Source organism: Algibacter aquimarinus (assembly GCF_039543265.1).
Classification (GTDB): Bacteria; Bacteroidota; Bacteroidia; order Flavobacteriales; family Flavobacteriaceae; genus Algibacter_B; species Algibacter_B aquimarinus.
The window spans coordinates 57,672-115,342 of the sequence record NZ_BAABJK010000003.1; the positions used below are offsets into that span (position 1 = coordinate 57,672).

Below are 57,671 nucleotides of genomic sequence, written 5' to 3' on the forward strand. Positions count from 1 at the left end.
TTTTTAATATCAGCTTTTAATGCGCTAATCTCTTCTGGAGAGCCATCATCATCTATTTTTTCCTCTTCAGATGTAATACCACGATAATATATTATAGGATTTCCAAATGCATCTTTTCTAGATCTAATAAAACCATTTTTATCAATTAGCGCAAAATTTCCAGAGTGTTCGAAGCCTCCTGCAACTCCTTCTTCTTGTGCTGTATAAAGGTTGAAGCCCTCGTTTGATAATTTATATATTACATCTTTCTCTCCTGTCATTAAATGCCAATTTGGATTTGTTACACCATATTGTTCAGCATATTCTTTTAAAACTTCTGGAGTATCGTAACTTGGGTTTATTGTAAATGATGCAACACCAAAATCTTCAAAATCTTTAAATGTATTTTGTATTTGTATCAAGTTTTTATTCATTCTTGGGCAAATGGTAGGGCATGTGGTAAAGAAGAATTCTATAACATAAACTTTGCCTTCATAATCTTTATTAGTTATTGTTTTTCCATCTTGATTGGTAAATGAAAATTCAGGAACTTTTTTAGGGACATCATTAATTTTAATAAAGGCTAAGTCTGAAGTTTTAGATTTATCATCATCAGCAAAGTCTGTTCTACTTTCTTTTCTTATGATGTCTTCATTAGAAATTCTGTCTATTATTTTAGGTATAAAAATAATACCAAAAACAAGAATAATAAAGGAAATGCCTATGTACGAATAGTTAGTTTTTTTACTCATCGTTTTCTGATTTTAAGTCGCTTGCTCTTCTGGTATCTGAGTTAAATTCCCCTTTTCGTTTTTGTCTATATTCTGTAAATAGAATACGCAAATCATCACTCATTTTATTTTTTATTTCAGCTACTTCAATACAGTCATAACTATGCAAGCCATAAATTGGTTTCTTTTTTTCTAATTCTTTATCTGTTCTATCATCTAGACGCCCTCTTTGGTTTAAATCCTTGTCAATAATAAATACATTATTAGATGATAAATCGTTATTCAATTCGGTTTTAGTTTTTAAGCTAAAAAATACTTTTTTTATATCTTGTGGTTCGCCAAAAATAAAGTGCCAAAACCTTAAATCCTCGTAAGAACTTATTTCGTTCTTTAACGCTTTGGCTTGCTCTTCGCTTCCTTTTGGCATTAAAATAACAACTTGAAATTTTTTAAAACCTTTGAATTTATCGTAAACTAATTCTTTTAAATTTAAAGCTACAGTGTTATTTTTTATAGAATCGTTTCCAAAAAAACCAACAACTGTAATGTGGTCTTCTAAAATAATTTTCTCTTCAGAATTAGAATTAAATGCATTTAAATCTAAAACGGATTCATTAACAACATCAAGTGGGTCATAATTATGTGTTGCAGGATATAAAAATAATAAAAACGTTACTGGAAGAAAGAACAAAATTCCTAAAACTACATATCTACTTACTTTCTTATAATCCATTAAATAACAGTGTTTTTATTATTTGCAAAAATAAAAAAAGGCGGTTTAAAAACCGCCTTAATATCTTAAATTAACTATATTTTATAAGTTAAAAATCTCTTTTAATATAACCGTCATCATATACATCAAAAACATAACCACCTTCTTGCAATAAAATAAATATTAAATACAGTATTAGGAAGATAGCAGTCCATACAACCATACGTCTCAATGCTTTTGTTTCATCACGCATGTGCATAAAATCCCAAGTAATGTAATAGGCTTTTACAATGGTTAGTATGATAAATATCCAGTTTAAGGCTTTCATGCCAAGAAAAGAAGCCATTAAAGCTTCAGGTTTTATAATACCTAAAACAACTTCAATAACAGTTACAATAGTTAAAAAGATTAAAACACCCCAAATTTTTTGAGTATTCGATTTAAACTTAACTAAGCCTCTAAATATTTCTAATTTATGTTCGTGTGCCATTTTTAATGCTATTTTAAATTTCCTTAACTAAGGAAATGACAATAATTTTATTTATTAAACTAGGTAGAAGAATGTAAATACAAATACCCAAACTAAATCTACAAAGTGCCAATATAATCCCACTTTTTCAACCATTTCATAATTCTTACGTCTTTCATAAGTTCCTAAAACCACATTAAAGAAAATAATGATGTTTATTATAACTCCAGAAAATACGTGAAAACCGTGAAAACCAGTTATGAAGAAAAAGAAATCAGCAAATAAAGGCGAGCCATATTCATTAACACGAAGATTTGCACCTTCAACAACAAGCTTACCATTTTCTTTTATTTGCCTTAAGGATTCAGCTCTTGATAAAACTGTTTTTTCACCTTCTTCATTTATAATTTGCGTTCTTACTAAAACGTTGCTATGAGCTTCTAGACCATTTACAACTTCATTTACCGTGTAATTTGGTAAAGTGCCTTCATCAACAAACCATAATCCGTTTTTACGTTTGTGGTCTGTTCTTTCTTTGTGCGTATCAATAGCGGCAAAATCTCTTACAGCTACACGTTTAAAAACTTGTTCTCCTTCTACATCAACATATTCACCAAACTGTAAAATGTTTCCGCCTTTGGTTTGAACTGCACCATAATCTCCTTTAATAAAGGTGTTCCATTCCCAAGCTTGAGATCCTACGAAAATAAGACCGCCAATAATGGTTAAAAACATATAAAGTGTTACTTTGGCTTTGTTTAAATGATGACCTGCATCTACGGCTAATACCATAGTTACAGACGACATGATAAGTACAAAAGTCATAAAAGCCACATAATACATTGGTGCGTCTACACCGTGTAAGAATGGAAAGTGAGTAAACACTTCATCGGCAATTGGCCATGCATCAATAAATTTGAATCTTGAAAATCCGTAGGCTGCTAAAAACCCCGAGAATGTTAAAGCATCTGAAACGATGAAAAACCACATCATCATTTTACCGTAACTTGCTTTTAACGGCTGGTTACCGCCTCCCCAAGTTTTGCCTTCTGCTACTGCTGTACTCATATATAAAGGTTGTTATTTATAAAAGTTGGACAAAAATAATCATTTTATTCATCTAATAAAATATCCCGCTTTAAAAATTATGAACCTAAAATTAATCTGGGTAAAAAATAGTTTTACAGTGAGGTTTTAAAGTTGACAAAAATAGTTGGTAATAGTTTCGATAGGACTTTTAGTAGTTACTTTTTTATGTATTGGTTATCCTTTGTAGAATTTCAATTAAAAACATACTTATTTGTTAAAGCCTTTAAATACAGATAGCTAAAGGTTTTTTTAAGTTTGTTACCTCACAAAATATAAAAACAAAAAAAGGTAAACCCAAAGAATGTCAATAAAATGCCAAAACGTTGCAGCTAGTTCAAAACCTAACATATTTGTTGGTGTATACTTTTGTTTAAAATGATTATAAATTACAACCAATAAACAAATCAGTCCAACAACTACGTGTAAAATATGCACTATGGCTATGAGATAGATGTAAGACATGGTTACATTACTTGTTGGTCCAGTAAAGTTATATCCTAAATCTATAATTTGTTGAAAACCAGAAAACTGATTATATATAAAAACAATACCTAAAATTAAGGTTGCAAATAGCCAAAGCATTGTTGCTTTGTTGTTTTTACTATTTAGAGCACGTTTAGCTAAAATAAAAGTTAAACTACTTATAATAATTACGACCGTACTAATTATAAAAGCATTTGGTAATACAAAATCTTTTAACCAGTCAGGTCTAGAGCTACTTACTACAAAAGCACTGGTCCATCCTGCAAATGACATGATTAAGGAAATAATTCCAAACCAGAGCATCATTTTTTTTGCTCTATTATTTTTTTCTTCTTGAGTACCTTGAGTTAAATCCATGGTTATCTAATAAATTTATCTATAACGTAAACTATTTGCACAAGTGATATGTACGATACACTAACTAACATAAGTTGTTTTGCAGCTTTTTCAGTCATTATTTTAAAAAGACGGATAGCATAATATAGCATCCATAAACCCAATAAAAAAACCAGAACTGCAGAGACAATTGATAGCTCTAACTTACCAGTAAAGCCAAAAACAGGGATTATAGAAACAATTACTGTCCAGATAGTATACATAATGGTTTGCACTGCGGTACCTCTGTCTTGTTTTCCAGTAGGTAACATAAAAAAACCACCTTTTTTGTAATCTTCAAATAAAAACCAGCCAATTGCCCAAAAATGAGGAAACTGCCAAAAGAATTGCAATGCAAATAAGGTTCCTGGTTCTATGCCAAAATCATCAGTAGCGGCAACCCAACCTAACATAAAAGGAATAGCTCCTGGTATAGCTCCAACAAAAACTGCTAAAGGGGTTTTTGTTTTTAAAGGTGTATAAACGCAGGTGTATAAAAAGATAGAAATAGCACCAAACATAGCGGTTTGCTTGTTGATGGTGTATAAAATAATGATACCTGCTAAAGTAAAAACAGAAGCAATAATAAAAGCGGTATTAACAGACATGCGTCCTGAAGGAATTGGTCTGTTTTTTGTGCGATCCATTAAGGCATCCAAATCTTTTTCAATAATTTGGTTAAAAGCATTTGAAGCTCCAACCATAAAATAGCCCCCCAAAGCAAGTAAAATCAACGTTTTAAAATCAACCGATTCAACACCTAATAAATATCCCGCAACAGATGAGAATACCACACTTAATGCCAATCGCATTTTAGTAATTTCTTTAAAATCGTGAATTAAAGAAGGATTTTCTATGGCTGTTTTCGATTTACCCAAAATAGTATTTAATATCGCATGTTTTATTGCGAGTGCAAAGATACGCCTTAAAAGCAATTTGAGCAATGCTAATACAATTTTTAATATATTTATACAAATTCAACATATCACAAATTCTATTCAATGAAAATAGTTCGCTTACTCATCATTTTAGTCTTCTTTTTTTCAATTCAATCAATTCAATCTCAAGGTAATTTTGATAAGGTTACAATAGAAACCATTAAACTTACAGACAATACATATATGCTTGTCGGTAGAGGAGGTAATATTGGTGTTTCTGTTGGCGATGATGGTGTTTTTGTAATAGATAGTCAATTCGCTCCGCTAACGCCTAAAATTTTAAAAGCAATAAAAGGCATTAGTGATAAAGAGATTAAATTTTTAGCAAACACACATCATCATGGAGATCATAGCGGAGGAAATGAAAATATATCTAAGTTAGGCACCCATATAATTGCACACGATAATGTTTATGCAAGAATAAAAGCAAATAGCAGGCAAACGGATGATGCATTGCCAATAATTACTTTTAATGATAAGTTAAGTATTTATATAAATGGCGAACAGGTTTTGATTTTTCATGTAGACGATGCGCATACCGATGGTGATGCCATGTTGTATTTTACAGAGAGTAACGTTTTGCATACTGGAGACACTTATTTTAATGGACGTTACCCTTACATCGATTTAAACTCTGGTGGAAGCGCTAGTGGTTATATTGATGCTGTAAAAGCAGGTATGATGGTTATTGATGAGGACACAAAAATAATTCCAGGACATGGTAAATTATCAAACAAAACCGAATATGAAACTTTTTTAAAGATGTTAGAATCCATTAAAATAAATGTTCTGGCAGAAATAGAAAAAGGTAAAACAGAAGAAGAAGTAGCTTCGAATACAGATGTTACAAAAGTTTACGACGCCTTAAATTATGGTACTGGTTATATAAATAGCGAAAAAGTAAGACGAACTTTTTACAAGAGTTTAAAGAAATAGTACTTACCACCAAACCAAAAACAGCTTCTTTAATTCGCCATTTTTAAATTTTACCCAACATAGCAATGAAAACTTTTCTAGAAAATAACCTTCAGATTTATTTTTAAAATCTTCAAAATTTAACCAGTTTATATTTGTGTGAGGTTCTACTAACCAATCTTTCTTTTCAGGAATATAAAACTTACAATCAGTAAACTGATGTAATTGGTTTTTATTTATGTAAAACCCAACAATACAGTCTTGGTTTATATGTTTAAGTTGAATGTCTTGTTTTGAATACGGAATGAATAATTGCGCTTTAAAGTATACTTGTTGTGTAATATTTTTTGAATTAAGATGAAGTGATTTCAAATAGCTTTCACAATGTTTAGAGTAAAGCAGCGGTAACTGTTTTTCTTTTAATTTTTCGAGCTTTTCTTTTAAAGAATCTTTTCTATTTGGACCAATAAAATGGTCTATTTCATTGTTGCCAACTGATGCATCATACAAATAGAATTTATAAATAATTTCTAAATGGATGGGTTTATAGTGTTTAAGAAGTAAGCAATCTAATTCGCCAAGGGTAATTTTATTATTTTGTATTTGGATGTTTTCTGCTAAAACAGAAATATGTTTTTGTTCTTGTAATTGAAAAGAAACTAAACGCTCAACGTATTTACCTAAACGCAAGTTTTCATTAATATCTAAATATATTTTACTGAATTTATTTTCAATTTCAAATTGGTTTAAACCAAAAACAGCATCGTTTTTCCATAAAAAGGGTGTTTCTAAAAAACCTTGGTAGTGTTTTTGTAGCGTCGAATTCAAAATTATTATAATGCTTTATTCAGTTTTGTAATCAGCTAATTTTACTGGACCTTCAAGTAAAACCCTAACAATTTGCAATGTGCCATTATCTTTAGTAGCTATTTGCCATTTAATTAAAGAAATAGCGCCATTTTCAATTTCAATACCTGTAATACTTCTGGGGTGTACACAGCTTCCATCATTAAAAAAAGCAATATCTCCGGGCTCAGGGAAACGTGGCCTGTGTGTATGCCCAACAATAGTAAGTAAATTGTTGTTTTCTGTAATCCATTTTTTGGTTCTACGTTCTACTTTAATAAGTTCTTTGTAGTTTTTAGCGGGACTTGTTGGGTCTGCAATTCCCATAACGTTTAAAGGTTTCCAGAGTAAACGAACCATAAATCGACTCCATTTCCAGAATAAATAGTTCCACCAATCAGCTTGATGTCCGTGGGTTAAAAATAATTCTTGACCAGTTAAACTGTGTTTTAAAATGATAGCTTCATGATATTTAATATCACTAAAAAGTTCAACATCTTCGCCTGTTTTTGGATCAAAATAAGTTGATAAATGTTTCTTAACATATTCTGGATTTCTGTAAACCATATCGTGGTTTCCCCAAATCATATGTAGTTTTTTAGCTTTATGAAATGATTTCATAAGCATAAAAACATTTTTATGAGCATTTAAAATTGAATTGAACGATAAGTTTTCCCAAAGTTCATCACCATCACCTAATTCACAATATTCGAAACCTTCAGCATAGTAGTGTTTTAATGCGTGAAAATAGATGTTTCTGTTATTTGCAAAATCATCGGCAAAACTATTGTCGCCTCTGTGGCAATCGCTAAATAAAATAAACTTACTGCTGTTGTTAAACTCAACAACTTTAGCATTTGTGTAAGCATTATCTAATCTTTTTTTGGAGGAAAGCATGGAGTAAATTTATCTTTTTAAAACTAAATAGTATAAAGAAATAGTAAATATTAACATCTTAATAGTAATTAACTAACCTTTAGGTAAAACAAAGAAATTACTTTTATTGCAGGAAACGTTAGTGTACAGTTTTTTTGAGTTAGTTAGTTTTTAAAAAGCTTTAATTGGTCTATTTCAATTAAGGCTTTTTTTTGTTTAGAACGCGATTCATAAAATTGTTTAAATCCTGCATTTCCTTTTTACTTGAAGATTTCCCAATACGGCCACCGAAGTATAAGCCAATCCAAATAATAACCATAAGCAGCATTAAGGTTATTTGTATGCCGAAGTTTTTTTCTAATGTCCAATTCGTGTATGCCCAAATGCTAAAGGCTATAAATACTCCAGCCACCATAAAATGAAGAAACATAAAAAGCGTCCAAACGGTTGGGTTTGGTCCGAATAAGCCATGGAGCAAACTAGATTTGTTATCAATCTCATTAATTTCCAAATGTAATTGTGGCGACCAAAAGTGCTGTTTATGTTTCGGGAATTTAATAAAAACGTGGTCGTCTATTCTATTAACTATAAAATCTGACTGGAGTTTTTTTTCTAATTCAAAAGCCTCTAAAACAGATTCGTTATCTTCTTTAAGTTCTATTTTAAACCGTGGTCGTAAAACAATATCATTCGAGAGTTCCATTTAGTTTAGTTTTGGTGCTATTAAATTAGCGCTTTTTCTTTAAAGATTTAATAGTTTCAATCTTTATTAAAAAATGGTTGCGCGTTGTTTATATTTTCTATTTTTGCAAAATATTTCAATAGAAGTATAAATAAATCAGTTTTAAGCTGTTACACAATTAAAGTTATGAGTAATATAGTTGCCATAGTAGGAAGGCCAAATGTAGGGAAGTCAACGTTTTTCAATCGTTTAATACAACGACGCGAAGCTATTGTTGATGCTGTAAGTGGTGTAACTAGAGACCGCCATTATGGCAAAAGTGATTGGAACGGAAGAGAGTTTTCTTTAATAGATACTGGTGGATATGTAAAAGGAAGCGATGATGTTTTTGAAGCTGAAATTGATAAGCAAGTTGAATTGGCTATCGATGAAGCAGATGCTATTATTTTTATGGTAGATGTAGAGTCTGGTGTAACTGGAATGGATGAAGATGTTGCTAGGTTATTACGTAAAGTTACAAAACCAGTATTTTTAGTGGTTAACAAAGTAGATAACGGAAAACGTGCTGAAGACGCGGTTGAGTTTTATGCATTAGGCTTAGGAGAATATTATACCGTTGCAAGTATTAACGGAAGTGGAACAGGTGAATTATTAGATGCTCTGGTTGAAACACTACCTGAAAAGGAGGAAGTTATTGAAGAAGACTTACCTAGATTTGCCGTAGTTGGTAGACCAAATGCTGGAAAATCATCATTTATAAATGCTTTAATTGGAGAAGATAGATACATCGTTACCGATATAGCTGGAACAACCAGAGACTCAATCGATACAAAGTATAACCGTTTTGGTTTTGAGTTTAATTTGGTTGATACTGCAGGAATAAGAAGAAAGTCTAAAGTAAAAGAAGATTTAGAATTTTATTCAGTTATGAGAAGTGTTCGTGCCATAGAGCATGCCGATGTATGTTTATTGGTTTTAGATGCCAATAGAGGGTTTGACGGGCAAGTACAAAATATATTCTGGTTAGCAGAGCGAAACCGAAAAGGGATTGTAGTTTTAGTTAATAAATGGGATTTGGTAGAAAAAGACCATAAATCTGTAAAGGAATACGAAAGAGCTATAAAAAAACAAATGGAACCTTTTACGGATGTTCCAGTAATATTTATTTCTGCGTTAACAAAGCAACGCATTTTTAAAGCTATAGAAACAGCTGTTGAAGTTTATAAAAATAGATCTAAAAAAATTAAAACAAGTCAGCTTAATGATGTCATGTTGCCAATTATAGAGCATTATCCGCCACCAGCAATTAAAGGTAAATTTGTAAAAATTAAATACGTAATGCAATTACCTACTCCGCAACCTCAATTTGCTTTTTTCTGTAATTTGCCGCAATATGTAAAGGAACCCTATAAACGCTATTTAGAAAATAAATTGCGAGAGAACTTTGGTTTTAATGGAGTGCCAATTAGTGTTTACATGCGGAAGAAATAAGAGATTTTTTTAAATTAGGCTTTTTTTAAGAATAATCATACGATATATGCTTTATATTCGTTAGTAGTTTAGCTATTAATTATACATATGAAGATTATTACGAGCCTTATTATATTCTTTTCAATCTTTTCTTTTTCCCAAATTATTACGCCAGTTAAATGGGACACTTCAATAGAAAAAAAATCAAAAAACGAATACGATATTGTGTTTACTGCAGAAGTAGATGATGGTTGGCATTTGTATTCTCAACATCTTTCTGAGGGAGGCCCACTACCCACAGTATTTAAATTCATACCCAGTACTAATTATAAATGTGAAGGAAAACCATCGGAAGAAAAGGGTAAGGAAGTGTATGAAGAGGTTTTTGAAATGAATGTAAAATATTTTGAAAACAAAGCAGTTTTTAAACAGCGCATCAAAACTAATACTAATAAGCCTTTAAAAATTGAAGGTGAAATAAGCTACATGTCCTGTAACACTGAAAAATGTATACCTGGATACACAAATTTCGAAATATCAACAAAATAAACTATAAATCATGAACAAATTCCTTTTTATCCTTTTTATTGGGGTGGTGTCATCACATCTTTATGCACAAAAAAGTATTGAAAATCCAGAGTACGGGTTCGCCACATATCCAGGAGAAATTGTAAAAATTGAAATGCTAGATACCGCAACCGTTTTGTATTTCAAATTAAAAAAGTTGCCATGGGGTTATTTTCATTTACACGAAGAGTCTTATATCCAGGATTTAAGCGGGGATGAAAAACTATTTGTTACTAAACTAACAGGAGCAAAATTTAAAAGAAATGATTTTCCACCGTCAGGAGAAGTTATGTATCAGTTATATTTTCCACCTTTAAGCAAAACTGTTAAAACTATTGATTTTGGTGTAGAAAAAGAACGTGGCGGTGGTATTTTTGATATTGTTATACAAGAAGATGAAAATAGCTTATTATTACCAAAAGAACTTCGTGGTAACTGGCTTTTAACAGACGGCAGTAACCGATGGGATTATGGCTTTAACTCTAAAAATGCTATTGTAAATGGTGCTGTTTGGAACTACAAATCCATTGATGGAAAAGGTAAAAAATATACTATTATACTTGAAAATGGAGATCGTTTAAAAACAATTTACGCAAAATTGGGTAAGGACGGAATGGTTTATTTTGGTAACATACCTAAATCTCTTAAAAGTTACAGCTTAACTAAAGTAGATAATCCAAATTTAAGATTATCGGAAGATACTAAATTTGAAAATATCACTTTTGGTTTAGACTCAACAACTTATTCAGGAATGATAAAAGGGTTTTCAAGTAAGATGAAGCAAAAAACCTTTATGATACATATAAATAATACATTTAAAGGCAATCAAGAAACACATTTAGTAAAAATTAATGATGATGGTACTTTTAAATCAAAATTCCCATTAACTCATCCACAAACAGTATTTATAAGAATGGGGCCTAAAGCTTTCACAATTTTTTTAGAACCAAATAAGGAAACATTTCATTACGTTGCTGGAAAGGAATCACTTTTTATGAGAGATAATGCTCAAGTAAATTCAGACTTACAATCTATGGACTTTATAAGGTTTTTTAATCATCAAAAAATAAGAGCAAAAATAGGAATAACTTCACCAGAAGATTACAAAAAAATATGTTTAGATGTAAGAGATAAAGAGTTAAAAACGCTTGAAGATTTCAAAATAAAACATTTTGTAAGTGCTAAAGCACTTCAAATAAAAAAAATACAAATAGAACTCTCGACTTACCAAAATGCTTTAGGTTATGGTATGTATAGAAACGGTATAAAACGTCAAAATGAAAAAGCTAAAACAGATAGTAATAAAATCCCTTTTGAGGATTTTGATGTAAACGAAGCGTATTATGATTTTATTCCAAAAGATATTATAGACAATAAGCTAGTATTACTTTCGGGTGATTATTATTTTTTTGTAAACAGGTTGATTTATGCTGATATTTTTGAAGCAAATCAATCTTCAGGTTCTAGAACTACTTTAGTAGAATTTGCAAATTGGCTCCAAAAAAACAAAAAAGTACTTACCATTGAAGAGTTGGAAATGGTTGAAATGAGTAAGCAAATAGAAACACCTGAAATAATGCTCAAAGAAGCGAATTTTAGAAAAGCTCATGGTGACGTTGAACAGGCTTTTCTTAAAAAGCATAGAGACGATTTAAAGAATTTTAATGTATACATGAAAACAAATAAAATAAAGTCTAAATACAATAGTTTTATTTTGGACATGGCCGAATACTTAAAAGAAAACGGAGGCACATTCTCAGATGAAGAGATAAAGATGATGGAAGCTCTAAAGACTTTGAAAACGAGTGAAGAAATTAAGGCAGAACGTCATTTTAACAAAACCTATGGTATGGTAAGAGGTCTATTTTATAGGAAATATGGATCTAGCAGTTCTGAAATGAGCAGGACTAAATATTATTCAAATAGAGATAAAAGAATAAAAGACTATTTCGGTAAATCAGATGCTTTTTTATACGATGTAGTAAGGTTTCAAACCGCAAGTATGAAACTTAAAGATTATGAAGTTTATAGCGACGAAGAATTAAAGCTAATACAGAATGAACTTGAGAATCCATTCTTAGTGAATTATCTAGCGGTAGAAAACGAGCGCACAAAGGAAACGATTGAGGCAAATAAAACTAAAGGGGGTTATACAGTAAATACCATTGAGAATACGGAAGGCGATGAATTATTTGATGCCATGCTTAAAAAATTTAAAGGTAAAGTGGTTTATGTCGATTTTTGGGCTACTTGGTGTGGGCCTTGTATGTCGGGTATAAAAAGGATAGCTCCACTTAAAGAAGAAATGAAAAATGAAGATGTGGTGTTTTTGTATGTAACTAACCAAACTTCCCCAACAGTTACCTGGGAGAATGCTATTACAAATATTAAAGGCGAGCATTATAGAGTTTCAGCCGATGAGTGGAATTACTTATCTCAAAAGTTTAAAATCTCAGGAATTCCACATTACACATTAGTAGATAGAAATGGTAAAGTTGTAAAGCCTAAGCTAAGACCTAATTCAAACAATAAGCTAAAAGGGATTTTAAAGGCTGAATTGGAAAGAAAACTTTAGAAATTTAATATTGTAAAAATTATTTTAGTGAACTAAAATTTTCAGACTACAAGATATTGGTTATTTTTATCTCTCTAAAACAACCAATCAATGAATCAGATTATCACATTTGGAGAAGTCATGATGCGACTTTCGCCTTCAGGAAACAGAAAGTTTATTCAGGCTAGCCATTTAGAGTTTTATTTTGGAGGAACTGAACTTAATGTTGGTTTATCAATAGCTCATTTTGGTGGTAATGTAAAACATATAACATGTCTGTCTGATGATTTTATAGGAGATACCGCATTGTCTTATTTAAATAAATTTGATTTAGATACAACAGCTGTTATACGATCTAAAAGGCCTTTAGGTGTCTATTTTCTGGAAGTTGGTGCTGTTATGCGACCAAGTTCAATTTCATACAATAGGTCTCATTCTGCTTTTTCTGAAATAGAACCTAGTATGGTTAATTGGGATGCAGCTCTAGAAAATGGCAGCTGGTTTCATTGGACAGGAATTACACCAGCCTTAACTAAAGGAAGTTTCGAGACTTTAAAAGAAGGATTAAAATTAGCACGAGAAAAAGGGATGCAAGTTTCAGCAGACCCAACATACAGAAGCGGTTTATGGAATTATGGAGTAGACCCAAAAGATGCTTTAACAGAATTGCTTCATTGCTCTACTGTATTTATTGGCGGTATTAATGAGATGAATGAAGTTTTAGGAACTAATTTTGGTTACAGTAATGATGAATTTATTGAAGCTAGTAAGCTTATTATTGAGAAATTCCCGTCTATAGTTAAGGTGTTTGATAAAATAAGAACTTCAATAAACTCATCATGGCATAAAATTCGTGCAAGAATGTGGAATGGTAAAAAGTTTTATGAAACTCAAGATTTTGATATTACACATATAGTAGACCGAATAGGAACTGGTGACGCTTTTGCAGCAGGTTTAATATATGGGTTACAACATTTTAAAGACACAAAGTCTATGGAATTTGCTAGTGCTGCATGTGCCTTAAAACACACCTATGTTGGAGATGTTAACTATGCAACTATTGATGAGGTTATGCGAATTGTTGAAGGAAATTTAACTGGAAGATTTAATAGATAATAAACGAACTTTAAAACGAGAATATTTAGTATAAACTACCAGCCTCCAGAAGCGCCGCCACCTCCAAAGCTACCACCGCCAAAACCGCCTCCAAAGCCACCGCCAAAACTACCGCCACCTCCAGAGCTTCCGCCCCAACCGCTGGAAGAACCACGACGGTAACTGCCTCTTCCCATATTGCTTAGAATGATTGCTTCAAGTAAATCTCTACCACCAGATCTATTTCCTCGGTTTCCTCCTTTGCCACCACCACGTTTATTTTTTGATATTGAGATGAGAATAATTATAAAAATAAAAAAGAGAATAAAAATTAAACCAATAGGGAAATCGTTATTTTTTGATGACTTTCGCGAGCCTTTATACTCGCCGGTCATCACTTCAAAAATAGCATCTGCACCTCTGTTTAGTCCGCCATAATAATCATTTTGTTTAAAATAAGGAATAATGTCTCTTTCAATAATACGTTTAGACATGGCGTCGGTAAGTAAATGCTCAACACCTTTACCAGTGTTTATGGCAATTCTTCTGTCGTCACGAGCTAATAAAATTAATATACCGTTATCTTCTTTAGCTTGACCAATTCCCCATTCTTCTCCCCAATTAGCACCTAAATAATTGATGTTCTCACCTTTTGTGGAAGCTATAATGGCTATAACTATTTGTGTTGAAGTGGTATCTGAATATTTAACTAATTTTTGTTCTAAGTTGTTTTTTTGAGATGAATTTAAAAGCTTGTAATAGTCATAAACACTGGTTTGAAAATCTGGTTTTTCAGGAATTTCAAATTGAGCAAAAGAAAGACCAAATGAAAAAAAAGCAATAGCAAAAAGGCTGAAAACTTTACTTTCATTAAGTAATTTATAAATATTTAAAAGCTTTATTACCATAGTTATCCTTTAGAAATCTCGTTAGATAATTCGTTACTATCGCCATGTTCCCAAGGAAAGTATTTTGCTAATTGTTCACCAGATTTTAGAATACCTTCTATTAAACCTTGTTTGAAATTTCCAGATTTAAAATGTAATTGCATGACATCTTTAGTACAATCCCAGAAATCACTGGTAACAACATCATTAATGCCTTTATCTCCATAAATAACAAAGTTTCTGTCATTTACAGCTACATATATTAATACACCGTTTTGTAACTTAGTGTTATCTATTTTTAAAAAATGAAAAACTTCTAACGCACGATTAGTAGCATCACCTTCGGCTGTTTTTTCAATATGAACTCGAATTTCTCCTGAAGTTTTTAATTCTGCAACCCGAATGGCTTCAATAATATCTTGTTCTTCTTCAGCAGTTAAAAAATCTTCAACTTTATTGGACATCGTTCTAATTAAAGTTATATTCTTCATCTGGGACTTTTTCCGAACCAGGATCAGACTTGAAACGATCCATTTCTTTAAAACCGAACATTCCTGTTAAAATTTTATTTGGAAATTTAGTAGTATGAATGTCGTATTTGTTTACCGCTTCATTAAAACGGTCTCTTGCAACATTAATCCTATTCTCTGTTCCTTCTTTTTGAGCAATAAATTCCCTAAATTGTATAGTGGTATTTAATTCTGGATATCTTTCGAAATTTGCTATTAATCTACTAAAAGAACCGCTCAAATTAGCTTGTGCTTTTTGAAATACTTCTAGGTTTTCAGCTGTTAGATTATTAGTATCAAAATTTATTGAAGTAGCTTTAGATCTCGCTTCTATAACTTCATTCAATGTTTTCCTTTCAAAGTCTGCAGAACCTTGAATGGTTTTAATAACACTTGAATAAAGATCATTACGTCTTTGGTATGCACTTTCAACATTAGACCAGGCAGTTTTGGCATCAGCTTCTAATTCTACTGCTGTATTATTTATTGCTTTTCCCCAAGAGTATAAGCCTAAAACTAATATTCCTAAGACAATCCATGGTAAAAATTTCTTCATAATAAAATGATTTAAAGATGTTTTTAATCGTTATTTAATTAGACACATTATTTTAACAAATGTTACTTGTTTTCTGATTTTTTTAGATAAGTGTTGTAATAAAACTTAAGAAATAAGCATGAAACATCACCTAAAGATGTTGCTTAATTTTGATTAGTTGATTTTTGATATCCTCTAGTTTACTTACAATTTCAAAGTTGCTGAGCGCTTCTTTTTTCTCTTCTTTTAAATGTGTTTTTGCTCCTTCAAGTGTAAAACCACGCTCCTTAACTAGATGGTATATAAATTTAAGATTTTTTATATCTTCAGGTGTAAACTTGCGGTTGCCTTTTGCATTTTTTTTAGGCTTAAGTACATCAAACTCTTTTTCCCAAAAACGTATTAAAGATGTATTTACACCAAAAGCTTTGGCTACTTCGCCAATACCGTAATATCGTTTTTCTGGTAAATCTATTTGCATTAATCTAGAGATTGATTTTCTAAAGAGGCACTTTCTAATAATTTGCTAAATTCTTCAGCAGTTAAACTACCGTAATAGAAATTAATTGGGTTAATTCTATTACCGTCTTTAAAAATTTCATAATGTAAATGTGGTGCTTCAGAACGCCCCGTGCTTCCCACGAAACCTATTAAATCACCTCTTTTAACTTTTTGGTTTTTTCTAACGTTGTATTTATATAAATGAGCATATAAACTGGTGTATCCAAAACCATGATTAATTCTAATATGTTTTCCATAACCACTAGAACCAGAATCTGCTCTAACTACAACGCCGTCACCACTAGCATAAATGGGTGTACCTCTTGGTGCTGTAAAATCCATTCCCCAATGCATTTTTCGTACTTTGGTAAATGGGTCTGATCGCATACCATAACCTGAAGCCATTCTAGTTAAATCTTCATTGCTAACGGGTTGTATTGCTGGAATTGCAGCCAATAATTCTTCTTTTTCTTCAGCTAAAATAGCAATTTCATCAAGTGATTTAGACTGCACAACAATTTGTTTTTGAAGGATATCTATACGTTTGTTGCTTTCAATAATTAATTTAGAATTATCAAAACCTTCTAAATTTTTATATCTATTTATACCACCAAAACCAGCGCGTCGTTGTTCTTCAGGAATGGGGTTTGCTTCAAAATAAACACGGTATATATTATTGTCTCTATCCGCTACATTAGCTAAAACAGCTTCTGCTTCGTTCATTTTTTTGTTTAAAATTTCATATTGAAATTTCATATTTTCTAATTCACGTTTAAGTGCTTTTTCTTTAGGTGATTCAATATAATTACCAGTTAAGAATAAAAAGAATAACCCAAAAAGAGCAGAGGCTAAAATAAACACTGAAGCAAATTTGAAGGTGTTTCTTTTCCTCTTCTCTATTTTTTTATAGGAAAGGGATTCTGAATCGTAATAATATTTTACCTTACTCATTACTTAAATTATAGTATTTTTGCTGAAAATTTGAGACTGTAGAATGTCTAAAATTTACAAGCTAACGAACAAACCTACGAAATTATTTTAATAGTAATAAGCTAATAATTTAATTGTAGGATTACCATCTCCTTAATTTTAAATAATTTTGGAAAGTAAATATAAAAATTGTTTCGCATTAAAAGTAATAAGATAGAAACATCCTTTATTAATTAAAGTAAATGAAGTCACAAGATATACGCTCTAAATTTTTAAGTTTTTTTGAAGAGAAGAAGCACTCTATTGTGCAATCTGCACCAATGGTTTTAAAAGACGACCCAACCTTAATGTTTGTAAATTCTGGTATGGCACCTTTTAAAGAGTATTTTTTGGGTAATGCAATGCCGAAAAATAACCGTATTGCAGATTCTCAAAAATGTTTACGCGTTTCGGGTAAGCATAACGATTTAGAGGAAGTTGGTTATGATACTTATCATCATACTTTGTTTGAAATGCTTGGAAATTGGAGTTTTGGCGATTACTTTAAAAAAGAAGCTATTGCTTGGGCTTGGGAATTGTTAACGGAGGTTTATGGCATTGACAAAAGTATTTTATATGTCACTGTTTTTGAAGGAAGTGATGATGAGGATAATCTAGATATGGATACCGAAGCATATAATTTCTGGAAAGAATATATAGCTGAAGACCGTATTTTAAAGGGCAACAAAAAGGATAATTTCTGGGAAATGGGAGATCAAGGACCTTGCGGACCTTGTAGCGAAATACACGTAGACATCAGGTCTGCCGAAGAAAAAGCTAAAATTTCGGGTAAAGATTTAGTTAATAAAGACCATCCTCAAGTGGTTGAGATTTGGAACTTAGTTTTCATGCAATACAACCGAAAAGCAAACGGTAAACTTGAAAATTTACCTAACAAGCATATTGATACCGGTATGGGATTTGAGCGTTTGTGTATGGTTTTACAGAACGTGCAGTCTAATTATGATACCGATGTATTTACGCCTATAATACGTGAAATCGAGACCATTTGTAATAAAAATTATGGTAAAGATGAAAAGGTTGATGTGGCTATTCGAGTGATTTCAGACCATGTTCGAGCTGTAGCATTTTCAATAGCAGATGGGCAACTACCTAGCAATACAGGTGCCGGTTATGTTATTCGAAGAATTTTAAGAAGAGCCATACGATACGGATTTACATTTTTAGATAAAAAAGAACCTTTCATATATAGATTAGTTGATGTTTTAAGTAAAAAAATGGGGGCAGCTTTTCCAGAACTTAAAGCACAAAAACAACTTATTGAAAACGTAATTAAAGAAGAAGAACAATCGTTTTTAAGAACTTTAGAACAAGGCTTAGTATTGCTAAGTCGTATTGTTGACGAAACTAAAGATGGTACTGTTTCTGGCGAAAAAGCATTTGAGCTTTATGATACCTACGGATTCCCAATAGATTTAACAGCACTTATTCTTTCAGAAAAAGGGTTAAAGCTTGATGAAGAAGGTTTTAACGAAGAATTGCAGAAACAAAAAAATCGTTCGCGTGCAGCAAGTGAAATGTCTACCGATGATTGGACGATTTTATTTGATGATGCTGAAGAGGAATTTGTTGGTTATGATACGCTGGAAGCGAATGTGAAGCTAACCCGATATAGAAAAGTTACCTCAAAAAAAGATGGCGAAATGTATCAATTGGTCTTTAATTTAACACCGTTTTATCCAGAAGGTGGTGGTCAAGTAGGTGATAAGGGTTATTTAGAAGATAGCCACGGTGATGTAATTTATATTCTAGATACCAAAAAGGAAAATAACGTTATCATTCATTTTGCAAAAAACTTGCCTAAGCATATTGATGAATCATTCAAAGCTACCGTAGATGCAAAGCAGCGTAATAGAACAGAATGTAATCATACAGCAACTCATTTATTACATCAAGCTTTACGTGAAATTTTAGGCACACACGTAGAACAAAAAGGTAGTGCAGTACACTCAAAATATTTACGATTCGATTTTTCACATTTTTCAAAATTGACAGTAGAAGAATTACGTGATGTTGAAAATTTTGTAAACAGGCGTATTGATGGTAAATTACCTTTAATAGAAAAACGTAACATTCCTAAAGAAGAAGCTATTGCAGAAGGAGCGATGAGCCTATTTGGCGAAAAATATGGAGACACTGTTCGTGCTATTCGTTTTGGGAATTCAATAGAACTTTGCGGTGGTACGCATGTAAAAAACACTTCAGATATTTGGCATTTTAAAATCGTTTCGGAAGGTGCTGTAGCTTCAGGAATTAGAAGAATTGAAGCTATTACAAACGATGCGGTTAAAGATTTCTATCATGAAAATAACCGTGCATATTTTGAAATGAAAGACTTGTTAAACAATTCAAAAGAACCTGTAAAAGCGTTGCAGAATTTACAGGAAGAAAACACAAATCTTAAAAAGCAAATTGAGATTTTATTAAAAGACAAGGCTAAAAGTATTAAAAGTGAACTTAAAAATGAGCTTACCGAAATTAATGGTGTCCAGTTTTTAGCAAAGAAGTTAGATTTAGATGCTGGTGGTTTGAAAGATGTTGCTTTTGAGTTGGGTAGCCAGTTTGATAACCTATTCTTATTATTTGCTACTGAGCAAAATGGTAAGGCTTTGTTATCGTGTTATATATCTAAAGAATTAGTTGCTAGTAAAGATTTGAATGCAGGACAAGTGGTTCGCGAACTTGGAAAATATATTCAAGGTGGCGGAGGTGGTCAACCATTTTTTGCAACTGCAGGAGGAAAAAATCCAGGTGGAATTGATGAAGCTTTGAGAAAAGCCAAGGATTATATTTCCTAAAATATTGAATTTGCTAACTAAAATACCATTACTAAAGCAGTCTAAAAATCAAATAGACCATAATTCTAATTTACTACTTTTAGGATCTTGTTTTACTAATAATATTGGTAAAAAACTGGATTATTTTAAATTTCAAAATACTCAAAACCCTTTTGGAATTTTGTTTCATCCAAAAGCTATTGAAACTCTTATTGAAAACTCGGTTAATAAAAAAGAATACACTGATAATGATATTTTTTTTGCTAACGAACAGTGGCATTGTTTTGATGCACATTCAAAGCTTAGTAATACCTCAAAAGACAGCTTAATAAAAATATTGAATAAGCAAATTGCATCTACTAATAAGCTAATTCAAGAATCTACACATATTATAATTACTATAGGTACCGCTTGGGTATACCGTTTTATTGAAAGTGATAAGATTGTTGCGAATTGCCATAAAGTACCACAAAAACAATTTGATAAAAAATTACTATCTGTAGATGAGATTGTAAATTCGTTGAAGAATATATTGAACTTAATTTTAGGCTTAAATAATAAAGCTAGTGTAATTTTTACTGTTTCGCCTATTCGCCATATTAAGGATGGATTTATTGAAAATACTCAGAGTAAAGCAAACATACTGGCTGCTATTCATCAAGTAATAAAAAGTCAAACTTATTATTTTCCATCGTACGAAATTATGATGGATGAACTTCGCGATTATCGTTTTTATACTGAAGATATGATTCATCCAAATGAAACGGCTATAAATTACATTTGGGAAAAGTTTCAACAGGTTTGGATATCTGATACATCTCTCGTTACTATGGAAGAAATTGATGGTATTCAAAAAGGATTTCTTCATAAACCATTCAATCCAAACTCTAGCAAGCACAAGAAGTTTCTTCAGAAATTAGAAGTCAAAAAAGCTAAACTTCAATCTCAATTTCCTAACATATTATTTTAAATATACGTAATTCGTCGTATTGATTCGTTTTCCCTAATGTTGCAGTTTTGTGATGCTATTAATCATAAACAAAATTCAACAATGAGACATTTCAAATTTATAGTTTTTCTATTAGTTGGTACACTAATGCTAAACGCACAAAAAGCAGAAACACCAAATTTCACTTATGATTTGGGAGGAAAAATCGATCAGATGACTTTAACTAGTTCTGGGGTTATGTTAATTACTCATGGAAAAGGTTTAGCCGGAATAAAGCCTGGGCAAGAAGGGTTAGTTTTTAATTTTGACGATTACGGAAAAGTAAAGCAAGAAGAAATTCAAATTATACCAAATACACCATATGTAATGGTAGGTCAAGCTGGATTTGGAGGAATTTCAGCAAAACAAAGTGTTATAGATGTTGTTTCTGGAAAGCGATTGTTTGATACTAAAGCGAACGGTTGGAAAGCAGCAGGTAGACCAACGTTAATTTTGCCAGAAAATAAGCTTATTGTTTCAGGGCAAAGAACAGCAAAAGAAAAATATGCTCAAGCTGTAGGTATTTACGATATGGCTACTGGTAATGAAGTAAAACTTTTTACACTAAAAGGAACAAATTCATTAACTGGTCAACCAAGCATTATTAATGGAGGGGTTATTTTGCCAACTTACAAGGGTATTTATAGAATAGATATGAATACAGGTGCAGAAAGCTGGGTGGTAGATTTAAAGAATGTAGCCTATGTAATACCAGATAAAGACGGTGGATCTATGTTTGCGGTTCAAGGCAAAGGGAATAACCATGTAATTCATAAAATTAGTGAATCTGGATCGCAAATGTGGGGAGATGGCGCTAAACTTAAAGGTGTAGTATCAAATTTTGAAGTTACTCCAAAAGGTTTAGCAATTGTAAGTGATGTAGCTAGCTCAGGTAAAAAAGGATTAGCAAAATTGGCAGCAGCCAAAGCTCAAAGTAACATATCATTTTTATCAGCTTCAACTGGTAAAGATTTATGGGAAAAAGCACCCAAAACAAAAGGCTATGTGCAGCATTTCTATATTATGGATGATGGTATTTTGTTTGGAATAGGTGAAGGCGGTATTAATAAAATTTCTTTTGATGGTCAGCCATTATTTAAAAAACCATTAAAAACTGGAGAAAATATTCATACTATGGCTTTAACTAGTCAGGGTATGATTTATATCACAGATAGCGATGCAGACATTATTAATTTGGATACTGGGGAATCTATTTGGAATAAACCTATTAAATATAAAAAAGCAAAAGCTGTAACTAGTGTTTACGATGAAACCCATAAAAGATATTTAATAAGTACTGGTGAGGAAATGATTGCTATTGATGAGAATTCGGGAGACATTAGCATACTTGGAAGTTATGATTTTGATGAAAAAGAAAACCCTACAAGTTTTGAAATTAGAGACAAAGGACTATTACTTTCATCTGATCAAAATATAATGATGTTAGATTTTGATGGTTCTGAAAAGTTTCATGAGTATTTTCGTTCTCCAGGAAAAAGTGCCTTCGCAGTTGTTGCATTAGCAGCTATGACAGTGGCATCAACAACAATGGCTATGGATGCAAGTGCTAGAGCAGGAGCAAACAAAAACTATTTAGGACAGTATAACCAATACGGAGCTCAAAAGAAAAGAGAAGCTGATATGTTTGCTGCCATAGGCACAGCTTCATTTAATGAAATGGTAAAACGTTTTAATGCAACTGCAGCTACTGAAAATGCTCAATTTATATTAACAAAGCTTGATGATGGAGTTGGGTTAGTAAAAGTAAATAAAGACTCTGGTGTAGTTGAGAAAGAAATAGTATTAAAAGATAAAAAACCTACCTATGAAGTAGATGAAATAGGAGGCTATCTTTACTACTTGGCAAACGGAAATACAATATATTCTTACGACCTTACAAGATAAATCTTGTTGTTGAGATTTGTTGATTGGGCGTGATAATCAGATTATTGCGCTTAATCTTTTTTAATAACACTTAATCGAAAAATTATCTAATGTTATTTTTTTTCAATTAAATTCATCATGCTATTAATCAGTTCATATCAAAAAACATCAACAGTTCAAGCTTATAACAAGTTTGTTGTTGGTGTTTTTTTTATGACGTGTTTTGCGTTAAATATAGCTTAAGTTATGGAGTTATATTTGGTGTTTAATTCGGTCTTAATTTTTTTAGTTGTATGTGTGCTATTTTTCATTTTTAGGTTTGTTTTTAATATTAAAGCCTTAAATAAAAAAGGCGCTCAACAATTAAAGGCACTAGAAGCTAAATTGAAAAATGAAAATAAAAAGCTTAAAATGAATACTGAGAAAGTTTTGATAATTGATGAATTAAACCAAACACTTTTTAGTAGTATTCTTAAAATATCAAGAGATTTTATTTTGTTACAAAAGCTTATATTTGATAAGAAACCTTAGTTTTTATGAAGTATAGAATTCTCTCATCTATATTTATATTATTTACGTTTTGTTGTTTTTCTCAAAATTCAACAAAAATTATTGATAGCTTAAAACAAGTTATTTCCTTTAATCCAAAAGACTCAGTTAAAATAAAGGCCTACAGTGATTTATGCTGGTACTACAGAAATATATCAACCGATTCTGCTCTATCATATGGTAATCGTGCGTTAAGTTTATCTAAAAAAATCCAAAATAAACAAGGTGAAGCGCAAGCTTATAATGATTTAGGGATTCTTTATTATGGTTCGGCAGAATATCCTAAGGCCTTAAGTTTATACCAAAAAGGATTAAACATTAGAACTGAATTAAACGATACGTTAGGTGCTGCAGCTTTGTACAATAAAATAGGGTTAATTTACCAAAACACATTTAAGTTGGACTCTGCTATGTTTTACGCTACTAAGGCTTTAAAAATATATGAAGACAAAAATAATATTAGATATTCTCTGGCTTTAAAAAATAATATTGCCAATATACATAAAGGATTAAAGCAATATAAAAAGGCGCTTAATACGCACTTAGAAATAGCTAAAATAAACGATAGTTTAAGTGATTATTTACCCCTTACTAGGTCTTACAATAATATTGCTAACGCATATTTATTTTTAAATGATACCATTAATAGTATAAAATATTACAAAAAGAGTATTGCAATAGCTGAAAAGAATAATTACAAAAAAGAATTAGCTGCAGTTTATAATAATTTTGGGGCTTTATTACAATCTAAAAAAGATTATGTTGGGGCAACAAAATATATCTCTCAGTCGCTTGTATTTCGAAAAGAATTAAATGACAATTACGGTATTGCTAGCGCAACTCTACATTTAGCTGGATTACATTTAGATTTAAAAGATTTAAACAGCGCAAAAGAACATTTGTATTCAGGTTTATATCTGTCTCAAAAAATTAATGTAAATGAGCTCAAAATAGATGTGTTTGATAAACTAGCTACTTATTACGCCTTAAAAAAGAATGCTGATAGTGTTATTCATTACAAAGAGTTATTTAAATCTCTAAAGGATAGCATTTTTAGTACTCAAGTTTTAAAAGAAGTGGCTGAAGTACAAGAAAAATATAATGCCGCTAAGCGCGAAAAAGAAATACTTTCTCAACGAGCAGATTTAGCTGAAAAAGAACTCAATTTAAACAGAAAGAACACTCAATTATTAGGACTAATTATTTTGGCGGTTGTAATTTCTGTTTTAGGGTATTTATTTTATAAACAGCAAAAATTAAAGAACCATCAGCTAAAAAAGGAAGGCCAGCTAAAAGAGGCATTGGTGAAAATTGAAACTCAAAATAAATTACAAGAACAACGTTTAAGGATTTCAAGAGATTTACACGATAATATAGGTTCTCAGCTCACATTTATTATTTCTTCTATTGAGAATTTACAATATGGTTTTAAAATTAAAAATGAAAAATTAACTAAAAAGTTAATTGGAATAAGTGGTTTTACAAAAGAAACTATTTACGAGTTGCGCGATACTATTTGGGCAATGAATAAAAACACAATTACTCTTGAAGATTTAGAGACTCGTATATCAAATTTTATTGATAAAGCAGACGTTTCATCAACAGGCTTAAATTTTAAATTCAATAAAGACGAGTCTTTATCAAAAGAATTAGAATTTAGCTCTGTAACAGGTATGAGCATTTATAGAATTATTCAAGAATCTATAAACAATTCAATTAAACACGGAGAGTCATCAAAAATTAATGTAGATTTTAAAAAATTAGATAATAAAATTGAATTTAATATTACTGATGATGGAAAAGGTTTCAATGAAAATGAAGTAACTCTTAGCAACGGGATTAATAACATGCGAAAGCGAGCTAAAGAGATAGGGGCTTTTTTAAATATTGAAAGTGAACCAGGTATAGGAACACGAATAGTGATTAATTTACCATTTCAGGCTTGAAATATACGATATATGACGTATTGATTTTTAATATAATAATACATAGATTTCAGTTTTTGAAAACTAACTAGATGAATATAAAAATAGCCATAGCAGAAGATAATACGTTTTTAATAAAAGCTGTTGAAGAGAAATTATCTTTTTTTGAAGATTTAAAAATTAAATTTTCGGGAATGAATGGTTCTGAATTGCTTGAAAAACTTGAAGATAATCATAACATAGATATCATATTAATGGATATTGAAATGCCAATTTTAAACGGCATTGAAACGACTGAGATTGTAAAACAAAAGTATCCTCAAATAAAAATTATTATGCTAACAGTTTTTGATAATGATGAAAGTATTTTCAATGCAATAAAAGCTGGAGCTGATGGTTATTTGTTAAAAGAGGTCAACGCAAAAGATTTGTATGATGGTATTCTAGACACTTTAAATGGAGGTGCAGCAATGAACCCGTCAATAGCCTTAAAAACGCTAAAGTTGTTAAGAAACCCCATCGATTTTAATAATGTTAATAAGCAAGAAGATATTAGGCTCACTCCCAGAGAGATTGATGTTTTAGAGCAATTAAGCAAAGGACTAAGTTATAATGCTATAGCAGATAATCTTGTGTTATCGGTTGGTACAGTCAGAAAGCATATAGAGAATATTTATAAAAAACTTCAAGTGCATAATAAGCTAGAGGCAGTGCAAAAAGCAAAAAAGAATAAGTTAATTTAAGCTTAACTTTTGGTTAATACGCATAGTATTGTAAATCTATATTTTTGAAGTGTTAGTTTAGTTAGTTTGTACAAATGCATTAGTTAGACTCCTTATGTCGGAGGAAACTAATGTTTTTTTGTTTAAATTTAAACCATGCGAAAAATTCTATTCGGTGTTATCATCACTTTGGTAATATTATTCACCTTTAAATACTGCAACCAAAAAAGAGCAGATAAGATTGTACTTCAAGAAAGTTCAGCACTAATACAAGAACAAATAAATAATGTTGGTAAATTAATTGTTACTGAAGGGCATTTTAGCGAGGTTTTTAATTACAAAAATTCAAAAGATATTTTTGGTGATTTAATTTCTGTTGAAAAGAAAGCCTTAGTTGTTGTTAATGCTGAAGTTACAATTGCTTACGATTTAAGTAAAATTGAATTTGAAATTGATGAACTCAACAAAATATTAATTTTAAGAAGCATTCCTGATGAAGAAATTAAAATTAATCCAGATTTAGAGTACTACGATATTCAAGCAGATTATTTAAATCCCTTTGAAGCTAAAGATTATAATGACATTAAGAAAATAGTAAAAGCATCGTTAGCCAAAAAAATCGAAAACTCTGATTTAAAATCGAATGCAAAAAACAGGCTAATTAGTGAGTTGGCTAAGTTTTATATTCTAACAAACACATTAGGTTGGACTTTGCAATACAACGAAAATGAGATTGAGAGTATCGATGGTTTTTCTGATTTTGAAATTCTAAAAAAGAATTATAATGAATAACTTTTTGAAAGTACGATTTAGCATCTCACTATCAAGAACTATTGTTTTGTTCATGATACTTATTCCTAGTTGTATTTTTGCACAGAACAAAAAAGTCAAGGAGAGAAAAATTTCTTTGGTTGAAGAATTTACAGATGATGAATACAAAATGCCTGATTCGATATTATTCTATTCTGGTGGTCATTGGGAAATTGAAAAGTATTATAATATCTTATATAGAAAATTGAGTAACGAAATTAGAGGAATTGATGGTTATTATGATTACAAATTTCAAGAAAATGCTAACATTCCAATAAGGATTAATTCGTTTGATGATTTAAAAATAAAATTTAATAATAATAATTATAATGCTATTTGTGTTTTTGCCTTAGGTGATATTGATAGAGAATTTCCAAATGGTTATGTCAATTCAATAGCTATATGTAGTTATGATTTTTATATGATTTTACTGCAATCAAAAACTAACAAAGTTTTATTAAAAAGAAAGTTTAGGATTATTGCTAAAAAAATCTATTATTCGGAAAATAAAAGGTTAGCAAAATATATTGTCAATGAATTACAAAAACTATGATTTTTTGATTAATCTATGAGCCTTTTTAAATCGGCTATTCCACCACCATTTACAGCTTCAATTTTATAAAATTTCAGCAGTTTTGTAGCCCTTGCAGATCTTACACCACTTTTACAATGAGCAATCACAGGTTTTTTTAGTTGTTTTATGTCATCAATTTGATTTTTTAAATCGCTTAATGGAATATGTATAGCATTATTTAGATGACCTTGTTCCCATTCTAATTCGGTTCTAACATCAATAATTACAGCGCCACGTTTTAAAAAATCTTTTATTTCTGTCCTGTTATTTTTAAAAAAGAAGTTTAAAATACCCATTCTATTTTTTCGTTAAAATTAATAATAATTTAGAAAATTATTGACGGTTTCACAATTCTAATTCCATGATTTTTTATGTATATTCATCCTTTAAAGTAAAATAGCTATGCAATCTTACGTTACATTAAAAATTGAAAAGGAAGTTGGATTTATTGAGTTTTTTCATCCAAATAAAAACTCAATGCCAAGTTATGTTTTATCCAAACTTTCAGAAACTATTACAAATGCAGGGAATAACGAAAATGTTAAGATTCTGGTGTTAAAAAGTGGAGGAGATAGAACGTTTTGTGCTGGTGCTAGTTTTAATGAATTAATAGCTATTGAAGATGCTGAATCTGGTGAGCAATTTTTCTCTGGATTCGCAAACGTAATTAATGCCATGCGTAAATGCCCTAAACTTATTATTGGTCGCATTCAAGGTAAAGCGGTTGGCGGAGGTGTTGGTCTTGCTGCAGCTACCGATTATTGTTTGGCAACACAATACGCATCAACTAAATTAAGTGAATTAAGTATTGGTATTGGACCTTTTGTAATAGAACCTGCGGTTTCTAGGAAAATAGGAAAAGCAGCGATGGCTCAAATGACAATTGATGCGGAAACATTTTTTACTCCGCAATTTGCTAAAGATAAAGGCTTATATGCTGATGTTTTTGACACCATTGATGCATTAGATGATGCAGTGAAAACTTTAGCAGAAAAATTGGTTGGCTATAATCCAGAAGCATTAAGTGAAATGAAAAAAGTATTTTGGAAAGACACTGAGCATTGGGATAATTTGTTAACTGAACGTGCTGGAATAAGTGGGAAACTTGTTTTGAGCGAGTTTACAAAAAACACCTTAAAACGATTTAAGTAATTTTAAACTATTGTTTTTTGATTTATAATTCCCAACCCATCATCAATTAGTCTTCCAACTTCAGGTCTTTTTTGTTTTACAGTTAATAAATGTCCCAAAATATTTTCACAAAGCTTTTTTTCATCACCTTTAAAGGCTAGTTCGTAAAGTTCAATGGCTAATAACCAGTCATTTGGATGTTTTTCAATAAGTTGTTCTAAAACTTTAGTTCTAGAAATAGTTGTGTTTTTTCCGTTTCTGTAGTCTCTAACTTGCTGGTAAAGTGCTTCTAATGCTAATTGTTTTTCAGATTTTTTTATGTGTATAGTTTGTGATGAGGTTTTATGCGTAATTAAATCAAAACTATTTAAATCTGCGGGTCCAGAAAATGCAGAAACTACATCTTTTCCAACAGCCATATCGTAATTCCCCCATTCGGGTTTAAATAAAATAGTGTCGTTATGAGTAACTGTGCAGTTTTTAAAGCTGATTAAAATTATTTTTCCTTGTAGGTTTCTTTTGCCGGTAATAATTTCTCCAGATACTTTAATACCGCCTTCAAATTCTAAACTCACATTTTGTTCCTCATAAATGTTATAAGCTGCTAAGTCTCGCGGACTCATATCTTCAATAGCTAAGTTAATGCCTTTAAGTTTTCCAATAGGCGACCCAAAACCATCTTGATGATTTTTTGCGCCATGACCAACTAATTCCTTTTCCCGATAAGCTAATGCGGTTTCTTTTGTGGTTTGGATGTAAATAGTTTGCCCATTTTGTTCAATAACATTTGTAAAAACACCTGAAATTTGGAGTCCGGTACTCAATTCAATTGTGCCTAAAGCATTTGAGTTTATAAGTTTATTCACCCCAGAAAGACCTCCTTTTCTTAAAGACATAGTGTTAGCAAACTCTTCTAAAATCAAACTTAAATGTGCAAAATCTGGTGTTACAAATAGTTGGGGTTGAGGTTTTGTAATGTCAAAATTTTTGTAGGTAGCTTCAATGGAATATGGTAATTTCTTGACTTCATCAGTCATACACCAAGCACTTTCACCTATAGATGATAATAGACCAGCGCCATATATTTTTGGGTTTTCAATAGTGCCTATTAATCCGTATTCTACAGTCCACCAGTGTAAGTTTCTTATGAGCGCCATTTCACTGGGTTTTCCCATATTTTGTTGTAAATCTTCTACTTTTTTTTCTGCTAATACTATATCGGTTTCTAGTGTATTTGGCGCTTCTTTTATTATAGATAGATGGCGAACGGCTTCATATAATTCATAATCTTTAGCCGATGAAATGGCTTTACAACCAATTTCTCCAAAACGTCTTAAATACTCTGCATATTCTGGGTTTGCAATAATTGGAGCGTGTCCTGCACCTTCGTGGATAATGTCTGGAGCCGGAGTGTATTCAATGTGTTCTAATTGTCGAATATCACTGGCAATAACCAAAACATTATAGGCTTGAAATTCCATAAAAGCGTTTGGTGGTATAAAACCATCAACAGCAACAGCTGCCCAACCAATATCTTTTAGAATACGGTTCATGCCATACATATTTGGTATACTATCAACAGAAATACCTGTTTGTTTTAAACCTTCGGCATACGATTTATGAGCCACATCAGTTAAAAAATCAACATTTTTGCGCATTACATAGCGCCAAACTGCTTGATCTATAGCAGAATAATCCTCGTAATTCTGAGGTTTTATAAACTGCTTTAAATGCTTTGGTAGCTTTTGTAGTATTTCGTTAGATTCAAATAAATTCGACATTGGTAATTTTGATATGTAAAACCATTATAAAAATACGAATAATTCATTTAAATAGCAATAATTAAGATTTTCTTTCAAAAACCATTAAAGGTAACATTGTGTATTTGAATAAACGTTAAAGATTTCCATATATTTAGAATGATAATTTTAGTTACAAAACATGTATACAAGACGAATATTTCCAGTAAGAGGTGTTTTAAGATGGACACGAAGGCATATTTTTTTATTCTTATTAATAGCACTCATACCTGTTGTTCTTTTTGATGTTGTGGGTTTAAAATGGTTACACGTGCCATGGTTGCCACTCGGAGTTTTAGGTACTGCAGTAGCATTTATTGTAAGTTTTAAAAATAATGCATCTTATGATCGGCTTTGGGAAGCACGTAAAATTTGGGGTGGAATAGTTAATGCTTCTAGATCTTGGACTATAATGGTTAAAGATTTTATTACTAATGCTCATGCAAAAAAGGAAAGAACAGATGAGGAGTTGCAAACTATTAAGAGAGAATTAGTGCATAGACACATAGCATGGTTAACAGCACTTAGATATCAGTTAAGACAGGATAAGCCTTGGGAAATGCATTTAAAACAAGGAAAGCATAACGAGGAATTTAGGAGTAATAATTTCAGGGTTTGTGAAGACGAAATTATTGTTGAAGATGCTATTAAAGAATATATCTCTGAAGATGAATTTAAAGAGATATTTGCAAAAGGAAATCAAGCCTCTCAAATAATAGGTATACAATCCAGACGATTAAAGGAACTCATGGCAGAAGGTTTGATTGAAGATTTTAGACATATGGAAATGGCTAATTTGTTAGTCGAATTTTATAGTCTACAAGGTAAAAGTGAGCGGATTAAAAATTTTCCTTACCCACGACAATTTGCTACACTAAATTATATGTTTGTTTGGGTGTTTATCATTTTATTGCCTTTTGGAATTATGGAGGGTTTTGAGGTTATAGGTGATCATATTCTGGAAGATTTAATGACTCACAAATCGCATAGTTCTTTAACGCATCAAATACAGGAGTTTATAGCTAAACATTTTGTTTGGTTCTCTGTTCCATTTAGTGCGCTAATAGCTTGGGTGTTTCATACAATGGAAGCTATAGGAGAAAATACAGAAAATCCTTTTGAAGGCGGACCTAATGATGTGCCAATTACTGATATGAGTAGAGGCATAGAAATAGATATTCGTCAGCTTATTGATGATACTGATATTCCAGAACCTTATGAATGGAAGAATGATATTGTAATGTAATAAATAATAAAACTATGTATAATTATAAAGCAAAAATTATTGATGTTTACGATGGAGATACCGTAACTGCTGTTGTAGATTTAGGATTTCTTCATTCACAAGAAATGAAATTACGCCTTTATGGTATTGATACACCAGAAATGAGAGGTGCAGAAAAAGAAGAAGGTAGAAAAGTGAGAGATATTTTAAGAGAAATGGTTCTTGATAAAGAAGTAACTATCAGGTCTTATAAAGATAAGCAAGGTAAGTATGGAAGGTACTTAGCTAATATTGTTTTAGAAGATGGCTTGGAGGTAAACCAATGGTTGGTTGATAACGGTCATGCAAAACCATATTTTCCATAAAAAGTAAAAAGCACCATTTGGTGCTTTTTACTTTTAAATTTTATTGTACAGCTACAGGAGGATATTTCGTCATTATTTCTGTAACGAATTCTTTAATTCGTTCTTCTTTTTTCTCAATTTTTCTACTCAAATAACCAGTGCCCATACCTTGCCAAACTAATTCTTTTTTCTGAGAATCTATGAGATCTATGTATAAATGACCTTGTATTGATGTAGATACTGTAGGTTGTTGGTTCCAACCCCAGCCCCAACCTGGTCCAAAACCACCCCAACCCCAGCCGCCGAAGCCCCAGCCACCCCAACCCCAGGCGCCGTTACCCCAAGCGTTGTTGTAAACATCTACACGTTGTTGAGATTTTGTAAAAAGACTTACTAGAATATCTGGGTTTTCAGACTTCGTGTATCCTTTAGCAAGAAGTTCGCTTTCTATAGCGCGTAATATTCTACGTTTATCTAAATCGCTTATTTCAGCTTTATCAATGCCAGTTTTAAAAAAAGCAAAGGTTTTATAATCATTGAAATTTGCATCTTTGTCGTAATCAGCTGCAACTTTTATAGAACTACAAGAAGTAAAAGCAATTAGCAGTAATAAAATGGCTGAATTTTTTAGTAATTTTTCCATAGCTGTAATGTATTTAATTTTTTAATATGTATCAATAATCATACCAAGCACTTTGTTTATTGAGCTTTTATTGGGTGTTATTTAACTTTTTGCTGTAAATTAGTTTTATTGTTGTATCCATAGGGGCAATGTCTGCATCCACTTTCGCAACAATATCCTCTTTTTAAATGATATTGTTCTGTGAAACAACGGTAACCTTCGGGAGTTAAATAGTAATCTCCTTCTTCAATGGGGATAATTTTTTTCATAGTTTAACAAAGATAATGTAATTCAAAATAATTGTTTTTTTATCTATTAATCAAGATTTCTTTAGATTACAATTCTCTTGAGAATATAGATTTAAAATAAAACTTATTAGAAAAGGCTTTATTGGATTGATTTTTGATTTGTTTAATGTTATGGTTTTTATCTCAAAATATTTAATTCCAAAAGGCTACAATGGTTTAACCATATTTCCGTTTATTTTCTTAAAAAGAAAAGCTCTTAAACAAGATTCGGTTTTAGTTAATCACGAAAGAATTCATCTCAAACAACAATTAGAATTATTTGTATTAGCCTTTTATCTATGCTACTTTATTGAGTTTTTAATAAGATTAATTAGGTATAAAAATTGGAATAAAGCTTATAAGAATATCTCTTTTGAGCGGGAAGCTTATTCAAATGAATTTAATTTGGAATATCTTGAAAGCAGACCAATATGGGCTTTTTTGAAGTATCTTCGTAGTCATGAAATTTGATTTCGAAAACACCGTAAACGAGCGAGTTAAAATAGCTGACAATTCAGATGTAGAATTGTATGTAAAACGTGAAGATCGCCTGCATACTTTTGTTTCTGGTAACAAATACAGAAAGCTTAAATATAATTTACTTGAAGCAGATGTATTAGGTTTTAAAACACTTTTAACTTTTGGTGGTGCATTTTCCAATCATATAGCTGCTGTGGCTTCGGCTGGAAAGTTGTTAGGTTTTAAAACTATAGCAATTGTAAGAGGTGAGGAATTAGAAAGTAAAGTAAAAGAGAATCCAACCTTGAATTTTGCAGAAGCTTGTAATATGTCATTAAAGTTTATAACACGCGAAGCTTATAGAAAAAAAAGTGAAAAGTTGTTTTTAGATGAATTGAAAAATGAATTTGGAGATTTTTACCTTATTCCTGAGGGTGGAACTAACGCTTTAGCAATAAAAGGTTGTGAGGAAATACTTGATGAATCTGATGAGTGTTTTGATTTCATTTGTTGTTCAGTTGGTACAGGAGGAACCATTTCTGGGATTATAAATTGTTCAAAACCTAGTCAACAAGTTTTGGGTTTTTCTGCTTTAAAGGGCAGTTTTTTAAAACAAGATATTAGTAAATTTGCAACTAAGACCAATTGGGATTTAAAAACTAATTATCATTTTGGAGGTTATGCTAAAATAAATACAGAATTAGTTAGTTTTATTAATCAGTTTAAGATGGAGAATAATATTCCATTAGATCCTATATACACAGGAAAGATGATGTTCGGGATTTTTCACTTAATAGATAAAAAATTCTTCCCAAAAGGTTCTAAAATATTAGCAATTCATACTGGAGGCTTACAAGGAATTGATGGTATGAATTTAAGATTGAAAAATAAAAATTTACCGCTAATAAAGTAAAAAATGAAAAGAGTTGTTCTAGTATTATTTATAGGTGTTATGTTATTTAGTTGTAAAACTAAAAAGACGATTGTAACCAAGAAACCTAAAAATAATACTGAGATTGTTGTTGACACTAAAGAAGAAACTAAACCAAAGGAAACAAAAGTGTATGCAAATGCTACAGAAAAGTACATTGGTGATTTTAGCAATATTGCGCAAAGCGAGATGCAATTATATGGCGTGCCAGCTAGTATTACTTTAGCCCAGGGAATTTTGGAATCAGGTTCTGGTAAAGGTCGTCTTTCCGTTGAAGCAAATAATCACTTCGGAATAAAATGTCATGGTTGGATGGGAAAAAAAATCTATCATGATGACGATGAGAAACAGGAATGTTTCAGAAAATATAAAGATGCAAAGTACTCTTTCAGAGATCATTCACTGTTTTTAAAAGACAGAAAACGGTATTCAAAATTATTTAAGCTTAAAAAGGAGGATTACAAAGGATGGGCCAAAGGACTAAAAGCAGCAGGCTATGCAACGGACAAAAAATATCCTCAGAAGTTGATAAGCTTAATTGAACGCTATAAGTTATACGAATTTGATAAAGCAGTTTTAGGTGATACTTATGTTAAATATGAAGAGCCTTTAAATACAAGTGTTTCAAAAGAATATACCGTTGTAAAAGGCGATACGTTATATTCAATTTCAAGAAAATATAAAGTTACCGTAAGAGAACTTCAAGAAATAAATGGTTTAAGTGATACATCTTTAAGTATTGGTCAGAAATTAGTAATTAAGCCTTAATAAATTTAAATTATATGATTTACAAACGTAGTAGTGCGTTGTTTTTAGAAGCAGAAAAAGTTATTCCGGGAGGTGTAAATTCACCAGTTAGAGCTTTTAAAGGTGTTGGAGGTACGCCAATATTCGTAAAGAAAGCAAAAGGGGCGTATTTATATGATGAAGATGGTAATAGATTAGTAGATTACATAAATTCTTGGGGACCAATGATTTTGGGGCATGCTTACGAGCCTGTTGTAAATGCAGTTACAGAAAAAGCTAAAAAAGGAACATCTTTTGGAATGCCAACCGAGATTGAAACTCAAATTGCACAATTAGCCGTTTCAATGGTGCCTAATATTGATAAAATACGTTTCGTTAATTCAGGAACTGAGGCTTGTATGAGTGCTATTCGATTGGCGCGTGGTTTTACGGGAAGAGATAAAATTATAAAATTTGCAGGATGCTACCATGGGCATTCTGATTCATTTTTAATTCAAGCAGGTAGTGGAGCAAGCACATTTGGTACGCCAAATAGCCCTGGAGTTACTAAAGGTACAGCCAAAGATACTTTGCTTGCAAGATATAATGATATTGATAATGTTAAGGCATTAATAAATGCAAATAAAAATGAAATTGCTTGTGTTATTATAGAGCCTGTAGCAGGAAATATGGGTTGTATTCCGCCTAAAAATAACTTCTTAAAAGCTTTAAAAACGTTATGTGAAGCAAATAATATTTTGCTGGTTTTTGATGAAGTGATGACGGGTTTCCGATTAGCAAAGGGAGGGGCGCAAGAGCTTTATAATATTGATGCAGATATTGTTTGTTTCGGAAAGGTTATTGGTGGCGGATTGCCAGTTGGTGCATTTGCTGCTAGAAATGAAATCATGAATCATCTAGCTCCATTGGGTCCCGTTTATCAGGCTGGAACCTTAAGTGGAAATCCATTAGCAATGGCAGCAGGATTAGCCATGTTAAATGCTTTAAATGATGATAATGAGGTTTTTAATCGATTAGCTGATAAAACCGAATATTTACATAAAGGAATTACTAAAGTGCTATCTAAAAATAAGATTACTCATACTATAAATAGAGTAGGGTCAATGATTTCTGTTCATTTTGATGAAGCTGAAGTTGTAGATTTTGAAACTGCTGCTAAAGGAAATAATGAAACGTTTAAAAAGTTCTTTCACGGCATGCTTAATGAAGGGGTTTATATCGCGCCAAGCTCATTTGAAACTTGGTTTATAACTGATGCATTAAGTTATGAGGACCTAGATTTTACTATATCTGCTGTAGATTCTGTAGCTAAAAATTTATTATAGTCTTCTTGGGGAAGTTAATAAATATATAGGTTGCTAGCTTTTTAAGTTAAAAATAGGAAAGAAATATTAATTCTAAAGTTAATTAAATTCTGGAAAAACAAAAATGAAGTTGGATGCTGGATCTGGAAGTGTTTATCTTAGAAGTAATGAATGATTTTCTTTAAAAGCAAAACGCATTTCAAAATATTGAAATGCGTTTTTAATTAACATAACTATAATCAAATGTACTAAACTAAATCTTTATTGCCTTTGTTTTTTCTTGCCTTGTCTCTGTCCCTTCTTATTGTCTTTACCTTTTTTTGCCATTCTCATTTGCGCTTTCTCCCATTTAGCATATTGCTCATCATTTAAAATGTTTTTCATTTTTGCTTTCATCTCAATTTTGTGGTCAAGTCTAGCATTCATCATTTTTAGGCGCTCTTCTTGAGTTGGTTTTTCAGTATTGCCAGCCTCTTTTTTAGCTTTTCTAGCTTCCATATGTGCTTTTCTAGCTTTTACATTTTCTAAATTTATTGCCATAATTTGAGTTTGTTGAGATTCATTTAAATCTAAAAACAAAGTCATTTTTTTGGTTTGTAGTGTTGCAATTTCCTCGGCAGAAAGGTTCATCATTTTTTGACGGCCATCACGTTTATTAGGTCCTTGTTGTCTTTGTTGAGCAGTAGCTTGTAATCCTATAAAAGCTATAGCAATTAATATTATTTTTTTCATTTTATAATTATTAAGGTTTAATTGCTTTTTGGACTTAGTATTTTATAAAAGGTTTAAAAAGAGCTTTAATTTTAACTAGAAGTTAACAGAAAATAATCAATTAAAAGAAGTTGTATTTTTAGGGTAACCTACTTAAAAACAGGTATTTGAATGTTTATTCCTGATTGTAAATCTGGAGCGTTATTTACTTCAAAATCTTCCTTTAAATAAAAGGCAATTTTAAATTTTGGTCTTCCATACGTATAAATAAAAGACAAGTTAGATTGTGCTTTATATAAGGTAGAGACACCGTGTTGCCAACCTCCATTTATTTCTTGCCATTTACCTTTAAGTGTAAAATAATCGGCTTCTTCTTTTTTGTTGTATCGAGATTGTATTTGGTAGTTTAGTCCAAAAGCATGATAGTTTTTTTTTCTGGTGTATTTTACATATTCAATATTGCCTTCAATAGTGGCTAAGTATTTGTTGTTACCTAAGTCTACAGGTGTGTTAAAATTAATTATGTTTTTTCTTAATATATTCATTCCTATAGCTATATCAAGTTCTTGTTTGTTTTTAAATTCAATATGTTTAATTGAATTTATAGAAACTCCCATATCTATTGAAGGGTTAAATTTAGACGTATTTATACCTAAATGGCTACCTAGATTTATAAATATTTTTTTGGTTTTATTTATTGATAAATTGGGGTAATAAAAATGACTAAGCTCAAAGCCTCCGATAAAAAAATTGTTGTTGTCAAGTCTTAATGTTTTGCCGTTTCTGTCGTTGTATTCAAAATTTACTTGATTTAGCCCATAATAACGTCTTCCGTATGGATCCTCGCCACCGGCTATATTACTATGAAACCATTCTATAGTTTCATCACCTGTGAAAAACGAAAACGGATGTTTGCCTTTGGTTACTAAATATGAACGAATGGTAACATTTAGCTCATGTTTTTTATTTAAAGGAATATTTGCTTTTAATCTAAACTCTTTAATCACGGCATCAATTACAATATTCATATAATCTGCAGGTGTAGTCTCTTCGTCTATAAAATTAAAACTACGTTGAAACCAAACTTTCTGACTAAATTGCTCTCTTACTTCAGGGTCTTTTGGAAAATAACCTTCAACAAACGGATGGAAATTATTGCCGCTTACTAAATTAAAATCCAGTGTTGTTTTTTGGTGAGGTCTAATTTTGAAATTTTGGTTAATTCGAGAGCTAAAAATACCAAAATGGTGTGTTGTTAAAATGCTTGGGTTGTCAATTCCATTTTTAATAGATAAACTATCTGTTTGTTGTGCTAATAAAATAGATGTGACACAACTAAAAATAAAAAAAACAATTTTTTTAAACATCAGATAAAAATAATAAACTTAAACAATCTAATTAATTAAAGTTTTATTAGTCTATTGTTTTAGAATCTCTAACAAGATTAAGTGTTACTTCAAATAAATCTTTCTTTTCCATTTTACTCTTTAACCAAGCATAAAAACTCATTACAAAAATATCTTCGCGTTGTTTTTCTATCCATTCAAAAGCATTCTCAACTTTGTTTTTAAAGTTTTCTGTAGTGACAATTTCAGGCTTTTTATAATATACTTCAACCAAGCTCAAATACGTAATAACACGTTCTTGTTTAATGTCTTTTAAATATTTAAAGTAAGTTCTTTTAAAGCTTAATAGTCTAGATTCAACCAAGTCAATATTTTCAAGTTCTATATGAAGCAGAATTTCTATTAAGTTTTTTTTAATTATCCATTCTTTCCCAGCTTTTTCTGTATACCAATTATCTGAATGATAAAATTTAGAGAACAGAAGATTTGCTTTTTTAAAAGCCCTTTTTTGGAAATAAAAAACAATTAAACTTAAATAAATATCAAGCAATGATTCTGTATCGTTATGTTTTATTGAAATTAAAGGTTCTAATAAGTTAATAGCTTTTTTTTGTTGGTTTGAATAATTGTAGTTAAGCGCTAATAAAAGATGGTATTTTAATTTAAAAGTGTTGTAATATTTTTTTCTTTGAAGTTGCATTTCTACATGCATCATCTCTAGGTAACTTAAAGACGCCTCAAATTTCTTATTTCTAAATAAAGTATTAGCGATTAGATAAAGAATTTGAATGTGATAATAAATAGATTTTTGACCCTGTTTGGATGTTATAATAGATTTGTATGTGTTAATTAAAAATGGTTCGGTTTTTAAATAGTCGTTAGTAACAAAGGCTGAAAGCCCAATAATAGACATAAGTTGATACAACGATTTAAATGATAAAGATTCCTTGAGTTCTATATTATGTTCCTGAAAAAGGTTGTTAATAAGCGTTTGAAAATCAATTATATCGCCTTTAAAAGTTATGTTGTTTAAAGTTTGCCTCACTTTAGCATAAACAATATTTAGCTCATCTTCTAAAAAATGATTTTGCTGATTTTTCTTGAATTTTGAAATAATATCTTCCACTGATACAGTTTGGTTGGCATAAGCATATTGGATTTTTGTGTGGTAAATTTCACTTAGTATTGGGAACAAAGAATGCTCAGATGCTATTACTTCAGCCTTATCTAAAATTTTATAGGCAACTTTATATTGCTTGTATTCTAAACATTTTCTTGCGGCCAATACATACTTTATAATTTGCATGTCTGTAGAGTTTTCTTCTTGTAAACTTATACTGGCTATAAAGTCTAGAATAGAATGATAAAGCCGTTTTCTTAAAGCGTGATATGAATTTGCTTTTTCGGTGCCATAAATTTTGAGGCAAATATCTTGAGATGTAAGTGTATTTTTTGACAAATATTTAAACAATTGAATATTTTTTGTGTCCTTACGTTTGTTCTTTTTTTCTAAAAAAACAATCAGTTTTTGTTTTTCTTCTGCCGAAAGTGTAGAAATTAATGTATTTAAATCAATCATTAAATCGTCATAAAATATTTAAAAATATCAATAAATATAATAATTAAATTAAATTAAATATTTTTTATATCGTCAGTTTTTTATAAAGATTGTGTTTGCTAAACTTTATAAGTGTTGCAATTTTGCCTTGTAACCATTAAAACAAACATTATGAAATCACATTTTAAAACAACACTTATTATTTGCCTTGTAAGTATTATATCTATTTTCTCAAAGGTAATAACAAAAGAAGTGACTGAAATTTATAGTAATACAGTTTCAGCTATATCAAGTAAGGTTCATATTCAAGTACCTTTTTAATCATTAAAACAAATATTATGAATTATCAAACATCTGTTTCTGTTGATGAAAAATCAAAAGAAACTAAAATTAAAAAAGACGTTAAAGTTTTTGACCAAAAACCAACAGCCGCTTTTGTTGGGGCATCATGGTCTGCATTATTAATAGGAATGACGTCATACTGTATAGGTTTATGGAATGCTGATATGATGCTAAACGAAAAAGGATATTATTTTACCATATTGCTTTTTGGTTTGTTTTCGGTAATTTCTGTTCAGAAAGCAGTTAGAGATAAAATGGAAGATATTCCTGTAACCGAAATTTATTATAGTATAAGCTGGTTTACAACTATTACATCAATTGTGCTTTTAGTTATAGGACTCTGGAACGCCGATTTACTTTTAAGTGAAAAAGGGTTCTACGGGATGTCGTTTTTACTAAGCTTGTTTGCGGCCATTGCGGTTCAGAAAAACACTAGAGATATTCAATATATAGATCGAAATTTGAAAGAGGATGAATAATTAAGCTATTCTAATCAAAAGAGAAAATAAAGGGTTGTTTTGATGGTTGGTTAGTTAACCCAAGGCCTCGCAGCTTTTGGTTGCGGGGTTTTAAAATTCTAGTATATGAAATCATTACTCACCAAAGATTTATTAAAGTTTTCAGAAGAAAATTTAACACCATTAATTTCTGATAAAAGAAGACTTTTAGAGATTCTCGCTGTTGTGCTAACAGCAGTTGGAAAATTTGTATTTATGGATTATCTCACTTGGAGATTACCGTTTGTTGTTTTTGCAATAATAGCCTGGGGAGTTTACATATTTTACAGATATAAACGAGAAAATAATATTCTAAAATATTGGGGATTTAGAACAGATAATTTTAGAGCCTCTATTAAAATAATGCTTCCGTTCGGAATTATATCTGTAATATCATTTATTACTATCGGATATTTTCTAGACACTATTAACATCACATGGCATGTATTACCGTTATTAATTACATATCCTATTTGGGGAACCATTCAACAGTTTTTAACTATTGGGCTGATTGCGGGTAACTTAAATCATCTAAAAAGTATTAAATTGAATAAAATTTTAATCATTATAAGTACTGCTATTTTATTTTCAGTAGTTCATTTTCCTTCGATTTGGTTAATGTTTGGTACATTTATTTTAGCACTCTTTTATGGTTTTATTTATTTAAAAAAGAAGAATATTTACGCTATGGGTGTATTTCATGGTTGGTTAGGAGCACTGTTTTATTATACAGTTGTAAATCGAGATCCGTTTCAGGAAATATTTTTAAAATTTTTAAATTAAAAGTTTATGAATTCAAAAATTCAAAATGATATAAGTGAACTTGTTGAAGAGCAAGTTATATCCCAAGAAGTTGCCGCAAGAATACAATCTTATTATAAATCAAAGGAAGTCGATTCTCCAAACCGACTCTTTACAGTTTTTGCGGTTTTAGGGTCTGCTTTAGTAGGTTTAGGGATTATTTTAATACTGGCACATAATTGGGATAATTTCTCTAAAAGTGTAAAAACTATTTTGGCTTTTTTGCCTTTAATCATAGGTCAATTATTTGTGGGGTATTCAATTTTTAAAAGCCAAAGTAAAACTTGGAAAGAAGCTTCTGGAGTATTCTTGTTTTTTGCCATAGGGTCTAGTATTGCATTAGTAAGTCAGATTTATAATATTCCAGGAGATTTAAGTAGTTTTTTACTAACCTGGACATTGCTTTCTTTACCGCTTATTTATTTACTCAAATCTAATGCGTTGGGTATTCTGCACATTGTTTTTGCCACATATTATGCTTGTGAGGCTGGTTATTCCTATAATTCTATTAATACTCCATGGTTATATATTCTATTAATATTAGCTTTTTTGCCTTATTATATTCAACTGTTGAAACAAAGAAGAACTAGTAATATAACATCCATTTTTAATTGGATAATACCATTAAGCATTGCTATTACTTTAGGAGCTTTTATTGAAAATAATGGAGAATTTGGTTATTTAATGTATATATCGCTTTTTAGTTTGCTATATAATATTGGGAAGTTACCCTATTTTGATAGTCAAAAACTAAGAAAGAATGGCTATTTGATCCTTGGTTCTTTAGGAACAGTTTTTATGCTACTACTAGCTAGTTTTGAATGGCTCTGGAAAGATATTTTAAATGAAGAATTAGTTTTTAACTCTCAAGAATTTTACTTTTTTGTAATAATCTTTTTGTTAAACATAGTAGTTCTAATTTATAGTTATTTAAATAAATGGTTAGTAGTAAAAAACCTATTTCAATATGTGTTTATATTATTTTCTATAATATTTTTTGTTGGGTTAAATAATGAGATTATACCAACAGTTTTAATAAATATATTAACGCTTATATTAGGAATTATTACTATTAGAATTGGCGCTGATAAATTTCACTTTGGAATTTTAAACTACGGACTTTTAATAATAACCATACTTATAGTTTGTCGTTTTTTTGATACAAATATCAGCTTTGTTTTAAGAGGTATGCTATTTGTTGGTGTAGGTATGGGTTTCTTTTTAACCAATTATATAATGTTGAAAAAACAGAAATCAATAAAAAAATAAAGTAATTATAATGAAAACAACATATACACTTATCATATTTATAGTAGTAGCATTGTTGCAACTATTTATTCCAACTCAAATGATTTTAAAACAAGAATCTATTTTAAAAAATGGTGTTGCCTATAAATTTAAAACTCAGCCAGTAGACCCTAGTGATCCATTCAAAGGAAAGTACATCAATTTAAATTATGAGAATGATACTTTTAAAATCAAAGATACTTTATGGCAAACAAACGAACCGATTTTTGTTTATTTAACCAACGATAGTTTAGGTTTTGCTGAAGTTGAAGCGGTTAGTAGAAATATTATACCTAATAAAAATAATTACGTTAAAGCAAAAGCAGGTTGGTACTCAAATTACTCAAAAAAATTATCGATTAAATATTCATTTACTGAGTATTATATGGAAGAAACAAAAGCTTATGATGCAGAAGTTGTAGTAAGAAATAGGCAACGCGATTCATTACCCATCACTACCTACGCAATAGTTTATATAAAAAATGGCGAAGCTGTTTTAAGTGCTGTAATGGTTGATGGCATATCTATTAAGAATTATGTAGAAAACGAAGATTAAAAGCATTCATGCATTTATTGTATATTAGTATTCTAACGGTTTTTAACATGCCTTATTGGTTACATACATTAGTAATTATCTTTATTATTTATATCGGAATAAGTATTGCGTTGTATTACTTACAAGACTATATGCTTTTTAAGCCAGAAAAGTTGTCTAAGGATTTTGAGTTTTATTATGAGAACCAAGACATCAAAGAATATAATTTAGAAACCAGAGATGGTGCAGTTATAAACGGTTTGCTTTTTAAACCCAAAGGCGAGTCTAAAGGCATTGTTTTATATCTAAAAGGCAATTCAAAGAGTATAAAAGGTTGGGGTAAATTTGCTGTAGATTTTACGCGACATAACTATAATGTTTTAATGGTTGATTATAGAGGTTTCGGGAAAAGCACAGGTAAACGTTCGCAAAAAGCCATAAAAAGAGATTTGCAAGAAGTGTATAATAAAATAAAAGAACGAACAACAGAAGATAGAATTATTCTTTATGGTCGTTCTCTAGGTTCTGGTTTTGCTGCAAAATTAGCTTCTCTTAACAATCCAAAAATGTTAATACTAGATGCGCCTTACTATAGTTTAACAAAAGTTACAGCAAGATATGCTCCATTTATGCCATTATCTATTTTATTAAAATATCCGTTACCAACTTACAAATGGTTGAAGTACGTAAAATGTCCAATACATATTATTCACGGAACAAATGATAAGCTTATCCCTTATAAAACCAGTGTAAAATTATCAAAAGTAAACCCACAGCTTACCAAGTTGCATACCGTAATTGGAGGCGGACATAAAAACTTAAATAACTTTGAATCTTACCATAAGATGATTCACGAAATACTAAATTCTAAACCCCAAACTATCGATTTATCAACAACAAGCATTCATGTTAAACACAGCTCCAAACCCACTAAAACGAAGGCTTAAAAATATCCTTTTAGTCTTAGTAAGCCTATATGTTATGATTACTGCATCTTTATATTTTATACAAGAAAAATTATTGTTTTTACCTACGGTTTTAGAGCAAGATTATAAGTTTCAATTTAATTATAATTTTGAGGAATTAAATTTAGAAACAAACGATGGTGCAAAATTAAACGCTGTCCATTTTAAAGTTAAAAACCCAAAAGGAGTAATCTTGTATTTTCATGGAAATGCAGGTGATTTGTCGCGTTGGGGAACTATAGCTGAATATTTTGTTGAAAAGCAATATGACGTTTTAGTGATGGATTATAGAACTTATGGAAAAAGCAAAGGGAAATTAAGTGAATCTGTTTTTTATAGTGACGCACAATTGTTTTATAACCATCTTATAAATAGTTACGACGAAAGCGAAATTACAATTTACGGGCGTTCTCTTGGAACAGCTATTGCCACTTATCTGGCTTCAAAAAATAACCCTAAACAGCTTATTTTAGAAACACCATATTACAGTATTATTGATGTGGCAAAGTCTCGATTTCCAGTTTTTCCAGTAGAAAAGTTAATGAGATATAAATTCCTAACATATAATTTTATAAATGAAGTTAATTGTGAAATTACCATGTTTCACGGAACCAACGATGAAATTGTACCTTATAAATCTGCTCAAAAACTATTTAAAGTCTCTCCGGAAAAACTCACCAAACTCATCACTATTGAAGGCGGTAGCCATAATAATTTAAGTCATTATGAAACATATCATATGAATATAGAAAAGCTTTTAAATAATTTTGGTGCTAAAATTTAGAAGCTTGATTAAAGTAAATTACTAATGTAAGTATTTTGTAATATCCTCATAATTATAGTCTTTTCGCGTTTTATAAAAATCTTTAAAAATGGAGGTGTGCCCTTGTCCAAAAATAACCAAAACACGATCTTCAGGTTTAGTAATTTCATCAATATTTCGTATAATTTTAAAATTTCTATTCCACCATTTTGCAACAACATCAGAACCGATAGGATTACTTGATGTGCCTATTTTATTAATATATTCTAAGTAAAGATTTTTATTAAGGTCATCATTTTTATCACTATTCATATAAATAAGAAAATCATTTAACGAATTAGAATTGTAGATGTTTTGCATTTCTCCCATAACTTGCATTATGGAATTCATCATATTTTGAAATTCATGCATTTTTCCTTCGTTATTTAGGTAATTCATAAGTTCATCAAAAGGAAGATCCATTTTAGTGTCAGCAGGATAAACATGATTATGATTTAATTTTTTTGCTAATCTAAATCCTAATTGTTGAGTTTCACTTATGTGTAATTTATGCTCCCCGTTAAGATATTGAGCGTAAAGAGAATCTGCTCTTTTACTGGTAAATGGCCGTTCTATTATAACTTTAGTAGGTTTAAATTTAGCAAGTAAATCAACTAATTCTAAAATTTCATCTTGTCTTTTTTCAGATTTCATGTCGTCAACTTTTAACGAAGCAGCATCAGTAGGAGAACCAGCAAAATGAAAGGTGCCTAAGATGGCAATAGTAGGTTTCTTGTTTTTGGTCTTATCTTTAGATTGAGCAAAGGCGCTTAGAGAAATAAATAATAAAAGCGTTAAGTAAGATAGTCTCATTTCTATATTTATTATGTGTTTTTATTTAGACGATAAAAAAACAAAAGTGGTTACACAATTTTAATCCATAATCTTAAATTTAATTAGTATTGCAATAAGATTTTTTTAAAAAGTAAATATTAAAGACAAACAAAATAATAGTTGTACTTAGTTACTCTACCACAAACGTAGACATGTTATAAAAAGGAATTCCATTATCTGTTATGCCTTCAATTTTAATTGCATAATTACTACTCGCATCACTTGTAAAAAATGAGATTTCAGCTTTGTTTGAAGCTTCGTTAAGAACTATTTTTGGTTCCCAATGTAGAGTAATTCTAACATCTTGTTTTTTTACTTCATCAAAACTATTACCATAGTCTGGAGCATAAAATTCTCTTGCAGTATAAAAACCAACTGCATCAAAATTTATAATACCTGGTTTGCGTTTTACGTTTATTGTGTTAGGATTAAATCTTTTGGTATAAATTGAAATAATTCCACCACTTGCATTTGAATAAAAACCAGCATTTGCTCCCGATAAAACATCAATAAATTCTATATCAGAACCAAATAAAAAGGCAATATCCTCAAATGTTGAAGGAAAACCATCTAATCGTATTCCAGCTGGTCCGCCATTTCTAATTGATGCCCCTTGACTATTTGCTCTTACACCTGGTATGGTGTTAAGCAAAAAAATAATAGATTGAGACTCACCACCAATAACATCATTAAGATCTAGCCTATGTGTTGGGTAAACATTATTTGCTCTTTCATCTAAAATCTCAGTCCGTTCTTCTGCTTCACTTTTTTTCTTAGCTATAATTAGAACTTCATCAAGCCGTCTGGCATTTTCCAGAAACTCATTATTTATATCAGAAATTTTTTGTGCCTTGTTAATGTAATCTTCAATTTTTGTACTGAAAGTGTTATCAGATTTTTTTATGTTTTTTCTTATTACTTCTGGACTAGAAGTATTGTTTTTCTGTATTGAAATATTAACATCTCTATTTTTTGTAAACTCTCTTTCAAAATCTTTAAGACGTGCTTCAATTAGTGTTGGGATAGTGTCAAAAAAAACATAGGGGCCAAATTGGAATGCACCCTTGTAATCTGTAGTCTTTTTTTCTTGGTAAATTTGGGGTTCCATAACTGTTAGTCTCGTGGTTGATTGTATTGGGTTTTTACCCTTTAAATCCTTAGTATAGCCAGAAATAAAAAGACCTTTTTCGGGTTCATAAGGTTTTTTTGTTTCAGGTTTAAATAACAACTCGTTCCATGTAAAACGTCTCCAGCCATGGGTTAACATTACTAAATCTAAAAAATATCTGCGTTTGGCATCGTTTTCTTTTTCAAAAAAATATCCAGGATTTTCAATATGTCCTCTAATATCAGAGTTTAATAAAAGGTAAGCTTTTATATTTTCGTTTTTAGTACTTTGTTCTACCGCATCAATATCGGTTATAGACATAGATAGGTTTCCATATAGACTATTATCTTCCTTATCTTTTAAGTCTATTTGCATAGACACTTTATCTCTGGTTTTTAAAATTTTATTATCTAAACTAACATTGACTTTAATTTTATTATTTGTGTTTTCGATAAATACTAGACGCTCACAAACGGGTTTGCCATTATTGTCAAACAAAGTAAAATTTGTAATGCCTTCAAGTAAATTGTTAGTATTTAGTTTGAAATAATAAGTGTTTTTTTGACTGGTTTCAAATTTTTCAAAAATTAGTTTACCTCGCTGGTGACCAACTAAAAAAGAATTTTTTAAACCAGTCGGTTTATTTGAAACTACTTTAAATTTAATATTATCTCCATTATTTATAATACTTAAATTGTAGCCACTAGACAAAGCTTTTGGGAAAGGATATTTAAATTCTTTACCGTTAATGTTTATACTAGCGTAATAGGTTTTGTTTGGTTCAGGAAGTAATAAAATGAGGCCTAAACCAAATAATTGTGTTTTAAATTCGGAAATTATTTCGTTATTGGAATCTTTTATCAAGCCTTTAATAGCAATATTTCTATTGTTTTCGTCTTTTGCCTTGATGCCTATTTTAGACGAAATACCATTAACTAAATAGCCACCTTCAGGATAGAAATTAATTTCGGGAGGTGTAATTGATATGCTTTTACCAGTATCACTTTGGTTAATTTCTGTATTGGTGTTTATTAAATCTTTATTTTCTAGACCTAATATGGGTATTTGAGCTTGAAAAAAATAATCAGAATCACCATTTCGCATATAATTAGTAAAAGCTCTTAGTAGATAATTTCCAGGTTTCCAGTTTTTTTCAATTTTAAAATCTCCGGCTACACTTATATCATTTGTGTATAATTGTTTTTTTGAAACTATACTATCTTGCTCATTAATTAGCTCAACATAAATAACACGGCTGTAATTAGATCTTTTATGAGTTATACCGTTTACTAAATACGTTGTGTACCAAATATCATCTCCTAAAGCGTAATAAGGTTTATCTGTTTGGATATATAATTTTTCTGGGTGATTACTGACGTAATTTTCTAATTTTTCAAGTACAAGTTCTCTAAAATTATTGGTAAATGTGAATGATAAAAAAACAAAAAGGGTTAGAATTAAGATGATTTTTTTTATCACGTCTCTTATAATTAGTGATTGGTTTTTGACCAACAAGTTCTTCACTAAATTAATAATAAAGTTTTTAATATTATATAATGTAAGACTTGTGAGCGTTAAATTAGTTTTATACTATTTACTCTCAAAATTAATATTGTTAATGCTTAAGTCTTAAAGAAAAATTAAAATATCTATTTCTCGATGTTAAAAATTTCTAAAATACTTCAGCAAATGAAAATAATTGCGTCTATTTGTACTGAGTTTAGTTAAGAAATTTATTTAGTTGGTTAGTTAAAAAAAGCCTGTAATCTAAGATTACAGGCTTTTTTAGTTTTTATTATTTTGCGAACTATTATAAAACTTCAACAAATAATCCCTCATCAGTTTTCTCTACTTTAGCAAGGTTATTTTTAGTTAATTCTTTAATAGTTTTATCCCATTTTTTATTAGATAAACCAGATTGTCCTTTTAAATCTAAAAGCTCTAATTTCTCAGCTTTCTTTAAGATTTCTAAAACTGCTTTAGCATCATCACTAATAGCTAAAGGTTTCTTTTCAGGTCGCATTTGCGGAAAGAATAATACTTCTTGTATTGATTGATTATTGGTTAAAAACATGATTAACCTATCCATACCAATTCCCATACCAGAGGTAGGAGGCATTCCGTATTCTAGTGCGCGTAAAAAGTCATGGTCTATAAATTCGGTAGCTTCATCATCACCCTTAGCAGCTAGTTTTAATTGATGTTCAAAACGTTCGCGTTGATCAATAGGGTCGTTAAGCTCAGAATATGCATTTGCAATTTCTTTACCACAAACCATAAGTTCAAACCGTTCTGTTAGTTCTGGGTTAGTTCGATGTTCTTTACACAACGGGCTCATCTCTTTTGGATAGTCTGTAATAAACGTTGGCTGAATATAATTACCCTCACATTTTTCACCAAAAATTTCATCAATCAACTTACCTTTTCCCATTGTCTCGTCAACTTCAACACCTAAGTCTTTGGCAGCCTGTCTTATCTCATCTTCACTTTTTCCAGTTATATCAAAACCTGTAAAGTGTTTTATGGAGTCTGCCATCGTTACTCTGGCATATGGCGCTTTAAAATCTATTTCGTGTTCGCCAAATGTAGCTTTTGTGGTACCATTTACTGCATTAGCACAATATTCTAGTAAGCGCTCACAAAAATCCATCATCCAGTTGTAATCTTTGTAGGCCACATATATTTCCATGGCTGTAAACTCAGGATTATGAGTTCTATCCATACCCTCGTTTCTGAAGTTTTTAGAAAACTCATAAACACCATCAAAACCACCAACTATCAGTCTTTTTAAATATAACTCGTTGGCAATTCGCATGTATAGAGGAATATCTAAAGCATTGTGATGTGTTATAAAAGGGCGCGCAGCTGCACCTCCCGGAATAGGTTGTAAAACTGGAGTTTCTACCTCAAAATAACCTGCGTCATTAAAAAAGGAACGCATAGCATTAAATAATTTAGTACGCTTTACAAAAACGTTTTTTACGTGTGGATTTACTACTAAATCCGCATAACGTTGACGGTACCTTAATTCTGGATCATCAAATTTGTCATGAATATTTCCATCAGTATCTACTTTAGGTATTGGCAGTGGTTTTAAAGCTTTACTTAGTAGAGTAAAATCTTTTACCATAACCGTTTTTTCGCCTACTTTGGTTGTAAATAATTCACCATCAATACCAATAAAGTCGCCAATGTCTAATAGTTTTTTGTAAACTGTATTGTATTTCGTTTTGTCATCTCCACTACAAATTTCATCTCTATTAAAATATAATTGAATACGTCCTTCAGCGTCTTGTAATTCTGCAAAACTTGCGTTTCCTTGTATACGTCTAGACATTAATCGTCCAGCAATAATTACTTTTTCACCAGTTACAAAATCTTGTTTAATAGATTTGGATGTGTTTTTTACTGGGTATAAATCTGCTGGGTAAGGATTTATACCTAACTCGCGTATTTTTACTAATTTTTCTCTTCGTACAAGTTCTTGCTCTGATAGTTGCGACATCGTAAATAATGTGTGAAAATTTTAATGGCGCAAAGATAATCATTTGATTTACGATTTACGATTTTAGATTTATGAAATTTTTTGGGCGTTACCACAAGGGTCGGGCTTTCACTGCTCAATCCCTCCTGCGTCGGGGATTTCAAACATGCCGTTCAATCCCTAACGCAAATTGTAACAAACATTGTATTTTTACGTCAAATAAGTATCATCAATTAAAATAAAATCAAATACATGAGTTTCTGGAGAGTTTTACTGTCTATTATATGTCCGCCTTTAGCTGTTATTGATAAAGGATGCGGTTCAATAATCATCGTCTTTTTACTATGGCTTTGCGGCTGGGTTCCTGGAGTTATAGCAGCCTTAGTTATACTTAACAACCCTAAGAATTAAACCATAAAAATATCGTAATTTTGCAGACTATGAATAAGCAAATAGAGCTGCAAGATTTAGGATTAAAAGACTATAAGCAAACTTGGGATTACCAAGAAGAATTGTTTAAAGCCATTGTGGATACCAAAATAAAAAACAGAAGAGAAAATGCTGGTTTACAGACTAAAAATCATTTCTTATTTGTAGAACATCCTCATGTTTACACTTTAGGTAAAAGCGGCGATATATCAAACTTACTAGTTGATGAAGAGCAACTAAAAGCAAAAAATGCATCTTTTTATAAAGTAAATCGTGGAGGAGATATTACTTATCATGGCCCCGGGCAAATTGTAGGATATCCTATTTTAGATTTAGATAATTTTTTCACAGATATTCATAAATATCTTCGGTTTTTAGAAGAGATGATTATTCTAACACTTGCTGAATACGGTTTAAAAGCGGAACGTAGCCCAGGAGAAACAGGTGTTTGGTTGGATGTGGGAACTCCATTTGCGAGAAAAATTTGTGCTATGGGAGTTCGTGCTAGTAGATGGGTAACTATGCATGGTTTTGCATTAAATGTTAATGCCAATTTGGGTTATTTTGATTTAATGATTCCTTGTGGTATTAAAGGTAAGGCGGTAACATCTTTAAATGTTGAATTGGCTAAAAAAACTGTTGATGAAGAAGAGGTTAAAGAAAAACTTTTGAAACATTTTTCTAGTCTTTTTGAGGCTGAGTTTTTATAGAGTCGATAACGTGCTGCAGGGTGCTATGCACTAAACATATCTTTGTTGTGCTTTCGTACTTTTCTTAAGAATTTTATCATTGTTCGTTAAGCGTTAGTATATGTCTTTCAATTTGGTCTAGAAGGGAATTGATATACTTGTGGATTGTTTTGTATTGATCCATCATAAAGTTACGGATAAAGAGATTCATCTTAAGAGTTTCTTGGAATTTTCTATTATCCATCAATGCCTCATGACTTACTGGCTCAGCGGAAACCCAAAATTGATCTACATTAATCAAGTCAAGAAACTGTGGATAAAAGGTATTCCATTGATGACCATCGTCTACTCCTTTTGTTACATTTTTGAGGTAAGTGTACTTGACTGCATATAGGTTGGAGATTGCATTTCTAAGAGAATCATTAGATACCAGATCCATTCCCACAGATTTAAGATTTTCCCAAGCCGCAGTGTTGTTACTTAATTGAAAATTACCATGGATGTTTCCGTAGTATGGTTTTAAGGAATCATTCATCGGTACCCTCTCTTGTAATGCTTTCAAGATGATTTCGTTGGCTTGAATTCGCTCAGCACTCCCTTTGATGTTATAATTAAGATCTTCGAGGTCTGTTTGAAGATTCTGATGCATTTCAGTAAGCAGGGTAAGCTCCTTTTGACGTTGATTTTTAGCGTCGTTGGCGTTATTGATGGAAAGCGCAATTAAAATTCCGAGAACCACAAGGATAATTTCACCAATCGCATAGATTAGATATTTACTGAATTTATTTTCAGAAAGTAATTTTTGTCTAATTTTTCTAAAGAATTTTATCATCCGTTATTGGTTGGTTATAAGAAGCAAAACAACTAATATGACGTCATTTTAAAGACCTATAACAGTTGTTAGCGAAGTTAGCTGAAAATTTTTGCAAAGTTAAGATACTCAATACTTCTCAGGAACAAAAGTCTGATAATCCATTGGCGGACGCACATAACTTTTGTAATCTGGTAATTCTGGAAGCTTAATAGGTTTTATGTCCATTTTTTCATACGGAATTTGACTTAAAACGTGGCTAATACAATTTAAGCGTGCTTTCTTTTTGTTATCTGAGTTTACAACAAACCATGGCACTTGCTTAGTATCGGTATGTGCAAACATATCATCTTTAGCTTTGGAATACTCCAACCATCTCGAACGAGATTCTAAATCCATCGGGCTAAATTTCCAGCGTTTTAAAGGGTTACTAATTCTATTTTTAAAACGTTTTTCTTGTTCTTCATCACTTACAGAAAACCAATATTTTAAAAGAATAATACCTGAACGAACTAACATGCGTTCGAATTCTGGACAAGATCTTAAAAACTCTCTGTACTCTTCATCAGTGCAAAACCCCATTACTTTTTCTACGCCAGCTCTATTATACCAACTACGATCAAAAAGTACCATATGTCCAGCTGAAGGTAAATGGTATGCGTATCTTTGAAAATACCATTGCGATTTTTCTTTTTCGGTAGGAACGCCTAATGCTACTACTTTACATACTCTTGGGTTAAGAGGTTCTGTAAATCGTTTAATAGTGCCTCCTTTTCCTGATGCATCTCTACCTTCAAAAACAACAACTACTTTTAAGCCTTCTTTTTTTACATATTCTTGTAGATGTACTAATTCTGTATGTAGTTTTTTTAATTCTTCGTCGTAGTTAAATGAATTGTCTTTAGACATGCTTTGTTTATTATCGTTTCATGAAGCTACAATTTAATAAAAAATTAATCTTCAGCATTAAAAAACACTTTGTAATAATGCATTTTCTTTTCATCATCATAACCGCGCTCTAAATATTCTGCAGAAGCATCTGGGGCATCAATATCTAGTTTTATTTGTATGTTGGTGTCTAATTTAATATCGGTTTTTATTTTACGCTTTTCTTTATTTACAACTGCTTCGGCTACATCAAACTGATTTCGAATAACTAAATTTTGTTCGCCTTCATATTCCTTTTTATAGTTTTCAAACTCTCTAATATGTTTTTCTTCTTCAAAAAGTTCTTCCTTAAAACGCTCAATATTTACAACTTCATTTTCTTTGAAAAAGTCGATAGTTTGCGCTAAAAATGAGTTTCGCTCTTGAGAGCCATAATTGGTTTTTATAATCTCGGTTGAAAATTCTTTACAAAGCTCAATATATTGTTGTGTATGGTTATTGGCATCATCTGCATATTTTATATTGAGAAAATGATTAATCCAATATTGAGCGTCATAACTATTATTGTCTACACTAAAAATAATATTTCCTTCTGTGTCGCTCTGGTTTAAAATTAAACAACCTTTGTCCACTTTTTTTGAGTTAATTCCTTTTTGTACCAAAATATCATAGCTATTATTTTCTAAATAGGTTTGGAAGAAATTAACCTTGTTTTCAATTTTAAAAATACCAACAGCATTTGTAGTCATATCTCTAAACTCGATACCTTCAAACATAACTACTAAAACATCTCCTGTTTTGATGTTTGCGGAACTAGACTGTTCGTACAAATGCGTTACAACGTGTTTTGAAATATCTATAAAAGCATCTTCATCATTAAATAATTGTGTGCAGTAGCTGTTAATTTCGTTTAGAGAAATATCGGCATGATGGTTAAAACGATAACTCTGTACAACACTGCCAAAGGGTTTGAGTAAAAAAGGAAGCATTAAATCGTAACTAGCTTCGTCAAAATCGACAAGTTTGTCTGAAAATGCGTTTTTAGTATCGTTAAATTTGTTACCAACTTTATGAATTATGAATTTTGAAATGGAGGCGTTTTTTCTTGAAATCATAGATGAATTATTATAATTGCAATACTATTAAATAAACTTGAAATTACTGCAAAAAAGAACGCCAAAGCTTTACACTTTGACGTTCCATAAGATTCGAGGACTTGCGCGACTTGGTTATCGTTATATTTTTATAAATTTTATTCTAATATTTTTGGATTTTCTGGTGACTTTAAAGTTATATCCTAGACGATTTTTTAAATTATCATAATTAAAATGATTAACTAAAACAGAACTTTTGGATCTTTTAGTTTGTGCATTAAAATTTAAATTAAAAAATAAAGGAAGTAACCCACAAAAAAAATTGCGCGGAGCATTATTTGAGAATGTCATTGTAAATAATTGATTAATAGCTTCCCAAAGATAAAGATTACTTTTTTACCGACAAAAGGGTGTCTGGAAAAATTAATTAACTAACTTCTTAACAATTAGTTTATTTGATATAGTATTATTGAGTTGTTTTCTCCTTTGGTAATAAATTCTAAATTTTTGTCCTTATCTATATTGTTTAAATCAATTACAGAGTTGCCATATACAGGGAAATTAGGAATAAGTTTGGCTTGACTATCGTATAAATATATTTTTTGAGATTGAGTATCTGTAACAGCTACATATATTTTATCGTTTAAGTAGAATATTTTTGGTGCTTCATAATAACCAAAATCGAGCTCAATGGTTTTATTATTGATAGTTAACTTATTTTCTGTTAGTAAAACTATAGTTTTACTTGTTGTTTCAAGATGATGGTTTTCAGAGAGATTATAACTTTGTGTAGCAGTATTTCCTCTACTATCAACAGTTATTAGGTCTCCTTTTTTATTAGTGGTAGTAAATTTATTCTTGTACAAGAAAATATCTTCATCAGAAAAATTACTTGTTGTTTTTGGGGTAACTCTGTTAGCTCCTGCACGATTTAAAATATATAATTTACTATCTGTTTTAAAAGCTATGTAATCTTTACTGCCAATTCTAAAATGTTTAGGTTGACTTACAATGTTACCGTTAGCAGATTTAAAACCAAAACCACGTACTAATTTAGCTTTAACATCATACATTAAAATATTTTTTCCTTGCGTTACTAATAATCTGTACTTTTTATTTCTATCATAATCAAAAACAGATAATGGCTGAGTAATATCATCATTAAATTTTCCTGGAAATGGTGCTACATCTCTACCTTTTCTGTCTATTACATAAACTCTATGAGGTGTTGCGAAAGCTAATTGTAGTCTGCCGTTTCTGTAAATATCTATTTGTTCAATTTTGCCTAAAACTGGACCTTTTAGTTGTTTCTTCCAAAGAATTTTTCCTTTATTAGAAATTAAATACAAATTGTTGTTTATATCTTGAACAACTAAATCTTTCTGATTAGTAACGTGGTTGGTAACAAATTGTGGAGTATTTAATAAATCATTCTCGAGTTTTATGTTTAGTTCCTCTGAAATAGAATTTAGAGAAGCCGCTGTTTTATTTTTTTTAATAATACCATTAACATGTGCAAAATTATTATCGTATATAAATTGAATTGCAGATGCTTTATAGCTACTAACTTTATAATTTGAATCATTAACTCCGTTTTTGGATATGATGTTTTTTAATAACGAAGGACTAGTAACCTGAAGAAGAGAAGATTCATCAGTTAGTTGCGTCTTAATATTCTTAAAATAATTTCGTTCTCTTAAAGTTGTTTTGTTTTGATAATTAGCAATAATATTTTGCAACATTTCTATATTATCTGAAAAAATAAAAAAATTATCTAAAACACAGTATTTATTGGCATTACGGTAGTTTATTAATGGTGTAAATGTGTTTTGAAATATATCAGGTTTACTAAAACTAAAAACATCAATTTGTCTGTAAGTATCTATACGGTTTTGGTTATCAAGTAAAGCATCTTTTGTTGCAATTACATCAGTTGAATTTAAAACTATAGCTTTATTTTTATCTTCATAAATAACACCAACTTCAATAATATTATTAAAGAGAGAGGTTTCAATTCCTGTAGAATCTTTTTTATTGTACTTATCTAAATTTTCTTTAAAAACTCCAAAACTGTTAAACGTAAAACTGATGAAACCATCAGAATTTGCAGGAGTAATAGTTTGTACTAAATTTTCTTGAGGATTTGTGTTTTTAAATATATTAATTAAGCTTTTTGAAGAATCTGTAGCTTTTGTAATACCGTTTATTAATATTTCATGCTGACTAATTTCTGCATCAACTGCGATGTAATTTGTAAATGATTCAAGGTTTAAAGAATCATTCACAAAAAACGATTTTAGTAAAGCATTGTTTGGTTTTAATATAATAGATGCAGTTTTATTGTCGCTTGTGGTTTTGTAAATTTTTTCAAAATCTAAATTTGTATTTATTTCTTTAAAAACATTGTCAACTAAAATTTTTGAAGACGAAGCAAAAAACACACTATCAATTAAAGTGCTGTAAATAAATTTATTATTTAATGAAGATTTAGTTATGGTTTTGTTTTTGTAGGTTAACAATTCCTCGGTATAATTTTTAAGCGAATCCGTTTTAAATAAATTGGGATTATATTTTGTAATTAAAGAGTATTGTAAGCTATCATTATCATCTTTAGAAAAGCAGATTAAAATATTGGTTTCTGGTTTTACATGAGATACTATTTCTAGATGAGATTCTAAGTTTTTAAAACTTTCAGAAGAAGAGTATTTTGATAGAAAGTCATTATTATTGATGCTGTTTTTTAAATTTTCAAGATTTGATGTTTTAATAACAACATCAGTGCTTTCTGGTATTAAATTTATAAGATTAGAAGTTTTAGTATTATTATTTGTACAACTAAAAAATAGAGTAAAAAGGAGGGCTAAATAAAAAAATCTCATAAAATGAATTAATTTTTACAAACCTACATATTTTTCGTTTTAAAACATATTGAAAATAAGTGAATATAGAAATCTTATAAGTCTAATATCAATTGTTCTGGTAGTAGCCTAAACGATTTTCTGTGGTACTTTGTTATGCCATATTTTTTAATAGCCTCTCTGTGTTCTTTTGTTGGGTAACCTTTATTTTGTTTCCAATTGTACATAGGAAATTCTTCGTGTATTTTATTCATGTAAATATCACGATATGTTTTAGCTAGAACAGAGGCTGCCGCAATGCTTAAATACTTGCTGTCTCCTTTAATAATAGTCTCAAATTTAATATCCTTG

The 57,671-nt window shown here is 30.6% G+C and carries 56 protein-coding genes (2 of these 56 cut by a window edge); 27 read left to right on the forward strand and 29 right to left on the reverse strand.

Going from position 1 to position 57,671, the window contains the following annotated elements; genetic code table 11:
• The 6 genes from ABD939_RS02480 to cyoE all read right to left on the reverse strand — a co-directional run.
• Nucleotides 1-731, reverse strand: partial view of an SCO family protein gene (locus tag ABD939_RS02480; RefSeq protein WP_345164163.1) — the 5' portion only. Its footprint begins 16 nt before the window's first position; the window shows 731 of its 747 coding nt (coding positions 1-731); the start codon lies at nt 729-731; its stop codon lies off the left edge, out of view.
• Nucleotides 724-1,443, reverse strand: a complete 720-nt coding sequence (locus ABD939_RS02485) for a hypothetical protein (protein WP_345164164.1) — start codon at nt 1,441-1,443, stop codon at nt 724-726. The genes ABD939_RS02480 and ABD939_RS02485 overlap by 8 nt, the downstream gene beginning before the upstream one ends.
• A gap of 88 nt (nt 1,444-1,531) precedes the next feature.
• Nucleotides 1,532-1,912: a cytochrome C oxidase subunit IV family protein gene (locus tag ABD939_RS02490; RefSeq protein WP_345164166.1), complete on the reverse strand. Its 381-nt coding sequence runs from the start codon at nt 1,910-1,912 to the stop codon at nt 1,532-1,534.
• Between the two features lie 54 nt (nt 1,913-1,966).
• Entirely contained in the window at nt 1,967-2,959 is a 993-nt protein-coding gene (locus ABD939_RS02495) for a cytochrome c oxidase subunit 3 (RefSeq protein ID WP_345164168.1), read from the reverse strand.
• 279 nt (nt 2,960-3,238) lie between these two features.
• Nucleotides 3,239-3,820, reverse strand: coding sequence for a cytochrome c oxidase subunit 3 (locus ABD939_RS02500; protein WP_345164170.1), 582 nt, complete (start codon nt 3,818-3,820; stop codon nt 3,239-3,241).
• 2 nt (nt 3,821-3,822) lie between these two features.
• Nucleotides 3,823-4,716, reverse strand: coding sequence for a heme o synthase (gene cyoE / locus ABD939_RS02505; RefSeq protein WP_345164172.1), 894 nt, complete (start codon nt 4,714-4,716; stop codon nt 3,823-3,825).
• 123 nt (nt 4,717-4,839) lie between these two features.
• Between cyoE and ABD939_RS02510 the strand changes: the two genes are divergently transcribed.
• The gene (locus ABD939_RS02510) at nt 4,840-5,712 is read left to right on the forward strand and encodes an MBL fold metallo-hydrolase (RefSeq protein WP_345164174.1); all 873 of its coding nucleotides are present in this window, start codon (nt 4,840-4,842) and stop codon (nt 5,710-5,712) included.
• 3 nt (nt 5,713-5,715) lie between these two features.
• Here ABD939_RS02510 and ABD939_RS02515 read toward each other — a convergent pair whose 3' ends face one another.
• The 3 genes from ABD939_RS02515 to ABD939_RS02525 all read right to left on the reverse strand — a co-directional run bounded on the left by ABD939_RS02515 (nt 5,716) and on the right by ABD939_RS02525 (nt 8,116).
• The gene (locus tag ABD939_RS02515) at nt 5,716-6,519 is read right to left on the reverse strand and encodes a DUF1853 family protein (RefSeq protein WP_345164176.1); all 804 of its coding nucleotides are present in this window, start codon (nt 6,517-6,519) and stop codon (nt 5,716-5,718) included.
• Between the two features lie 15 nt (nt 6,520-6,534).
• Nucleotides 6,535-7,434 carry a metallophosphoesterase family protein gene (locus tag ABD939_RS02520; RefSeq protein WP_345164178.1) on the reverse strand — a complete coding sequence of 300 codons (900 nt, stop codon included), beginning with the start codon at nt 7,432-7,434 and terminating at the stop codon, nt 6,535-6,537.
• Between the two features lie 178 nt (nt 7,435-7,612).
• Complete coding sequence (locus tag ABD939_RS02525; RefSeq protein WP_345164180.1) at nt 7,613-8,116, reverse strand: GTP-binding protein; 504 nt, start codon at nt 8,114-8,116, stop codon at nt 7,613-7,615.
• 165 nt (nt 8,117-8,281) lie between these two features.
• On the opposite strand from ABD939_RS02525, the gene der reads away from it, so the two are divergent.
• From der to ABD939_RS02545, 4 genes are all read left to right on the forward strand, one after another.
• Nucleotides 8,282-9,586 (forward strand): ribosome biogenesis GTPase Der, encoded by a 1,305-nt coding sequence (der, locus tag ABD939_RS02530; RefSeq protein WP_345164182.1) that lies wholly within the window; start codon nt 8,282-8,284, stop codon nt 9,584-9,586.
• An 87-nt stretch (nt 9,587-9,673) separates the two neighbouring features.
• Nucleotides 9,674-10,114: a protein-disulfide reductase DsbD domain-containing protein gene (locus ABD939_RS02535; protein WP_345164184.1), complete on the forward strand. Its 441-nt coding sequence runs from the start codon at nt 9,674-9,676 to the stop codon at nt 10,112-10,114.
• 10 nt (nt 10,115-10,124) lie between these two features.
• The gene (locus tag ABD939_RS02540) at nt 10,125-12,707 is read left to right on the forward strand and encodes a TlpA family protein disulfide reductase (protein WP_345164186.1); all 2,583 of its coding nucleotides are present in this window, start codon (nt 10,125-10,127) and stop codon (nt 12,705-12,707) included.
• Between the two features lie 90 nt (nt 12,708-12,797).
• A complete protein-coding gene (locus ABD939_RS02545; RefSeq protein ID WP_345164188.1) occupies nt 12,798-13,802 on the forward strand; it encodes a sugar kinase in 1,005 nt (334 codons plus the stop codon).
• Between the two features lie 35 nt (nt 13,803-13,837).
• On the opposite strand, the gene ABD939_RS02550 is transcribed toward ABD939_RS02545, so the two are convergent.
• From ABD939_RS02550 to ABD939_RS02570, 5 genes are all read right to left on the reverse strand, one after another.
• Entirely contained in the window at nt 13,838-14,689 is an 852-nt protein-coding gene (locus tag ABD939_RS02550; protein ID WP_345164190.1) for a TPM domain-containing protein, read from the reverse strand.
• A gap of 2 nt (nt 14,690-14,691) precedes the next feature.
• Nucleotides 14,692-15,159, reverse strand: coding sequence for a TPM domain-containing protein (locus ABD939_RS02555; RefSeq protein WP_345164192.1), 468 nt, complete (start codon nt 15,157-15,159; stop codon nt 14,692-14,694).
• Nucleotides 15,137-15,733, reverse strand: coding sequence for a LemA family protein (locus tag ABD939_RS02560; protein ID WP_345164194.1), 597 nt, complete (start codon nt 15,731-15,733; stop codon nt 15,137-15,139). Before ABD939_RS02560 ends, ABD939_RS02555 begins: the two co-directional genes overlap by 23 nt.
• A 130-nt stretch (nt 15,734-15,863) precedes the next feature.
• The gene (locus tag ABD939_RS02565; RefSeq protein ID WP_345164196.1) at nt 15,864-16,193 is read right to left on the reverse strand and encodes a MerR family transcriptional regulator; all 330 of its coding nucleotides are present in this window, start codon (nt 16,191-16,193) and stop codon (nt 15,864-15,866) included.
• Complete coding sequence (locus ABD939_RS02570) at nt 16,193-17,164, reverse strand: M23 family metallopeptidase (protein WP_345164197.1); 972 nt, start codon at nt 17,162-17,164, stop codon at nt 16,193-16,195. The genes ABD939_RS02565 and ABD939_RS02570 overlap by 1 nt, the downstream gene beginning before the upstream one ends.
• Nucleotides 17,165-17,385: 221 nt before the next feature.
• Here ABD939_RS02570 and alaS point away from each other — a divergent pair, with 221 nt between their 5' ends.
• The 7 genes from alaS to ABD939_RS02605 all read left to right on the forward strand — a co-directional run bounded on the left by alaS (nt 17,386) and on the right by ABD939_RS02605 (nt 27,411).
• Nucleotides 17,386-20,001 (forward strand): alanine--tRNA ligase, encoded by a 2,616-nt coding sequence (gene alaS / locus ABD939_RS02575; RefSeq protein ID WP_345164199.1) that lies wholly within the window; start codon nt 17,386-17,388, stop codon nt 19,999-20,001.
• A 4-nt stretch (nt 20,002-20,005) separates the two neighbouring features.
• Nucleotides 20,006-20,950, forward strand: a complete 945-nt coding sequence (locus tag ABD939_RS02580) for a GSCFA domain-containing protein (RefSeq protein ID WP_345164201.1) — start codon at nt 20,006-20,008, stop codon at nt 20,948-20,950.
• Nucleotides 20,951-21,031: 81 nt separating this feature from the next.
• Nucleotides 21,032-22,873, forward strand: a complete 1,842-nt coding sequence (locus ABD939_RS02585) for an outer membrane protein assembly factor BamB family protein (RefSeq protein ID WP_345164204.1) — start codon at nt 21,032-21,034, stop codon at nt 22,871-22,873.
• Nucleotides 22,874-23,388: 515 nt separating this feature from the next.
• Nucleotides 23,389-25,347 carry a tetratricopeptide repeat-containing sensor histidine kinase gene (locus ABD939_RS02590; RefSeq protein WP_345164206.1) on the forward strand — a complete coding sequence of 653 codons (1,959 nt, stop codon included), beginning with the start codon at nt 23,389-23,391 and terminating at the stop codon, nt 25,345-25,347.
• Between the two features lie 71 nt (nt 25,348-25,418).
• Entirely contained in the window at nt 25,419-26,069 is a 651-nt protein-coding gene (locus tag ABD939_RS02595; RefSeq protein ID WP_345164208.1) for a response regulator, read from the forward strand.
• Between the two features lie 135 nt (nt 26,070-26,204).
• A complete protein-coding gene (locus tag ABD939_RS02600) occupies nt 26,205-26,840 on the forward strand; it encodes a DUF4230 domain-containing protein (protein ID WP_345164210.1) in 636 nt (211 codons plus the stop codon).
• A complete protein-coding gene (locus ABD939_RS02605) occupies nt 26,833-27,411 on the forward strand; it encodes a hypothetical protein (protein ID WP_345164212.1) in 579 nt (192 codons plus the stop codon). The genes ABD939_RS02600 and ABD939_RS02605 overlap by 8 nt, the downstream gene beginning before the upstream one ends.
• An 8-nt stretch (nt 27,412-27,419) precedes the next feature.
• Here the strand turns inward: ABD939_RS02605 and ABD939_RS02610 are convergent, their stop codons facing one another.
• Nucleotides 27,420-27,728, reverse strand: coding sequence for a rhodanese-like domain-containing protein (locus ABD939_RS02610; RefSeq protein WP_345164214.1), 309 nt, complete (start codon nt 27,726-27,728; stop codon nt 27,420-27,422).
• Between the two features lie 106 nt (nt 27,729-27,834).
• Here ABD939_RS02610 and ABD939_RS02615 point away from each other — a divergent pair, with 106 nt between their 5' ends.
• Nucleotides 27,835-28,584 (forward strand): enoyl-CoA hydratase/isomerase family protein, encoded by a 750-nt coding sequence (locus tag ABD939_RS02615; protein WP_345164216.1) that lies wholly within the window; start codon nt 27,835-27,837, stop codon nt 28,582-28,584.
• A gap of 2 nt (nt 28,585-28,586) precedes the next feature.
• Here ABD939_RS02615 and ABD939_RS02620 read toward each other — a convergent pair whose 3' ends face one another.
• Nucleotides 28,587-30,344, reverse strand: coding sequence for an aromatic amino acid hydroxylase (locus ABD939_RS02620; RefSeq protein WP_345164218.1), 1,758 nt, complete (start codon nt 30,342-30,344; stop codon nt 28,587-28,589).
• Between the two features lie 160 nt (nt 30,345-30,504).
• On the opposite strand from ABD939_RS02620, the gene ABD939_RS02625 reads away from it, so the two are divergent.
• Together ABD939_RS02625 and ABD939_RS02630 are read left to right on the forward strand one after the other, a co-directional pair.
• On the forward strand, nt 30,505-31,608 hold the full coding sequence (locus ABD939_RS02625) for a bestrophin family protein (protein WP_345164220.1): 1,104 nt from the start codon (nt 30,505-30,507) through the stop codon (nt 31,606-31,608).
• A 14-nt stretch (nt 31,609-31,622) separates the two neighbouring features.
• Nucleotides 31,623-31,952 carry a thermonuclease family protein gene (locus ABD939_RS02630; RefSeq protein ID WP_345164222.1) on the forward strand — a complete coding sequence of 110 codons (330 nt, stop codon included), beginning with the start codon at nt 31,623-31,625 and terminating at the stop codon, nt 31,950-31,952.
• A gap of 40 nt (nt 31,953-31,992) precedes the next feature.
• On the opposite strand, the gene ABD939_RS02635 is transcribed toward ABD939_RS02630, so the two are convergent.
• Both ABD939_RS02635 and ABD939_RS02640 read right to left on the reverse strand, forming a co-directional pair.
• Nucleotides 31,993-32,574, reverse strand: a complete 582-nt coding sequence (locus ABD939_RS02635; RefSeq protein WP_345164224.1) for a DUF4136 domain-containing protein — start codon at nt 32,572-32,574, stop codon at nt 31,993-31,995.
• 77 nt (nt 32,575-32,651) lie between these two features.
• On the reverse strand, nt 32,652-32,822 hold the full coding sequence (locus tag ABD939_RS02640; RefSeq protein ID WP_345164226.1) for a C1orf53 family protein: 171 nt from the start codon (nt 32,820-32,822) through the stop codon (nt 32,652-32,654).
• A 478-nt stretch (nt 32,823-33,300) separates the two neighbouring features.
• Between ABD939_RS02640 and ABD939_RS02645 the strand changes: the two genes are divergently transcribed.
• From ABD939_RS02645 to hemL, 3 genes are read left to right on the forward strand one after another with little or no spacing between them, the layout of a single operon-like run.
• Nucleotides 33,301-34,212, forward strand: a complete 912-nt coding sequence (locus ABD939_RS02645; protein WP_345164228.1) for a 1-aminocyclopropane-1-carboxylate deaminase/D-cysteine desulfhydrase — start codon at nt 33,301-33,303, stop codon at nt 34,210-34,212.
• Nucleotides 34,213-34,215: 3 nt separating this feature from the next.
• Nucleotides 34,216-34,998, forward strand: a complete 783-nt coding sequence (locus tag ABD939_RS02650) for a glucosaminidase domain-containing protein (RefSeq protein WP_345164230.1) — start codon at nt 34,216-34,218, stop codon at nt 34,996-34,998.
• Nucleotides 34,999-35,012: 14 nt separating this feature from the next.
• Nucleotides 35,013-36,302 carry a glutamate-1-semialdehyde 2,1-aminomutase gene (gene hemL, locus ABD939_RS02655; protein ID WP_345164232.1) on the forward strand — a complete coding sequence of 430 codons (1,290 nt, stop codon included), beginning with the start codon at nt 35,013-35,015 and terminating at the stop codon, nt 36,300-36,302.
• Nucleotides 36,303-36,542: 240 nt separating this feature from the next.
• Here hemL and ABD939_RS02660 read toward each other — a convergent pair whose 3' ends face one another.
• The 3 genes from ABD939_RS02660 to ABD939_RS02670 form a co-directional block, all read right to left on the reverse strand.
• Nucleotides 36,543-37,013: a hypothetical protein gene (locus ABD939_RS02660; protein WP_345164234.1), complete on the reverse strand. Its 471-nt coding sequence runs from the start codon at nt 37,011-37,013 to the stop codon at nt 36,543-36,545.
• Between the two features lie 128 nt (nt 37,014-37,141).
• On the reverse strand, nt 37,142-38,359 hold the full coding sequence (locus ABD939_RS02665; protein WP_345164237.1) for a hypothetical protein: 1,218 nt from the start codon (nt 38,357-38,359) through the stop codon (nt 37,142-37,144).
• A gap of 46 nt (nt 38,360-38,405) precedes the next feature.
• A complete protein-coding gene (locus ABD939_RS02670; protein WP_345164238.1) occupies nt 38,406-39,917 on the reverse strand; it encodes a hypothetical protein in 1,512 nt (503 codons plus the stop codon).
• Nucleotides 39,918-40,067: 150 nt separating this feature from the next.
• Here ABD939_RS02670 and ABD939_RS02675 point away from each other — a divergent pair, with 150 nt between their 5' ends.
• From ABD939_RS02675 to ABD939_RS02705, 7 genes are all read left to right on the forward strand, one after another.
• The gene (locus ABD939_RS02675; protein ID WP_345164240.1) at nt 40,068-40,217 is read left to right on the forward strand and encodes a hypothetical protein; all 150 of its coding nucleotides are present in this window, start codon (nt 40,068-40,070) and stop codon (nt 40,215-40,217) included.
• 17 nt (nt 40,218-40,234) lie between these two features.
• Complete coding sequence (yiaA, locus tag ABD939_RS02680) at nt 40,235-40,717, forward strand: inner membrane protein YiaA (protein WP_345164242.1); 483 nt, start codon at nt 40,235-40,237, stop codon at nt 40,715-40,717.
• Nucleotides 40,718-40,822: 105 nt separating this feature from the next.
• Nucleotides 40,823-41,518: a CPBP family glutamic-type intramembrane protease gene (locus tag ABD939_RS02685; RefSeq protein WP_345164244.1), complete on the forward strand. Its 696-nt coding sequence runs from the start codon at nt 40,823-40,825 to the stop codon at nt 41,516-41,518.
• Between the two features lie 6 nt (nt 41,519-41,524).
• Nucleotides 41,525-42,805: a DUF2157 domain-containing protein gene (locus tag ABD939_RS02690; RefSeq protein ID WP_345164246.1), complete on the forward strand. Its 1,281-nt coding sequence runs from the start codon at nt 41,525-41,527 to the stop codon at nt 42,803-42,805.
• A gap of 10 nt (nt 42,806-42,815) precedes the next feature.
• Entirely contained in the window at nt 42,816-43,379 is a 564-nt protein-coding gene (locus tag ABD939_RS02695; protein WP_345164248.1) for a GDYXXLXY domain-containing protein, read from the forward strand.
• 47 nt (nt 43,380-43,426) lie between these two features.
• Nucleotides 43,427-44,305 (forward strand): alpha/beta hydrolase, encoded by an 879-nt coding sequence (locus ABD939_RS02700; RefSeq protein ID WP_345164250.1) that lies wholly within the window; start codon nt 43,427-43,429, stop codon nt 44,303-44,305.
• Nucleotides 44,265-45,107, forward strand: a complete 843-nt coding sequence (locus ABD939_RS02705; RefSeq protein ID WP_345164252.1) for an alpha/beta hydrolase — start codon at nt 44,265-44,267, stop codon at nt 45,105-45,107. Before ABD939_RS02700 ends, ABD939_RS02705 begins: the two co-directional genes overlap by 41 nt.
• 21 nt (nt 45,108-45,128) lie before the next feature.
• Here the strand turns inward: ABD939_RS02705 and ABD939_RS02710 are convergent, their stop codons facing one another.
• From ABD939_RS02710 to lysS, 3 genes are all read right to left on the reverse strand, one after another.
• Nucleotides 45,129-45,938, reverse strand: a complete 810-nt coding sequence (locus ABD939_RS02710) for a DUF5694 domain-containing protein (RefSeq protein WP_345164254.1) — start codon at nt 45,936-45,938, stop codon at nt 45,129-45,131.
• A gap of 151 nt (nt 45,939-46,089) precedes the next feature.
• On the reverse strand, nt 46,090-48,546 hold the full coding sequence (locus tag ABD939_RS02715; protein WP_345164256.1) for a Plug domain-containing protein: 2,457 nt from the start codon (nt 48,544-48,546) through the stop codon (nt 46,090-46,092).
• A 331-nt stretch (nt 48,547-48,877) separates the two neighbouring features.
• On the reverse strand, nt 48,878-50,572 hold the full coding sequence (lysS, locus tag ABD939_RS02720; protein ID WP_345164258.1) for a lysine--tRNA ligase: 1,695 nt from the start codon (nt 50,570-50,572) through the stop codon (nt 48,878-48,880).
• A 231-nt stretch (nt 50,573-50,803) separates the two neighbouring features.
• On the opposite strand from lysS, the gene ABD939_RS02725 reads away from it, so the two are divergent.
• Nucleotides 50,804-50,962 (forward strand): YqaE/Pmp3 family membrane protein, encoded by a 159-nt coding sequence (locus tag ABD939_RS02725; protein ID WP_019388284.1) that lies wholly within the window; start codon nt 50,804-50,806, stop codon nt 50,960-50,962.
• 29 nt (nt 50,963-50,991) lie between these two features.
• Nucleotides 50,992-51,690, forward strand: a complete 699-nt coding sequence (lipB, locus tag ABD939_RS02730; protein ID WP_345164262.1) for a lipoyl(octanoyl) transferase LipB — start codon at nt 50,992-50,994, stop codon at nt 51,688-51,690.
• 76 nt (nt 51,691-51,766) lie between these two features.
• Here the strand turns inward: lipB and ABD939_RS02735 are convergent, their stop codons facing one another.
• From ABD939_RS02735 to ABD939_RS02755, 5 genes are all read right to left on the reverse strand, one after another.
• Nucleotides 51,767-52,501: a DUF6090 family protein gene (locus tag ABD939_RS02735; RefSeq protein ID WP_345164264.1), complete on the reverse strand. Its 735-nt coding sequence runs from the start codon at nt 52,499-52,501 to the stop codon at nt 51,767-51,769.
• A 108-nt stretch (nt 52,502-52,609) separates the two neighbouring features.
• Nucleotides 52,610-53,389: a polyphosphate kinase 2 gene (gene ppk2, locus ABD939_RS02740; RefSeq protein ID WP_345164266.1), complete on the reverse strand. Its 780-nt coding sequence runs from the start codon at nt 53,387-53,389 to the stop codon at nt 52,610-52,612.
• A gap of 44 nt (nt 53,390-53,433) precedes the next feature.
• Nucleotides 53,434-54,483: a nucleoid-associated protein gene (locus tag ABD939_RS02745; protein ID WP_345164268.1), complete on the reverse strand. Its 1,050-nt coding sequence runs from the start codon at nt 54,481-54,483 to the stop codon at nt 53,434-53,436.
• Between the two features lie 425 nt (nt 54,484-54,908).
• The gene (locus ABD939_RS02750) at nt 54,909-57,341 is read right to left on the reverse strand and encodes a ribonuclease HII (protein WP_345164270.1); all 2,433 of its coding nucleotides are present in this window, start codon (nt 57,339-57,341) and stop codon (nt 54,909-54,911) included.
• 74 nt (nt 57,342-57,415) lie between these two features.
• Nucleotides 57,416-57,671, reverse strand: partial view of a ribonuclease HII gene (locus ABD939_RS02755; RefSeq protein WP_345164272.1) — the 3' portion only. The gene runs 344 nt beyond the window's last position; 256 of the gene's 600 nt are visible here — the last part of the coding sequence; the start codon falls outside the window, past its right edge — the gene reads right to left on this strand; it ends in the stop codon at nt 57,416-57,418.

Bases quoted from the DNA above. Each gene is read 5' to 3' on its own strand.
- ABD939_RS02605 (WP_345164212.1), top strand. From the start codon at position 26,833: ATGAATAACTTTTTGAAAGTACGATTTAGCATCTCACTATCAAGAACT.
- ABD939_RS02695 (WP_345164248.1), top strand. From the start codon at position 42,816: ATGAAAACAACATATACACTTATCATATTTATAGTAGTAGCATTGTTG.
- ABD939_RS02700 (WP_345164250.1), top strand. From the start codon at position 43,427: ATGCCTTATTGGTTACATACATTAGTAATTATCTTTATTATTTATATC.
- ABD939_RS02590 (WP_345164206.1), top strand. From the start codon at position 23,389: ATGAAGTATAGAATTCTCTCATCTATATTTATATTATTTACGTTTTGT.
- ABD939_RS02555 (WP_345164192.1), bottom strand. From the start codon at position 15,159: ATGAAGAATATAACTTTAATTAGAACGATGTCCAATAAAGTTGAAGAT.
- ABD939_RS02645 (WP_345164228.1), top strand. From the start codon at position 33,301: ATGAAATTTGATTTCGAAAACACCGTAAACGAGCGAGTTAAAATAGCT.
- ABD939_RS02510 (WP_345164174.1), top strand. From the start codon at position 4,840: ATGAAAATAGTTCGCTTACTCATCATTTTAGTCTTCTTTTTTTCAATT.
- der (WP_345164182.1), top strand. From the start codon at position 8,282: ATGAGTAATATAGTTGCCATAGTAGGAAGGCCAAATGTAGGGAAGTCA.
- ABD939_RS02750 (WP_345164270.1), bottom strand. From the start codon at position 57,341: ATGAGATTTTTTTATTTAGCCCTCCTTTTTACTCTATTTTTTAGTTGT.
- ABD939_RS02560 (WP_345164194.1), bottom strand. From the start codon at position 15,733: ATGAAGAAATTTTTACCATGGATTGTCTTAGGAATATTAGTTTTAGGC.
- ABD939_RS02500 (WP_345164170.1), bottom strand. From the start codon at position 3,820: ATGGATTTAACTCAAGGTACTCAAGAAGAAAAAAATAATAGAGCAAAA.
- ABD939_RS02685 (WP_345164244.1), top strand. From the start codon at position 40,823: ATGAAATCATTACTCACCAAAGATTTATTAAAGTTTTCAGAAGAAAAT.
- ABD939_RS02595 (WP_345164208.1), top strand. From the start codon at position 25,419: ATGAATATAAAAATAGCCATAGCAGAAGATAATACGTTTTTAATAAAA.
- ABD939_RS02525 (WP_345164180.1), bottom strand. From the start codon at position 8,116: ATGGAACTCTCGAATGATATTGTTTTACGACCACGGTTTAAAATAGAA.
- ABD939_RS02690 (WP_345164246.1), top strand. From the start codon at position 41,525: ATGAATTCAAAAATTCAAAATGATATAAGTGAACTTGTTGAAGAGCAA.
- hemL (WP_345164232.1), top strand. From the start codon at position 35,013: ATGATTTACAAACGTAGTAGTGCGTTGTTTTTAGAAGCAGAAAAAGTT.
- ABD939_RS02570 (WP_345164197.1), bottom strand. From the start codon at position 17,164: ATGAGTAAGGTAAAATATTATTACGATTCAGAATCCCTTTCCTATAAA.
- ABD939_RS02670 (WP_345164238.1), bottom strand. From the start codon at position 39,917: ATGATTGATTTAAATACATTAATTTCTACACTTTCGGCAGAAGAAAAA.
- alaS (WP_345164199.1), top strand. From the start codon at position 17,386: ATGAAGTCACAAGATATACGCTCTAAATTTTTAAGTTTTTTTGAAGAG.
- ABD939_RS02630 (WP_345164222.1), top strand. From the start codon at position 31,623: ATGTATAATTATAAAGCAAAAATTATTGATGTTTACGATGGAGATACC.
- lysS (WP_345164258.1), bottom strand. From the start codon at position 50,572: ATGTCGCAACTATCAGAGCAAGAACTTGTACGAAGAGAAAAATTAGTA.
- ABD939_RS02485 (WP_345164164.1), bottom strand. From the start codon at position 1,443: ATGGATTATAAGAAAGTAAGTAGATATGTAGTTTTAGGAATTTTGTTC.
- ABD939_RS02635 (WP_345164224.1), bottom strand. From the start codon at position 32,574: ATGGAAAAATTACTAAAAAATTCAGCCATTTTATTACTGCTAATTGCT.
- ABD939_RS02550 (WP_345164190.1), bottom strand. From the start codon at position 14,689: ATGGTAATAAAGCTTTTAAATATTTATAAATTACTTAATGAAAGTAAA.
- ppk2 (WP_345164266.1), bottom strand. From the start codon at position 53,389: ATGTCTAAAGACAATTCATTTAACTACGACGAAGAATTAAAAAAACTA.
- ABD939_RS02640 (WP_345164226.1), bottom strand. From the start codon at position 32,822: ATGAAAAAAATTATCCCCATTGAAGAAGGAGATTACTATTTAACTCCC.
- ABD939_RS02650 (WP_345164230.1), top strand. From the start codon at position 34,216: ATGAAAAGAGTTGTTCTAGTATTATTTATAGGTGTTATGTTATTTAGT.
- lipB (WP_345164262.1), top strand. From the start codon at position 50,992: ATGAATAAGCAAATAGAGCTGCAAGATTTAGGATTAAAAGACTATAAG.
- ABD939_RS02600 (WP_345164210.1), top strand. From the start codon at position 26,205: ATGCGAAAAATTCTATTCGGTGTTATCATCACTTTGGTAATATTATTC.
- ABD939_RS02735 (WP_345164264.1), bottom strand. From the start codon at position 52,501: ATGATAAAATTCTTTAGAAAAATTAGACAAAAATTACTTTCTGAAAAT.
- yiaA (WP_345164242.1), top strand. From the start codon at position 40,235: ATGAATTATCAAACATCTGTTTCTGTTGATGAAAAATCAAAAGAAACT.
- ABD939_RS02585 (WP_345164204.1), top strand. From the start codon at position 21,032: ATGAGACATTTCAAATTTATAGTTTTTCTATTAGTTGGTACACTAATG.
- ABD939_RS02490 (WP_345164166.1), bottom strand. From the start codon at position 1,912: ATGGCACACGAACATAAATTAGAAATATTTAGAGGCTTAGTTAAGTTT.
- ABD939_RS02535 (WP_345164184.1), top strand. From the start codon at position 9,674: ATGAAGATTATTACGAGCCTTATTATATTCTTTTCAATCTTTTCTTTT.
- ABD939_RS02705 (WP_345164252.1), top strand. From the start codon at position 44,265: ATGTTAAACACAGCTCCAAACCCACTAAAACGAAGGCTTAAAAATATC.
- ABD939_RS02610 (WP_345164214.1), bottom strand. From the start codon at position 27,728: ATGGGTATTTTAAACTTCTTTTTTAAAAATAACAGGACAGAAATAAAA.
- ABD939_RS02620 (WP_345164218.1), bottom strand. From the start codon at position 30,344: ATGTCGAATTTATTTGAATCTAACGAAATACTACAAAAGCTACCAAAG.
- ABD939_RS02520 (WP_345164178.1), bottom strand. From the start codon at position 7,434: ATGCTTTCCTCCAAAAAAAGATTAGATAATGCTTACACAAATGCTAAA.
- ABD939_RS02565 (WP_345164196.1), bottom strand. From the start codon at position 16,193: ATGCAAATAGATTTACCAGAAAAACGATATTACGGTATTGGCGAAGTA.
- ABD939_RS02745 (WP_345164268.1), bottom strand. From the start codon at position 54,483: ATGATTTCAAGAAAAAACGCCTCCATTTCAAAATTCATAATTCATAAA.
- ABD939_RS02675 (WP_345164240.1), top strand. From the start codon at position 40,068: ATGAAATCACATTTTAAAACAACACTTATTATTTGCCTTGTAAGTATT.
- ABD939_RS02545 (WP_345164188.1), top strand. From the start codon at position 12,798: ATGAATCAGATTATCACATTTGGAGAAGTCATGATGCGACTTTCGCCT.
- ABD939_RS02625 (WP_345164220.1), top strand. From the start codon at position 30,505: ATGTATACAAGACGAATATTTCCAGTAAGAGGTGTTTTAAGATGGACA.
- ABD939_RS02660 (WP_345164234.1), bottom strand. From the start codon at position 37,013: ATGAAAAAAATAATATTAATTGCTATAGCTTTTATAGGATTACAAGCT.
- ABD939_RS02710 (WP_345164254.1), bottom strand. From the start codon at position 45,938: ATGAGACTATCTTACTTAACGCTTTTATTATTTATTTCTCTAAGCGCC.
- ABD939_RS02725 (WP_019388284.1), top strand. From the start codon at position 50,804: ATGAGTTTCTGGAGAGTTTTACTGTCTATTATATGTCCGCCTTTAGCT.
- ABD939_RS02665 (WP_345164237.1), bottom strand. From the start codon at position 38,359: ATGTTTAAAAAAATTGTTTTTTTTATTTTTAGTTGTGTCACATCTATT.
- ABD939_RS02615 (WP_345164216.1), top strand. From the start codon at position 27,835: ATGCAATCTTACGTTACATTAAAAATTGAAAAGGAAGTTGGATTTATT.
- ABD939_RS02540 (WP_345164186.1), top strand. From the start codon at position 10,125: ATGAACAAATTCCTTTTTATCCTTTTTATTGGGGTGGTGTCATCACAT.
- ABD939_RS02495 (WP_345164168.1), bottom strand. From the start codon at position 2,959: ATGAGTACAGCAGTAGCAGAAGGCAAAACTTGGGGAGGCGGTAACCAG.